The organism is Kitasatospora cineracea (assembly GCF_003751605.1).
Lineage (GTDB): Bacteria > Actinomycetota > Actinomycetes > Streptomycetales > Streptomycetaceae > Kitasatospora > Kitasatospora cineracea.
This window is the reverse complement of record NZ_RJVJ01000001.1, coordinates 1,419,501-1,477,171: the sequence shown is the minus strand read 5'-3', so window position 1 is coordinate 1,477,171 and position 57,671 is coordinate 1,419,501. Positions and strand designations below refer to the sequence as shown.

Here is a 57,671-nt window from a genome sequence, read left to right as displayed (position 1 = left end):
ACCACCCTGTACGCGGCCACCGGCCTCTCGTACTCCGCGCTGGCCGTCTACATGCTCCGGCAGGAGCACCTGAGCCCGGCCGTCTACGGCGTCGGCGCCAGCGTGGCGGGGGTGCTCGGGCTGCTGGTCGGGCCGGCGATCGGGGCCCTGAGCGACCGCGTCGATGGGTTCGTCCTCTACGCGGTCCTGATGGGCGTGATGGCCGGGGCGACGTTCTGCCTGACCGCGGCGGGGCCGTGGGCCGCCCTCGGGCTGCTCAGCGTCCTGGTGATGTGCGCGCGCGGCAGTTCCGCGGTGCTGGGCGCGCTGATCGGCCGGGCGGTGGACCGGGACCGCCGGGTGCGCTTCCGGGCCACCGTGCGCGCCATGAGCAACGTCGCCATGGTGGTCGGTCTGGCGCTCGGTGCCGCCGTGCTGGCCGTCGGCACCCGGACGGCCTTCCGGGCGTCGTTCACGGCCGAGGCGCTGGCCCTGTCCGTGACCGGTCTCCTGGTGTGGCGGGCCCGTGGCGGGGCGGTGGCGGCCGCTCCCGAAGCCCCTGCCGCTGCCCCGGCTCCGGCACCGGTCCCGGCCGACGCCGAGCAGCCGTCCGGCACCTTGCGGGACGGCCGGGTGACGGTGCTGCTGCTGCTCAACTGCCTGTTCTGCCTGGCCGAGCCGATGCTGGCGATCGCGGTCCCGCTCTGGGTCGGGGCCCGGCTGCGGGTGCCGATGTGGGGCGTGTCGGTGGTGCTGGTGGTGAACACCGTGGTGATGGTGCTGCTGCAGGTGCCGGCGGCGCGCCGGGTCACGGACACCTCGCGGGCGGCCCGGTCGGTGCGGGCCGCGGCCCTGCTGTTCGCGGTGGCCGCGCTGATGTTCCCGGCCTCGGCCCAGCTCTCGCGGCACCTCGGCGCGGCCGCGGCGCTCTGCGCCCTGGTGCTCTTCGCGCTGGTCCGGGCCGGCGGGGACGTCCTCTACTCCGTCGGTTCGACGAGCCTGTCGTACGAACTCGTCCCGGAGCGGTCGTACGGGAAGTCCATGGGGATTCTCGGAATGGGCGTCGACATCGCGGGCCTGTCGGCCCCGGCGCTCTTCGGGTGGTTCGTGAACGGCGGTGGGGCGCTGGGCTGGTACGTGCTGGCCGTGCTCTTCGTGCTGGGCGCGCTGCCCGTGCGGTGGATACAGAACCGAATCGGTGAAAGGTCGTGGGGAAATGCTTGACGAACGGGATGTCGCCGAACTCCTGCTGCTCCGCGGGGCGGAGCGGGAGGAACTGTTCCGTCAGGCCAGGGCGGCCCGGTCGGCGGTCTTCGGCGACGAGGTGGTGGTCCGGGGCGTCACGGAGATCACCAACCAGTGCCGGGTGAACTGCGTCTTCTGCCCGATGCGGCGGGACAACACCAGGAAGAACAGCGACTTCCGCACGGAGTCCTCCCAGCTGATCGACGTCGCCGCCTCCGTGAAGGCCAGCGGGATCAACGTGATGTTCTTCCAGGGCGGCGAGATACCGCAGACCACGCGGGTGGTGGGGGAGGCGCTCCCCGGGATCCTCGACCTCTACGACGGTGAGGTGGAGATCCTGCTGAACCTGGGGAACAAGCGCCGCAGCGAGTACGAGTACCTGCGCGAGCAGGGGGCGACGAGCTACATCCTGAAGTTCGAGACCAGTGACCCGCGGCTGGCCGAGGAGGTCCGGCAGGAGAGCCTGGACTCGCGGCTGAAGTGCCTCCAGGACCTGCTCGACCTCGGGTACCGGGTCGGTACCGGGTCGATCATCGGCCTGCCCGGGCAGCAGGTCGCCGACGTGGCGCGGGACCTGGTCTTCGCCCGCGACCTCGGCGTGCACATGTGCAGCGTGGCGCCGTTCATCCCGGCCCCGGACACCCCGCTGGCGGACCACCCGGCCGGGGACGTGGAGCTGGCGCTGAACGCCATCGCCGTCTCCCGCCTGCTGGCACCCGACTGGCTGGTCCCCGCGGTGAGCGCGCTGTCGAAGATCGCCGGCGAGGGCCAGTACCGCGGACTGATGGCGGGGGCCAACGTCATCACCGTCAACTTCACCCCGGACGAGCAGCGCGACCGCTACCTGATCTACGGGCGCGACCGCTTCGTGGTGAAGCGCGACTACGCCTCCGGGGTGATCGCCCGCACCGGCCTGCGGCCGCGGGGCTCCGTCTTCCTCGAACCGAGCCTGGTGGAAACCCCCTGACCCCCGAAACGTCCCGCGGTGCCACCCGAGATTGGTTCTGACATGCGCCCTGTTTCCCGATACGTCCGCACCGTGGACGACGTGCTGGACCTCCTGGACGGACTGTTCCCCGTCACGGCCGACCGGTGGACCCCGGCGGGCGGGGCCGATTTCTGGGACCAGTACTACGCCGACCGGGACCGCCCGGTGCCGTTCTTCGTCAACAAGCCGGACGAGCACCTGGCGCAGTACGTGGAGTCGGGTCTGCTCGCGCCCGGACGCGTCCTCGACCTCGGCTGCGGGCCCGGCCGGAACGCGGTCTTCCTGGCGTCCCGGGGCTTCCGGGTGGACGCCGTCGACCTCTCCCCCGACGCGATCGCCTGGACCGGCGACCGGGCCCGCGAGGCGGCGGCCGAGGTCGGCCTGCACTGCGGCGACGCGTTCCGGCTGACCCGGGACGAACTGGCCGGCCCCTACGACCTGGTGGTCGACTCCGGTTTCTTCCACCACCTGCCGCCGCACCGCCGGATCAGCTACCTCCGGATGCTGGACCGGGTGCTCGCGGTCGGCGGCCACCTGGTGCTCGCCGCCTTCGCGGCCTGGGCGCCGGGCTCCGGATCGCCCGTCCCGGACGCCAAGCTGTACCGGGAGGGCAAGCTGTACGGCGGCCTGGCCTACACGCCCCAGGACCTGCGCTGGATCTTCGGGGGCCTCACCGAGGTCGAGGTGCGCGCGCTGCGCGAGCAGCCGGCCGACTCCCCCTACTACGGTCCCCCGTTCCTGCTGGGCGGTCTGTTCCGGCGCGAGGAGGGCCCGCTCCTGGAGCTGTGAGTCCCGCGCCCCTCCGGTCCTCCGGAGGGGCGTACCCGTACCCTGGACGACTCACCGTCGTCCACCGGTAGGGAGGGGAGCGCGCCGTGTCCGAGGAGCCGGGGCTTTCGGGCGTGGACCTGGCCCGGGTCGCGCTGCGCGCGGCCAAGGAGCAGGCCAGGCAGCGCGGCGAGCAGGTCCGCGAGCGGCGGGAGGCCAAGCGGACCGGGCTGCGCAGCGGCGCCCGGGCGGACGGCCGGGACCCGGTGCCGCTGGGGGCCGCGCTGAACCGGCTGATCACCGAGCGGGGCTGGGAGGCGCCGGCCGCGGTCGGCGGGGTGATGGGCCGCTGGTCGCAGATCGTCGGTCCGGACATCTCCGCGCACTGCGAGCCCAAGTCGTACACGGAGGCCGACGCGGTGCTCACCGTGCAGTGCGACTCCACCGCGTGGGCGACTCAACTCCGGCTGCTGGCGCGACAGTTGGTGGCCCGGCTGAACCACGAGCTGGGGCACGGGACGGTCCGGGTGATCAAGGTGCTGGGGCCGGACGCCCCGGTGCGCGGCTACGGGCGGCTGCGGGCCCCCGGGAGCAAGGGGCCGGGCGACACCTGGGGCTGAGCCCGGTGGACCGGACCGCGATCTTCCGGAATCGCTGGCAGCCCTACCAGGCGCTCTGAGCCCCCCTTGCGAGTATCGGGACATGTCCCGAGGGGATTCAGGGCGGCACATCTGCCCTCAGGGGCTGCCAAACGCCCCTCTCTGTCGGTCGTACCGGTAGACTGAAGCGCAAACACCGTTGCTACTGAGCAACAGAGTCGAAACGCCGTGGTCGCACACCTGCCCGGGCAAGCGGGGAGGGGCGCGGCCCGCGCTGTGCCAGAGAGGGCGCTTCGTGGCCGATTCCGGCAACCCCAGCCAGACCCCAGACCCGTCCGACCGGAAGGCCTACGACGCCAGCGCGATCCAGGTGCTGGAGGGGCTCGACGCAGTCCGCAAGCGCCCGGGCATGTACATCGGCTCGACCGGTGAGCGCGGCCTGCACCACCTCGTGTACGAGATCGTCGACAACTCGGTCGACGAGGCGCTCGCGGGCCACGCCGACACCATCGGCGTCACGATCCTGGCCGACGGCGGCGTCCGGGTGGTGGACAACGGCCGCGGCATCCCGGTCGGCATCATGCCGGGCCAGGACCGGCCCGCGGTCGAGGTCGTGCTGACCGTGCTGCACGCGGGCGGCAAGTTCGGCGGCGGCGGCTACGCGGTCTCCGGCGGCCTGCACGGCGTGGGCCTCTCCGTGGTGAACGCGCTCTCCACCCGGCTCACGGTGGACATCCGCGCCGACGGAGCCCGCTGGACGCAGGAGTACAAGGCCGGTGCTCCGACCGCCCCGCTGGCCCGGCACGAGGAGACGGACGACACCGGAACGGTGATCACCTTCTGGGCCGACCCGGACATCTTCGAGACCACCGTCTACTCGTTCGAGACGCTCTCCCGGCGCTTCCAGGAGATGGCCTTCCTCAACAAGGGCCTGACCATCTCGCTGACCGACGAGCGCCCCGAGCACCTGGACGAGGAGGGCAAGCCGCTCTCCGTCACCTACCGGTACGACGGCGGCATCGCGGACTTCGTGGCCCACCTCAACTCCCGCAAGGGCGAGCCGGTCCACCCCTCGGTGATCGACTTCGAGGCCGAGGACAAGGACAAGACGATCTCCGCCGAGATCGCCATGCAGTGGAGCTCGTCCTACACCGAGGGCGTGTACTCGTTCGCCAACACCATCCACACCCACGGCGGCGGCACCCACGAGGAGGGCTTCCGGGCCGCGCTCACCGGTCTGATGAACCGGTACGCGCGCGACAAGAAGCTGCTCCGCGAGAAGGACGACAACCTCTCCGGCGAGGACATCCGCGAGGGCCTGACCGCGATCATCTCGGTCAAGCTCGGCGAGCCGCAGTTCGAGGGCCAGACCAAGGACAAGCTCGGCAACACCGAGGCCAAGACCTTCGTCCAGAAGGTGGTCAACGAGCACCTGGCCGACTGGCTGGACCGCAACCCCAACGAGGCCACGGACATCGTCCGCAAGTCCATCCAGGCCGCCAGCGCCCGGGTCGCCGCCCGCAAGGCCCGCGACCTGACCCGGCGCAAGGGCCTGCTGGAGTCCGCCTCGCTGCCCGGCAAGCTCTCGGACTGCCAGTCCAAGGACCCGGCCGAGTGCGAGATCTTCATCGTCGAGGGCGACTCGGCCGGCGGCTCCGCCAAGCAGGGCCGCGACCCGCGCACCCAGGCGATCCTCCCGATCCGCGGCAAGATCCTGAACGTCGAGAAGGCCCGGATCGACAAGGTGCTGCAGAACACCGAGGTCCAGGCGCTGATCTCGGCCTTCGGCTGCGGCATCCAGGAGGACTACGACGCCGAGAAGCTGCGGTACCACAAGATCGTGCTGATGGCCGACGCCGACGTCGACGGACAGCACATCCGCACCCTGCTGCTGACCCTGCTGTTCCGCTTCATGCGCCCGCTGGTCGAGGCCGGGTACGTCTACCTGGCGATGCCCCCGCTGTACAAGATCAAGTGGGGCCGGGACGAGTTCGAGTACGCCTACTCCGACCGCGAGCGCGACGCGCTGATCGCCGCCGGGGTCGAGGGCGGCCGCCGGCTCCCCAAGGACGACGCGATCCAGCGCTTCAAGGGCCTCGGCGAGATGAACGCCGAGGAGCTGCGCGTCACCACCATGGACGCCGCGCACCGCCTGCTGCTCCAGGTCACCCTGGAGGACGCCGCCCGCGCCGACGACCTGTTCTCCGTCCTGATGGGCGAGGACGTCGAGGCCCGCCGCTCCTTCATCCAGCGCAACGCGAAGGACGTCCGCTTCCTGGACGTCTGACGTCCCGTCAAGGATCGTTGAAAGGAAACTGACCACCAGTGGTCGACGACAACCGTCCCGACGGCGGCGAACAGCCCGAGGACAGCACCACCCCCGCCCAGATCGGCAACCGGGTCGAGCTCATCGAGCTCGAGACCGAGATGCAGCGCTCCTACCTCGACTACGCGATGAGCGTCATCGTCTCGCGCGCCCTGCCCGAGGTCCGCGACGGCCTCAAGCCGGTGCACCGCCGGGTGCTCTACGCGATGTACGACGGCGGCTACCGGCCCGAGAAGGGCTACTACAAGTGCGCCCGCGTGGTCGGCGACGTGATGGGCAACTACCACCCGCACGGCGACACCTCGATCTACGACACCCTGGTCCGCCTCGCCCAGACCTGGTCGATGCGGATGCCGCTGGTCGACGGCAACGGCAACTTCGGCTCCCCGGGCAACGACCCGGCCGCGGCGATGCGCTACACCGAGTGCAAGATGATGCCGCTGGCGATGGAGATGATGCGCGACATCGACGAGGAGACCGTCGACTTCGCCGCCAACTACGACGGCCGGCAGCAGGAGCCGACCGTCCTGCCCTCGCGGATCCCCAACCTGCTGGTCAACGGCGCCACCGGCATCGCGGTCGGCATGGCCACCAACATCCCGCCGCACAACCTGCGCGAGGTCGCCTCCGGCGCGCTCTGGGCGCTGGAGCACCCCGAGGCGTCCAACGAGGAGCTGCTCGAGGCCCTGATCGAGCGGATCAAGGCCCCCGACTTCCCGACCGGCGCGCTGATCGTCGGCCGCCGCGGCATCGAGGAGGCCTACCGCACCGGCCGCGGCTCGATCACCATGCGCGCGGTGGTCGAGGTCGAGGAGATCCAGGGCCGCCAGTGCCTGGTGATCACCGAGCTGCCGTTCCAGGTCAACCCGGACAACCTCGCCCTGAAGATCGCCGACCTGGTCAAGGACGGCCGGATCGCCGGCATCGCCGACGTCCGCGACGAGTCCTCCTCGCGCACCGGCCAGCGCCTGGTCATCGTGCTCAAGCGGGACGCGGTCGCCAAGGTCGTGCTCAACAACCTGTACAAGCACACCGACCTGCAGACCAACTTCGGCGCCAACATGCTGGCCCTGGTCGACGGCGTGCCGCGCACCCTCTCGCTGGACGCCTTCATCCGGCACTGGGTCGCCCACCAGATCGAGGTCATCGTCCGCCGGACCACCTTCCGGCTGCGCAAGGCCGAGGAGCGCGCGCACATCCTGCGCGCCCTGCTCAAGGCGCTCGACCAGATCGACGCCGTGATCGCCCTGATCCGCGCCTCGGAGAGCGCCGACGCCGCCCGCACCGGCCTGATGCAGCTGCTCGCCATCGACGAGCTGCAGGCCAACGCCATCCTCGAGATGCAGCTGCGCCGCCTGGCCGCCCTGGAGAGCGCCCGCATCCTCAGCGAGCACGACGAGCTCCAGGCCAAGATCAACGAGTACAACGCGATCCTCGCCTCGCCCGCCCGGCAGCGCGAGATCGTCTCCGAGGAGCTCACCGCGATCGTCGAGAAGTACGGCGACGAGCGGCGCTCCACCCTGATCCCCTCCGACGGCGACCTCTCGATCGAGGACCTCATCGCCGAGGAGGACATCGTGGTCACCATCACCCGCGGCGGCTACGTCAAGCGCACCCGCTCCGACCTCTACCGCTCGCAGAAGCGCGGCGGCAAGGGCGTGCGCGGCGCGCAGCTGAAGCAGGACGACCTCGTCGACCACTTCTTCGTGACCACCACCCACAACTGGATCCTGTTCTTCACCAACAAGGGCCGGGTCTACCGCGCCAAGGGCTACGAGCTCCCCGACGCCGGCCGCGACGCCCGCGGCCAGCACGTCGCCAACCTGCTGGCCTTCCAGCCGGAGGAGCACATCACCCAGGTGATGGCCGTGCGCACCTACGAGGACAAGCCGTACCTGGTCCTCGCCACCCGCGGCGGCCTGGTCAAGAAGTCCCCGCTCAAGGACTACGACTCCCCGCGCTCCGGCGGCCTGATCGCCATCAACCTCCGCCAGGACGAGGAGGGCCGGGACGACGAGCTGATCGGCGCCGAGCTGGTCTCCGCCGACGACGACCTGCTGCTGATCTCCAGGAAGGCCCAGTCGATCCGCTTCAAGGCCACCGACGAGGCACTGCGCCCGATGAGCCGGGCCACCTCCGGAGTGAAGGGCATGTCCTTCCGCGAGGACGACGAACTGCTCTCGATGAACGTGGTGCGGCCCGGCACCTACGTCTTCACCGCCACCGACGGCGGGTACGCGAAGCGGACCTCGGTTGACGAGTACCGTGTCCAGGGACGCGGTGGTTTCGGTATCAAGGCGGCGAAGATCGTCGAGGGCCGGGGCTCGCTGGTCGGCGCACTGGTCGTCGAGGAGACCGACGAGATCATGGCCATCACGCTGTCCGGCGGCGTGATCCGGACCAGGGTTTCCGAGGTGCGTGAAACCGGACGTGACACCATGGGCGTCCAACTGATCAACCTCGGAAAGCGCGACGCGGTGGTGGGCATGGCCCGCAACGCGGAGGCCGACGAGGAGGAGGGCGCGGACGAGACCGTCGACGGGACGGAGTCCGCGGCCGCCACCGAGCAGGACGCGAACGGCGCGCCCGACCAGGGCTGACGCACGGACGCGCACCGTGGTGCCCGCCCCGCCGCACCGGCGGGGCGGGCACCACGGCTGACCGCGGGCCACCGGGGCCCGCGGTGCAGGAGCACAACACGGACCAGGACGGTGCGATCGCCCTGGCGGACGGTTCGGGAGGACCACGGTGAGCGGAGCCACGGGTGCTGGAGGTGCCACGGGCGGCCTGGCGGGCGGGCCGGGCGGAACCGCCCAGCAGTCCTACGGGGGCCAGACCCCGCCCCCGCCGAGCGCCCCGCCCACCGCGGGCGGCGGCTTCTCCCAGCCCACCACCTACGTCAAGGGCCAGCCCACCCCGCCGCGCGGCACCCGCGTCCCCGGCACCCCCGGGCAGTCCGGCGGCCAGTCCCGCCGCCCCGGCCCGTCCGCCGGCGGTGGCGGCACCGGCCGGACCCGCAAGGCCCGGCTGCGGATCACCAAGGCCGACCCGTGGTCGGTGATGAAGGTCAGCTTCCTGCTCTCGCTGGCCATCGGCGTGATCATCATCGTGGCCGCCGCGGTGCTCTGGATGACCCTCGACGGCCTCGGCGTCTTCTCCTCGCTGAGCGGCACCCTGAAGGACGTCACCGGCAGCGGCTCCGACAGCTCCAGCGCCTTCAACCTGATGGACTACATCGGGTTCGGCAAGGTGATGCTCTTCACCGTCCTGATCGCGCTGGTCGACATCGTCCTGATGACCGCCCTGGCCACCCTCGCCGCGTTCATCTACAACTCCGCGGCGGGCTTCACCGGCGGCATCGAGCTGACCCTCGCCGAAGAGGACTGACCCGGCGTCAGCAAAGCGGAATTCCCGGGGCCCCGGAGGCTGTTGAAGCTTCCGGGGCCCTTCGCCGTCCCCGGCGCAATCGGGTGACCGCCCGGCACGCCGGGATTGGCGGTCCGGCCCGCAGTGCACAGATGGAAGAACGGGAACGGTCAGCGGGCCGCCCGGCCGCTTCCGGCGGTCACCGGGCGTCCCGGACGGGATACGACTGGTCGGAAGGTCCGTCATGGCGCAGCACGCACAGCAACTGGTCGGCGCGGTCGAAGGATTGATCGGGCGCCCGATCCCCCTGCGGATCCGCGCCCGGGACGGCTCCGAGGCCGGCCCCGCCGGCGCTCCCACCGTCGTCCTGCGCAACCGCCGCGCCCTGCGCCGCCTGCTCTGGGCCCCCGGCGAGCTCGGCCTGGCCCGCGCCTACGTCGCCGGGGACCTCGAACTCGCCCCCGACACCGACCTGTACGAGGTGCTGGCCGCCGTCGCCTCCTTCGCCGAGGACCCGAACGCCCCCCGTCCGCGGCTCGGCCCCCGCCAGTACCTCGGCGCTCCCGGCCGCCGGCTGCTCGCCACCGCCCTGCGGCAGGGCGTCGTCGGCCCGAACCCGGTGCCCCCGCCCGAGGAGGTCGGGAACCGCCGCGGCCGACTGCACAGCCGCCGCCGGGACCGCGCCGCGATCAGCCACCACTACGACGTCGGCAACGACTTCTACCGGCTCGTCCTCGGCTCCAGCATGGTCTACTCGTGCGCCTACTGGGAGCCCGCCGCCAAGAGCCTGGAGGACGCCCAGGCCGCCAAGCTCGACCTGATCTGCCGCAAGCTCGGCCTGCGCCCCGGCATGCGCCTGCTGGACGTCGGCTGCGGCTGGGGCTCCCTGGTCCTGCACGCCGCCCGCCACTACGGCGTCGAGGCGGTCGGCGTCTCCATCTCCACCGAGCAGGTCGCACTGGCCCGGCAGCGGGCCGCGGAGGCCGGTCTCGCCGACCGGATCGACATCCGGCTCCAGGACTACCGGGAGATCCCCGACGGCCCCTTCGACGCCGTCTCCAGCGTCGGCATGGCCGAGCACGTCGGCTCGGCCCAGTACCTGGTCTACGCCCGCCACCTGTACGACCTGCTGGCTCCCGGCGGCCGCCTGCTCAACCACCAGATCGCCCGCCGCCCGCTGCCCCCCGGCGAGGTCTACCGGCTCTCCCCCTTCATCGACCGCTACGTCTTCCCCGACGGCGAGCTCTCCCCCGTCGGCACCACGGTCTCCCGGCTGGAGCAGGCCGGCTTCGAGGTCCGCGACGTCGAGGCCCTGCGCGAGCACTACGGCCGCACCCTGCGCGAGTGGGTCGCCAACCTGGAGGCGCACTGGCCGGAGGCCGTCGCCCTGGTCGGCCGCGGCCGGGCCCGGGTCTGGCGCCTCTACATGGCCGCCTCCGCCGTCTCCTTCGAGCAGAACCACATCGGCATCAACCAGGTCCTCGCCGTCCGCCCCACCCCCGCGGGCGCCTCCGGCCTCCCCCCGACCCGCCCGCAGTGGCTCGCCGAGGCCGCTGAGCAGCACCGTCCGGAGGCGGCCCGGGATACGGATTTGGGAGATCGGCCGTCGGTCCGCTAATCTTTCAGTGCGGCAAGGGCCTATAGCTCAGACGGTTAGAGCGCTTCCCTGATAAGGAAGAGGCCACAGGTTCAAGTCCTGTTAGGCCCACCGGCGCGAAGGCCCCGATCACCTGGTGATCGGGGCCTTCGACGTGTTCCGCCCCGTAACCTCCGGCCCGCCCGCTCGTTGGGCCCGGTGCGCAGAGGCAACACAGGGTGAGCTGACTCGAAACTGATGTGAAGTCGGGGATAGCCGGGCGACAGAACCGGCCATTGGGTGACGTGGGACGTAACGCGACCTCTGCTCCGGCCGGCGGATGATCCGGCCCCGCCCGCCCCGGGCTCCCGGGCGGTTCCCACGTCATGTCTTCATTCACCCTGTGAGGCACTCCCATGTCCATGGAAGCCGCGCTGCTCGAATCCAGGACGCTCCGAAGCGGCCTGTGCGAGCGCACCGAAGTCCTCGACGAGGTCAAGGCCCTCGTCCTGCTGCCCGACGGGCTGTACGTCACCACGCGGATGGTGGCGGACTACTTCGAGGTCGGCGAGAAGGTCATCTACAACTTGCTCCGGCGTCACCGCGAGGAGTTGAAGAGCAACGGGTTCACCGTTCTCAAGCCTGTGGATAACCCCGAGAACCAGACCTTCAAAATGAAGGTCTGGCAGGTCAGCGGTACCGAAGGAGGTGATGGAGCCCCCTACGGTCCCACCCCGCCTGTGGATAACTCCTACGGCCGTCCCCAGGGCGGTGGCAACGGCGTCGCCCTCTACTCCCGGCGGGCGGTCCTGAACGTGGCGATGCTGCTGCGGGACAGCGAGGTGGCCCGGCAGGTGCGGGGCCGGTTGCTGGACGCGGTGGAGGCGGCGGCGCGGCCGGTGGTGGAACCGCCGGTGGTGCACACGTTCCGGGCGCGGCCGTGGCGGCGGTGGAGCGAGCTGCGGTGGGACGAGCACGAGGCGGGTCGGCGGGATCCGGGGGTGGAGGCCTGGCGGCGGCGGATCGACGGGCTGGAGCCGTTCGGGCCGTACCGGGTGGGGGAGTACGAGCCGGTGGTGCCGCCGTACGCGGAGGAGCCGGACTTCGTGTTCACCGCGGAGGACCTGCCGGGGCTGGTCTCGGGGCTGGCGGTGTCGGTCGGGTCGGTGGAACGGCGGCTCGACGCGCAGGGGGTGCTGATCACCGCGATCGGTGAGCGGATCGCTCGGCAGGAGGAGCGGTTGGAGGTGGTGGACGTCCGGCTGGACGCCCTGGTCGAGGACGTCGGGGCGATCCGCCGGGACGTGGCCCGCCTGCGGGGCCGGCGGCGCCGGAAGTAACCGCCGGCGGGAGGGCCCGGACGCGTCGCCGGAGGGAACGGCGGCGCGTCCGGGCGCGTTGGCGGGGTGTGGGGTTCTTCTGGGGGATGAGCCTGCCGGGTCTGGTCTGCGCGCTGGTGGTGCTGGCGTTCGTGGACCAGCTCGCGCTGCGGGCGCGCCGGAGCCGCTGGGTGCCCTGGCGGGGGACGGGCCGGGAGGGGCAGGTCTCGGCGACCGGGTTCGAGCAGTTGCACGCCCAGTTCGCGGCCGGGAAGCAGGCCGAGCTGGAGCAGCGGAGGACCACGCTGATGCTCCGGGACGAGGAGGGCGAGGGCGCTCCGCCGCGCTCGACGGTGGATCTGGAGGGCGGAGTGGCGGTGATCCTCGCCGGGGATCCGCGATCGGACGATCCTACTGATGCTGGGGCGTCAAAGCCGGTGGCGGATCGGTCGGTTGGCGGTGGCGGGGGCCGCTCTTGAACGGGTTACCGGTGTGTATCATCGGCCCCAGGGCGGTCTGCACCCTGGCCGCTGGTTCGTGCTCCTACATCCAAGCAAGCAAGAAGGACGAGGTCCCGCGGTGAAGAAGCTTCTCCTGGTCGCCCTGGTCGCCCTCGGCGGCTTCTTTGTCTACCGTCAGGTCCAGGCGGACCGTGCCGAGCAGGACTTGTGGACCGAGGCGACCGACCCGGTCCCCGCCGGCCGCTGAGCGCCGACTGTCGAGTCTTCTCGGACCGGCCCGCGGAGCACGGGCCGCGGCCGGTCCGAAACCCGCGTGGTCGGCTGCCCGGGAGCGGGTAGGCTATCCCCCGTTGCTCGGGGCCTTAGCTCAGTTGGTAGAGCGCTGTCTTTGCATGGCAGATGTCAGGGGTTCGACTCCCCTAGGCTCCACAGTCGCCGAACGGCCCCCGACCTGGGGAAACCAGGTCGGGGGCCGTTCGCATGTCCGGAAGGGTCCCGCACGTTCTCCGCACCGGGCCCGACGGGCTCAGTGCGGCTTGCGCGGGTCGTGCGGCTTCGGGCGGTCGTCGTCGGCGACGGGCCCGGCCTCCGGCCGCGGGGCGGTGGTGGGCTCCTCGCGGGGGACGGAGCCGTTGACCGTGGCCCCGCCGACCGGGCCGCCGACGGCGCTGCCGGGGGTGGGCGGGGTGTCGGAGGGGGCCGCGGGGGCGACGGGTTCCGGGGCGGCCGGGGCCGGGGGCTCGGTGAGCCACTCCGGGTTGTTCTGCTTGCGGTACCACTGCCAGGCCAGCATGCCGGTGCCGACGGCCAGCGTGCCGGCCACCGCGAGGCCGGTGGCCCAGCCGTTGCGGTGCTGCTTCTTGGCGTTCTTCGCGGCCAGCGCGCCGATCTCGGCGGCGCTGACGTTGCCCTGCAGGGCGGTGACCGCCGCGGCGCCGCGGGTCTGCGCCTCCTGGGCGATCGGGGTGACGCTGTCCTTGGCGGCCTGGAAGGTCTCGGCCACCTTGGGGAGCACGGTGGCCCTGGCCTGCCCGGCGGCCTGGCCGGCCGACAGCTTGGCGGCCAGCGCGGCCTCCTGGGCCCGGTGGGCGGCCCGGAGGGCGGCCTTCTGGGTCTCCGGCGGGAGGCTGGAGAAGGCGTGCTCCAGGTGCGGGGCGACGTGCTTGGCGTACTGCACCCGGGCGGCCTGCGCGGCCTGGCCCGCTCCGGCCTTGGCCTGTGCGCTGGCGGTCGCGGCCTTCGGGCCGAGTGCCTCCAGCTTCGGGCCGAGGGCCTGCCTGGCCCCCTCCGCGTAGTGCAGGGCGGTCTCCTTGGCGGAGACGGCGTAGGGCGCGACGGCGTCCTTCGCCCGTCCGGCGGTCTCACGCGCGGTGTCCGTACGGCTCACGGGCTTCTCCTTCTCGGCGGGTGTCCGGCGTTGTCCGGTATGCACCTTTCCACCTGATAGGAGATCATGCATCGCGCTCGGCCGCCGGGCACCTTCGGCTGAGCCGTCTGCGGGCCACGTGGGATGATTCCTCGGATAGTCAGGTAAAAGTTAGGAAGGTACTGCCGTGGCCGAGGAACTCACCGCCACTCTGAAGACCAACCACGGTGACATCGTGGTCAAGCTCTTCCCGAACCACGCGCCGAAGACCGTCGCCAACTTCGTCGAGCTGGCCGAGGGCACCCGCGAGTGGAAGAACCCGGAGACCGGCGAGCTGGCCGCCAAGCCGCTGTACGACGGCACGGTCTTCCACCGGGTCATCGAGGGCTTCATGATCCAGGGCGGCGACCCGCTGGGCAACGGCACCGGCGGCCCGGGCTACAAGTTCGCCGACGAGTTCCACCCGGACCTCTCGTTCGACCGCCCGTACCTGCTGGCCATGGCCAACGCCGGCCCGGGCACCAACGGCTCGCAGTTCTTCATCACGGTCGCCCCGACCAGCTGGCTGAACCGCAAGCACAGCATCTTCGGCGAGGTCGTCGACCCGGCCGGCCAGAAGGTCGTGGACGCGATCGCGACCACCGCCACCACCAAGCCGTACGACCGGCCGGTCCAGGACGTGGTGATCCAGCAGGTCGTCATCTCGCGCGGCTGATCCGCACCCCGCCGCCCCGCGGGGCGGTGCCCGCGCGATCCCGCGCGCAGTAGCCTGGGCGGTCCCGGCGGTGCCCCGTTCTCTCGACGGAGGCGGCGCCGGGACCGTTTTCGTCGAGGAGGGACAGCGCCGATGCATCCGGAGGAGCCCGTGCGGCCGACGCCGGCGGACGGCCAGGGGAGCGGGTTGCCCGGGTGCCACCGGCACCCCGAGCGGGAGACCGGGGTGGGCTGCACCCGGTGCGGTCGCCCGATCTGCCCGGAGTGCATGGTGCCCGCCTCGGTGGGCTTCCAGTGCCCGGACTGCGTGCGCGGTGAGGCCGCGCAGCAGGCCCGGCAGCGGCCCCGGACCACGGCCGGCGCGCTGGTGGCGCTCGGCGACGGGGCGCTGGTCACCAAGGTGCTGATCGGGATCAACCTGTTGGTGTTCCTGCTCACCGAGTACGTCGACCAGGTCTGGCAGATCCGGCTGGGGATGGGCAGCGGGGCGGACGCCTTCGGCACCCGGATCGGCGTGGCGGCCGGTCCGGCCGAGTGGTACCGGCTGGTCAGCGGGATGTTCGTGCACGCCGGGGTGATGCACATCCTGATGAACATGTTCTCGCTCTGGGTGCTCGGCCCCCAGCTGGAACGGGTGCTGGGCCGGTGGCGCTTCCTGGCCCTCTACCTGCTGTCGGGGGTGGCGGGCAACGCGTTCGGCTACCTGCTGGACGGGGCGGACATGTTCTCGGTCGGCGCCTCCGGGGCGATCTTCGGCCTGCTGGGCGCCACCGCGGTGCTGTTCCGGGTCAACCGGGTGCCGATGCAGCCGGTGATCGCGCTGCTGGTGGTCAACCTGGTGCTCACCTTCACGCTGAACAACATCGACTGGCGCGCGCACCTCGGCGGGCTGGTGGCCGGCGTCGCCATCGGGGCCGGGATGATGTACGCCCCGCGGGGGCGTCGGAGCCTGGTGCAGGGGCTGGCGCTGGGCGGGGCGGTGGCGGCGATCCTGCTGATGCTGCTGATCGGGACGGCCCGGCTGCCCGGGTGAGGTTGTGCACAGTCGGCGGGCGCCGGAGCGCGCCCGCCGATTGGATTTCCCGGCTCTACGCGCGTTATGCTGCCGCGTTGCGAGTTATCCACAGGCTGGGCGGAGTTTTCCCCAGTGTGGACAACCCTGTGGATAAACGTTCGGACACTCCGTCACCGACCGGGCCCGGGCAGCACGGACACCGCCCCGGCGGGTGGGCCGGAGCGGTGCGGGTGGATCAGGCCGGAGCCCGGCGGGCGGGCGGTGCCGGCGTCACTTCCACTGCGTGGAGACCGCGAAACCCGCCGCGATGAAAGTGAAGCCGGCCAGGATGTTCCAGTTGCCCCAGCTGTGGACCGGCCACGAGCTGTTGGTCACGTAGTAGGTGACGATCCAGATCAGGCCGATCAGGAAGAACGCCAGCATCAGCGGTGCCACCCAGCTCCGGCTGCCGGAACTGATCTTCACGGCCGTCGCGGTGCTCGGAGGCGGCGTGTAGTCGGCCTTCTTGCGGAGTCGAGACTTCGGCACGAGGGGTTCTCCTGTCGATGCGCTGTGACCGCGCGGGTGGGTCAGCGTGGGCGGGCGGCGAATGGTCGGGCCGGTCCGTACGGTTGGTCCTCCGCACATGCCACCGGCGTCCGTTAGCGTAGTGGCTCGCCGGGTCGTAAGGAGATAAGGGTACGGTGCCTGATTCCACGATTTCTTCGCCGTCCCGGTCTTCGCGGCCCCGTCGTGGGCGAATTGTCGGACGTGCCCTGACCTGCACCGTCTTCGCGCTCGCCGGGCTGCTGTTCTACGTCAGCGCGCAGACCGCGCACGGCACCGACCTGCGCACCGACAACTCGCTGCTGAAGCTCAGCGACGTCATACAGCAGCGCTCCACCCAGAACCAGCAGCTGTCGGAGCAGGTCTCGGCGGACCGGGACCGGGCCGACCGGCTGGCCCGGCAGCAGGGGCAGAGCCCGGACGACGCGGCCAGGCTGGCCGAGCTGCAGCGGGCCGCCGGGCTGGACCCGCTGCGCGGCCCCGGGCTGACCGTCACCCTGGACGACGCCCCGCCGAATGCCACCGCGCGGATCCCGGGCGTCCCCGAACCCGGCGTCAACGACCTGGTGATCCACCAGCAGGACATCCAGGCCGTGGTGAACGCCCTGTGGCGGGGCGGCGCCGAGGGCGTCCAGGTGATGGACCAGCGGCTGATCTCCACCAGCGCGGTGCGCTGCGTCGGCAACACCCTGCTGCTGCAGGGCCGGGTCTACTCGCCGCCGTACGTGATCCGCGCGGTGGGGAAGACCGACGCGCTGCGCTCCGCGGTGGACGCCGACCCGACCATCCGCAACTACCTGGGCTACGTGACCGCCTACGGGCTGGGCTGGAAGGTCCAGGAGAGCGGCGAGCTGACCCTGCCCGGGTACACCGGCTCCGCCGACCTGCGCTCCGCGACCACCCCCTGATCCCGGCCGGTTCCGGACCGCTCCGGCCAGGAGCGGTCCGCGACCCGGGCAGGAACCGGCCGGAACCCGCCCAGGACCGGACCGGGACCGGCCTGTTGCGCCGATACCCCCCTGGGCCGGGCGGACGGGCGTCTACGCTTGTGCAGACCCGAATCACCGAGGAGCACCATGTACGGCTGGATCTGGCGGCATCTCCCGGGCCCCGCGCCGGTTCGTGCGCTGATCGCCCTGCTGCTCGTCCTCGGGGTGGTCTACGTCCTGTTCCAGTACGTCTTCCCGTGGGCCGAGCCGCTGCTCCCCTTCGGGAACGTGACGGTGGACCAGGGCGCCGGCGGCTGAGAACGGCGCCGTTCCGCCTCCGTCCGTCCCCCGACGCACCCGTACCCCAGGAGTAGCGATGACCTCCGCCGGCCGAGCGCCCCGGATCCTCGTGGTCGACAACTACGACAGCTTCGTCTTCAACATCGTCCAGTACCTGTACCAGCTGGGCGCGGTCTGCGAGGTGGTCCGCAACGACGAGCTGACCGTGGCCGACGCCCGGCCGCGGGCGGGGGAGGAGGGCTACGACGGGGTGCTGCTCTCCCCCGGGCCCGGCACGCCCGAGGAGGCCGGGGTGTGCGTGGAGATGGTGCACCACTGCGCGGCGGCCGGACTGCCGCTGTTCGGGGTGTGCCTGGGCCTGCAGTCGATCGCGGTGGCGCACGGCGCGGTGGTCGGGCGGGCGCCCGAGCTGCTGCACGGCAAGACCTCGCCGGTGCTGCACGAGGACGGCGGCGTGTTCGAGGGCCTGCCCTCGCCGCTGATCGCCACCCGCTACCACTCGCTGGCGGTCGACCCGGCCACCGTGCCCGCCGAGCTGGTGGTCACCTCGCGCACCGACAGCGGCGTGATCATGGGCCTGCGGCACCGCGAACTCCCGATCGAGGGCGTCCAGTTCCACCCGGAGTCGGTGCTCACCGAGGGCGGCCACCGGATGCTCGCCAACTGGCTCGCCGAGTGCGGCTTCCCGGAGGCGGTGGGCCGCTCGGCCGGCCTCGCCCCGGTCATCGGCCGGAGCTGACGCCGGTGGCCGCGGTGCGCCCGGAGGGGGGCGTCCCCGAGGAGCTCGGGGATCCGGAGGACTGGAGCGTCTACGAGGCCCCGGCCGAGCAGACCCTGAAACTGCGGCTCCCGGCCGCCCGTCCGGCCGAGCCGGCGGCCCGGCCGGACGGCGGCCGGGCGGCCCGCGGCCGGGCCGGGGGAGGGCCGGCCGGCCTGCGCGCCCCGGGCACCGGGCGCCGCCGGGCCACCGGGCGGGCCGCCGGGCCGCGGCCGCCGCGCCCGAAGGAGCGCAGGCGGGTGGTGCTGGCCCGGCTGGTGGGGGAGCTGTTCATCACGCTGGGCGCGGTGATGCTGCTGTTCGTCTCGTACCAGCTGTGGTGGACCAACGTGCTGGCCGACCGGGACGCCGGGGCCGCCAGCAGCAAGCTGGAGCAGCAGTGGGCCCAGCAGCCGGCCCCGCCGGTCGGCGGGGGCACCGCGCCCGCCCCGCAGCCCACCGCGTTCCAGCCCGGGCAGGGATTCGCCATCATCCACATCCCGAAGCTCGGCCTGGACTACCCGATCGCCGAGGGCACCGACAAGCAGAAGGTGCTCGACCACGGCCTGGTGGGCCACTACGCGGGCACCGCGATGCCGGCCGACCAGGCGGGCAACTTCGCCGTCGCCGCGCACCGCACCACGCACGGGCAGCCGTTCCGGAAGATCGGCCAGCTGGTGCCGGGCGACAGGATCGTGGTGGAGACCGCGACGGCGTACTACACGTACGAGGTGGCCGGCGGCATTCCGGAGACCCCGCCGAGCAACGTGACGGTGCTCCAACCCGTCCCGAAGGGCTCGCCGTTCACCGCGCCGGGGCGCTACCTCACCATGACGACATGCACGCCGGAGTTCAGTGCCCGGGGAAGGCTGATCGTGTTTGGCAAGATGGTCGAGGAACGGCCGAGGAGCCAGGGCCAGCCGGAGGCGCTGACCGGGCAACACTGAGCAGCGAGGCACGGCACCATGGGCACAGCCATGCGGGGCGGGCGCGGGCGGCGCGGACGGACGGCGGGGGTCCTGGGGCTGCTGGGGGAGCTGCTGATCACCCTGGGGCTGGTGCTGGCGCTGTTCGTCGGGTACTCGCTGTGGTGGACGGACGTGGTGGCCGACCGGGCCGCCGGGCAGGCGGCGGGCCGGCTGCGGCAGACCTGGAGCGTCCCGGCGGCGCCCCCGGCCGCCGGTGCCGCCGCCGCGCCGGTGCCGCAGTACGGGGCGGGGGACGGCGTCGGCTTCCTGCACGTGCCGGCCTTCGGCCGGGGCAACCAGACGCTGATCCGGATGGGCACCACCGCGGAGGTGCTCGACGAGGGCGTGGCCGGGGTCTACGAGGAGCCGTACCGCTCGGCGATGCCGTGGGACGCCGAGGGCAACTTCACGCTGGCGGCGCACCGGGACGGGCACGGCGCCAAGTTCCACGACCTGGACAAGCTGGTCGCGGGCGACCCGGTGGTGGTGGAGACCAGGGACGCCTGGTACGTCTACCGGGTCGCCGGGACGCTGCCGCAGACCTCCAAGTACGACGTGGGCGTGGTGGCGCCCGTCCCCGAGGGCTCGCCGTTCACCGGCCCGGGCCGCTACCTGACGCTGACCACCTGCACGCCGGTGTACACCTCCCGCTACCGGATGGCGGTCTGGGCCCAGCTGGTCCGGGTCGACCCGGTGGACGCGCAGCGCACCCCGCCGCCCGAGCTGCGCTGACCGGGGCCCGCGACGGCCGAGGGGCCGCACCGTTCGCGCAGAACGGTGCGGCCCCTCGGCCGTCGCTGCGGCCGTGGCGCTACGGCTTCGGGCCGTCGGTGGACTTGTTCGACGGCTGGACGAACAGGGTGACCCGGTCGCCGGGGCTGAGCGGGTTGCCCGCCGGGACGCTGGTGTTGACCACGGTGCCGTTGGGGTCCTGCGAGTTGGCGAGGGCGTAGGTCAGCCCGAGCTTGGTGAGCTGGGTGATCGCGTCGCTGACCTTGACGTTCTGCAGCGGCGGCATCGTCACCTTGTCGGCCTGCTTGCCCACCACGAGGGTCACCTGGCCGCCCTGCTTGAGCTGGCCGTTCTTCGGGGTCTGGTCGAGGACCTGGCCCACCTGGGTGCTGTCGGTGACGGGCTTGGTGGTGATCGTGTAGTTGAGCTTGGCCTCGGTGAGGGCCTGGGTGGCCTCGTCCTGGGCCTTGCCGATCACGTTCGGCACGCTGACCTTCTGCTGGCCGGAGGAGACCGTCAGGGTGACCGTGGCTCCCGGCGCGGCCTTGCCGCTGACGTCCTGCGAGATGACCTTGTCCTGGTCGATCTTGTCGTCGTTGGCGTAGGTGATCTTGACGTCGAAGCCCTTGTCCTTCAGGGCCTTGGTCGCCTCGTCCTTGCCCTTGCCGGAGACGTCCGGGACGTCCGTCTGGGGCGCCACCGAGGACACGTGCACGGTGATCGTGCCGTCGCTGGCCATCTGGCCGGCCGCGGCCGGCTCCTGAGTGCAGACCTGGTCCTTCTGGACCTTCTGGTCGGCGCAGGTGGCGGCCGGGGCGCCGGAGACCACCTTGAGGGTGGCGCTCTGCGCCTTCGCGGCGTTCTCCGCGTCGGCCAGGGTCATCCCGACCAGGTTCGGGACGTTGGTCTTCCCGGCACCCTTGTCGCCGGTCTTCACCATGGACTGCACCACGAAGAACGCGCCGACCAGGACCAGCACCGCCGCGACGGCGAGCACGATCCAGGAGGTGTTGTTCTTCTTCGGCGGGTCCTCGCGCCGTCGGCTGCCGCGACCCTCGTAGCCGCCGTCGTCCCCGCCGCCGTAGCCGTTGTCCTGGTAGCCGCCGTACGGGGCGGGCTGCTGGTTGCCGACCGGCGGCAGCACGGTGGTCGGGCCGCCGCCCTGCTGGGGCAGCACGTTGGTCTGGCCGTACGGGTCGTACTGCCCGCCGCCCTGGTCGTAGCCGTAGCCGGCCGCGCCCATGCCGTAGGCCGCCTGCTGGGCGGCGGCGACCGGCAGGCCGTCGAGGAAGCGCTCGATGTCGTCGCGCATCTCGTCGGCGGACTGGTAGCGGTAGTCGCGCTCCTTGGCCAGCGCCTTGAGTACGATCGCGTCGATCTCGGGGCGCACCTCGGGGTCGTACGAGGACGGCGGGGCGGGCTCCTCGCGGACGTGCTGGTAGGCCACCGCGACCGGCGAGTCGCCGATGAACGGCGGCCGGACGGTCAGCAGTTCGTACAGCAGGCAGCCGGTGGAGTACAGGTCGGAGCGGGCGTCGACGGTCTCGCCCTTGGCCTGCTCGGGGGAGAGGTACTGGGCGGTGCCGATGACCGCGGAGGTCTGGGTCATCGTCATGCCGGCGTCACCCATCGCACGGGCGATGCCGAAGTCCATCACCTTGACGTTGCCCTGCCGGGTCAGCATCACGTTGGCGGGCTTGATGTCGCGGTGCACGATGCCGGCCCGGTGCGAGTACTCCAGGGCCTGCAGGATGCCGATGGTCATCTCCAGCGCCCGCTCGGGCAGCAGCCGCCGCCCGGTGTGCAGCAGTTCGCGCAGGGTGGAGCCCTCGACGTACTCCATGACGATGTACGGGATGGAGATCCCGTCGATGTAGTCCTCGCCGGTGTCGTAGACCGCGACGATGGCCGGGTGGTTGAGCGAGGCCGCGGACTGCGCCTCGCGGCGGAAGCGGGCCTGGAAGGAGGGGTCGCGGGCCATGTCGGTGCGGAGGGTCTTCACGGCCACGGTACGGCCGAGCCTGGTGTCGTGGCCGAGGTACACCTCGGCCATGCCACCGCGTCCGAGGACGCCGCCGAGCTCGTACCTGCCGCCTAGGCGACGAGGCTCTTCCATATCTCCGACCCTCTCCCCCACCGGTCGGTGAGGATGTGACGTAGGTGTCCCCGCACGCTCTCTTCGGACGCGCCGGCCGCCGCCGCGGTTCCACGGCCCCGGCCCCGGTCTTCCGGCTGCGGGTACACCCGCTGCTGGCGGATACGCTACCGGGCGAACCTGAGCGGACCGGTGCGGATCGTCAGCCGAGACCAGACCGGTACCGATCAGGACCGTCCCATTGTGACAATTCCGGCCGCCGATCGAGGATCGGCGGCCGGAATGTGACACAGCTGACCGGACCTACTTGCCCAGCGCCGCCTGCATCATCGACTTGGCGATCGGCGCCGCGATCGAGCCGCCGGAGATCTCCGAGCTCTGCGCCGCGCCGTCCTCGACCACCACCGCCACCGCGACCTGCTTGCCGCCGGAGTCCTTCGCGTAGGAGACGAACCAGGCGAACGGCTTGCCCGCGTTGTCCTGGCCGTGCTGCGCGGTGCCGGTCTTGCCGCCGACCGTCACGCCCGGGATGGCCGCCCGCTTGCCGGTGCCGCCGCTCACCACGGCCTCCATCAGCTGCTGGAGCTTCTGCGCGGTCTCCGGCGAGACGGCCTGGCTCAGCTGGTGCTCGGAGTGGGTGGAGATGGCGTTGCCCGCCGAGCCCTCCTGGGAGACCAGGTACGGCTGCATCAGCGAGCCGTTGTTGGCGATCGCCGCCGCCACCATGGCCATCTGCAGCGGGGTGGCCCGGGTGTCGTGCTGGCCGATGGCGTCCATCGCGGTGCCGTCGGGGGAGGAGCCGCTGGGGTAGTAGCTGGCGGCGGCCCGGATCGGGACGTCCACCTTGTCGTTGTTGAAACCGAACTTCTCGGCCTGCGAGCGCAGCGCGTCCTTGCCGAGCTCGGCGCCGATCTTGCCGAACACCGTGTTGCACGAGATGGCCATCGCCGAGGCGAGGGTGGCGTTCGTGCAGGGCTCGTCGGGGCTGTCGTTGACCAGCGGGGTGCTGGTGCCCGGCAGGATGTACGTCTCCGGGGTGTCGGTGGTGTCCGTGGGGTTCTTGAACTTGCCGGTCTCGAACGCGGTCGCCGCGGTGACCAGCTTGAACGTCGAACCGGGCGGGTAGGTCTGGCGCAGCGCCCGGTTCAGCATCGGCTGGTTCGGGTCGTTCTGCAGCGCCGTCCAGGCCTCGGAGTCGCTGTTGCCGCCGCCCGCGAAGGTGCCCGGGTCGTAGGACGGGGTGGAGACCAGCGCCAGGATCGCCCCGGTGCGCGGGTCGATCGCCACCGCGGCGCCCTTCCGGTTGCCCAGGCCCTCGAAGCCGGCCTTCTGCACCTTCGGGTCGATGGTGGTGACCACGTCGCCGCCCTGCTTGGGCTTGCCGGTCAGCATGTCCAGGGTGTTGCGGAAGAACAGCCGGGAGTCGGTGCCGGACAGCACCGGGTCCTCCAGCTTCTCCAGCTGGCTGGCGTCGAAGATCTGCGAGGAGTAGCCGGTGACCGGCGCGTACATCGGCCCGTCCACCCAGGAGCGCTTGTACTTGTAGCGCAGGCCGTCGACGAAGTCGGACTTGGTGACGGGCTGCCCGCCGACGATGATGTTGCCGCGCGGGTAGGCGTACCGGTCGTACTTCACCCGGTCGTTGTGCGGGTTGCTCGCCCAGGCCGAGGCCTGCACGCCCTGCACCCAGTTCACCCGGACCATCAGCGCCAGCACCAGGACCAGGCAGAAGATCGACACCCGGCGGATCGGCTTGTTCACGAGGACGCTCCCCTGCTCTGGTCCGGCGTGCCGTACCCGGGCGGCCCGTACCGGTCGGGACCGGCCGGCTCCGGGATGGTCGGGACCGGCTCGGGGGTCGGTTCGGCGGCCGGGCGGCGGGCGGTGTCGCTGATCTTCATCAGGACGGCGATCAGCGCCCAGTTGGCCACCACCGAGGAACCGCCCTGGGCCAGGAACGGCATGGTCATGCCGGTCAGCGGGATCAGGCCGGTGACCCCGCCCGCGACCACGAACACCTGGAGCGCGAACGCCGAGCTCAGGCCGACCGCGAGCAGCTTGCCGAACGGGTCGCGGGCCGCCAGCGCGGTGCGCAGGCCGCGCTGCACCACCAGGCCGTAGACCAGGAAGACCGCCATCAGGCCGGTCAGGCCCAGCTCCTCGCCGAACGAGCCGAGGATGAAGTCGCTCTTCGCCGCGAACTGGATCAGCCAGCTGCGGCCCTGCCCCAGGCCGGTGCCGACGGTGCCGCCGGAGCCCAGCGACATCAGGGTCTGGCCGATCTGCTCCGAGGACTCCTTGGGCGGGTGCGGCCCGAACGCCGCCATCGGGTCCAGCCAGGCGTTGATGCGGGTCTTCACGTGCCGCTCGCTGGTGGCGACCACCGCGGCGCCGCCGAAGGACATCAGCAGACCGAAGACGATCCAGCTGGTCCGCTCGGTGGCCACGTACAGCATCACCACGAACAGGCCGAAGAACAGGAAGGAGGTGCCGAGGTCGGTCTCGAACACCAGGATCAGGATCGACAGCAGCCAGACCACCACGATCGGCCCGAGGTCGCGGCCGCGCGGCAGGTACAGGCCCATGAACTTGCGGCTGGCCAGCGCCAGGGCGTCCTTCTTCACCATCAGGAAGCCGGCGAAGAAGATGGTCAGGATGATCTTGGCGAACTCGCCGGGCTGGATCGAGAAGGAGCCGAAGCGGATCCAGATCTTCGCGCCGAAGTCCTCGGCCCGGGACGGGAAGAAGGCCGGCGCGGCCAGCAGCACCAGCGCCAGCACCATCGAGATGTAGGTGTAGCGCTGCAGGATCCGGTGGTCCTTGAGCAGCAGCATCACGCCGACGAACAGCCCGATGCCCAGGCCCGACCACATCAGCTGGTTGGTGGTCGCCGGGAAGTTGTTGCGCAGCAGCTTGCCGGCCTTGTCGAGCCGCCAGAGCATCACCAGGCCCAGCCCGTTCAGCAGCGTCGCCAGCGGCAGCAGCAGCGGGTCGGCGTACGGGGCGAACCGGCGCACCGCCAGGTGCGCGGCGCCGGCCAGCACGCCCAGGCCCAGGCCGTAGGCCAGGATGTTGGCGGGCAGCGTGCCGTCCATCGCCAGCCCCACGTTGGCGTACCCGAACATCGGGATGGCCACCGCGAAGGCCAGCATCAGCAGCTCGGTGTTGCGCCGGTTCGGCACGGCGTCCGGGGAGGTCCGGCCGGCGGCCCGCCGCCGCCCGGCGGCGGGCGTGCGGCCGCCGCTCACGTCGAAGGTGCTCATGCCTGTGTGAAACCCCCCGGGTTCGCCCGCGGCCCTACTGGGCCGGGCAGGACGCGGCGAGCTGCTGCTCCTGCTCGGTCAGCGGCGGTGCGGACGGCGCGGTGCCCTCCCCGGCGGCCGGGGGGGCGGTCTTGGACTCGGCGACCTTCTTGCAGACGGCGGCCTGCGTGCGCAGCACCTCGACCTGCTTCCGGGCGTCGGCCAGGCCGTCGGCCTGGATCTTCTTGGCGACCTGGTCCGCCTGGTAGGCGGGCAGGTACTTGAGTTCGACGTCGGCGTACGGCTGGTAGACCGAGCTGAGCTCGAGGCCGGCCAGGTTCTGGTCGAGGCCGCGGTAGACCGCGACGTGGCCGTCCTGGACGCCGACGTAGTACTGGTCCTGGCTCCACTGCCAGGCGAAGAACCCGCCGGCGCCGAGCACCGCGAGCACCAGCACCCCGATCAGGGTGAGCTTCAGGCCGCGCTTCTTCTTCCGGCGCTCGACCGGGGCGTCCTGGTCGAACTCCTCGCCGGGCGCGCCGTAGCCGCCCTCGCCGGCCGGGAAGCCGGCCTGGGTGAAGTCGTCCGCCGGGGCGCCGTAGCCCGCCGGGGGGCCGAAGTCGCCCGCGGGGGCGCCGTAGCCGGGCTGCTGCTGCTCGTAGGCGCCCTCGTAGCCCTGGGCGGGCCCGAAGGCGCCCTGCGGGGCCTGGCCGCGACCGAGGCCGGCGGCGCGGCCGGCCGGGGTGTCCAGCAGCTGCGGGTCGTTGAAGTGGTGCGGCTGGGTGTCGGCGACCGCGCCGACCACCATCGGGGCCTCGGCGGTCTGGCCGCTGAGCGGGTCGGTGGCGCCGACGTCGATCACGTCGGCGACGATGCAGGTGATGTTGTCCGGGCCGCCGCCGCGCAGCGCCAGCTGGATCAGCTCCTGGACGGTCTGCTCGGGCGCGTAGTAGCTGCCGAGCGTCTCCTCCAGGGTCTGGTGGCTGACCGGGCCGGACAGGCCGTCGGAGCAGATCAGGTAGCGGTCGCCGGCCCGGACCTCGCGGATCGACAGGTCGGGCTCGACCTGGCCGCGGCCGTCCAGGGCGCGCATCAGCAGCGAGCGCTGCGGGTGGGTCTCGGCCTCCTCGGCGGTGATCCGGCCCTCGTCGACCAGCCGCTGCACCCAGGTGTGGTCCTGGGTGATCTGGTCGAGCCGGCCGTCGCGCAGCAGGTAGGCCCGGGAGTCGCCGATGTGCACCTGGCCCATCCGCTGGCCGTCCCAGAGCAGCGCGGTGAGCGTGCAGCCCATGCCCTCGAGCTGCGGGTCCTGCTCGACCATCTGCCGCAGCCGGTCGTTGGCGGTCTGCACCGCCTCGTTGAGCAGGGTCAGCAGGTCGGCGCCGGGGTGCGGCTCGTCGAGCCGGACGATCGAGCCGAGGACCTCCGAGGAGGCGACCTCGCCGGCCGCCGCCCCGCCCATGCCGTCGGCCACCGCGAGCAGCCGGGGCCCGGCGTAGCCGGAGTCCTCGTTCCCTTCACGGATCAGGCCCTTGTGCGAGCCGGCGGCGAAGCGCAGCACGAGACTCATGCTGTCCGGGCCCTCCTTCGGGTGGAGCTGGTCCTCATGCGCTGACTACTTCCGCAGCTCGATGACGGTCCTGCCGATTCGGATCGGCACGCCGATCTGGAGCGGCGTCGGCGTGGTGAGCCGCTGCCGGTCCAGATAGGTGCCGTTGGTGGAGCCTAGATCCTCCACCGTCCACTGCCCAGCCTGATCCGGGTAGATCCTGGCATGGCGGGAGGACGCGTAGTCGTCGTCCAGGACGATGGTGGAGTCGTGCGCCCGGCCCAACGTGATGGTCTGGCCCTGCAGCGCGACGGTCGTCCCGGCCAGCGATCCCTGGGTCACCACCAGGTGGGTGGGCTGGCCGCGGCGCTGCCGGGCCTGCGCCTGCTGCGCGGCGGCGGCGGGCTGTCCCTGGGGGGCGCGGCCCGGTCCGGCCTGGGCGGGCGCGGGGGCACTGGGGCGCTGGGCGGTGCGCGCCGCGGCCTTGGTGTTGAACAGGTCGCTGCGGATCACCTGCACCGCGACGATGACGAACAGCCAGAGGACGGCGAGGAAGCCCAGCCGCATGACCGTCAGGGTCAGATCAGACATACCGGCCCGCTTCTACCCTTCGACCTGTCGGTAGACGATGGTGGTCGACCCCAGGACGATCCGGGAGCCGTCGCGGAGCGTAGCGCGCTGGGTGTGCTGCCCGTCCACCACGATGCCGTTGGTGGACCCCAGGTCCAGGACCATCGCGGGCGTACCGGGACGGATCTCCGCGTGCTTGCGGGACACTCCGGGGTCGTCGATCCGGATGTCCGCCTCGGTGGAGCGGCCCAGCACCACCGCGTTCTGGCTGATCTGGTGCCGGGCGCCGTTCACCTCGATCCAGCGCCGGGTGCCGGCGCCGCCGTGGCCCGCCCCGGGGAAGGGCCGCACGTTCCCGGCCGCCGGGGGGGCGGACGGCATCGCGGGCGGGGCGGCGGGCGGCGGCGGTGCGCCGTAGGGGGCGGCGGGGGCCGCGCCCTGGTGCCAGGGGGCGCCGGGCGCGGGCGGGGTCGGCGGGCGGCCGTACCCGGGCTGGGCGGCGGGCGGCGCGGCCGGGGCCCGCTGGGGCTCCTCGGCGGCCAGCGTGCGGCTGCGCACCCGGTACAGGCCGGTGTCCAGGTCGTCGGCCTTCTCCAGGGCGACCTGGAGCGGCCCCATGAAGCTGTACCGCTGGGCCTCCGCGTACTCGCGGACCATCCCGGCCAGCTCGGTGCCGAGCTGGGTGGCGTAGGGGCTGAGCCGCTCGTGGTCGTGCGGGCTGAGCTCGACGATGAAGTCGTTCGGGACGACCGTGCGGTCCCGGTTCCAGATGGTGGCGTTGTTGTCGCACTCGCGCTGCAGGGCGCCGGCGATCTCCACCGGTTGGACCTCGGACTTGAACACCTTGGCGAAGGTGCCGTTCACGAGACCTTCGAGTCGCTGCTCGAACTTCTTCAGGACTCCCACGGGGCACCCCCTCTCAGGGCGTCGGACGGGCCGGCTCGTCGGCTGGAAAGCGGTACTTCCGTACTGATCGTATCCACGCCCGGCCCTTCCGTACGGTTCCCCGCCTAGGTCGCGCCCGGAGGGGTACCCGCCGGGCGGCCCGCTCACTCGTTCGCCCGGCCTCCGGTTGCGGGCCGGGCGGACCCGTGCCGGGAGGCCGGTCGGAATGGATTCGCAGGTACGGCGTGGGGCGTGCTAATGTTTTCCATGTCGGAAGGGGCGCCCGAGAGGGAGCCGAACGGAAGACCCCGAGAGATGCGGTAAGCTTCTCGACAGGTCGGAAGAAGCGGTAAGCAACTGAAGACAACACCCATGCGCGGGTGGCGGAATAGGCAGACGCGCTGGATTCAGGTTCCAGTGCCCGAAAGGGCGTGGGGGTTCAACTCCCCCCTCGCGCACAGCGAAGCCCCGCAGATCCTCAGGATCTGCGGGGCTTTCTCGTTCTCCGGAGCCGGAGCCGGTGCCCCGGAACGGCCCGTGGCGGTCCGGGGCGGCTCAGGGGGCGGGCAGCACGGCGTGCAGGGCGAAGCCGCCGTCGGGGGTGGGGGCGGCGGTGAAGGTGCCGCCGAGCAGGGCGGCGCGTTCGCGCAGGCCGATCAGGCCGTGGCCGCCGCCGGGCAGCGGGGCGGTGTCCTGGCCGGCGCCGGCCGGGCGCAGCGGCGGCGGGCCGTTGCGGACCTCGACGTGCAGCCGGCCGCCGCGGGCGGTGACCCGGACGGTGACCGGGGCGCCGGGGGCGTGCTTGCTGATGTTGGTGAGGCCCTCCTGGACGGTGCGGTAGGCGGCCCGTTCGACGGCCTCGGGCCAGTTCCGGCGGCCCGGGTCGAGGCGGCGGGTGACGGCCAGGCCGCTGCCGTCGATCAGCCGGGGCAGGTCGGCGAGGGTGGGCTGCGGGGCGAGCGGGGTGCCGGGGACGCCCGCGGCGCGCAGCACGCCGACCATCTGGCGGAGCTCGTCGAGGGTGCGGACGGAGAGCTCGCGGATGGTGTGGGCGCCGTCCCGGGCGGCCGGGTCGGTGCTGGCGACCTGCAGCGCCCCGGCCTGGATCGAGATCAGGCTGACCTGGTGGGAGACCACGTCGTGCATCTCGCGGGCGAGCCGGGCGCGTTCGGCGGCCAGCACCTTCTCGGCCAGCAGCCGGCTCTCGCGCTGGCGGCCGGCGGTGAGTTCGGTGACCCGTTCGGCGAGTTCGCCGCGGGTGCGGACCAGCATGCCGAGGGCGGCCGGTCCGGCGCCGAGCATCACCGACTGGATGGCGTACAGCGCGTTGTCCCGGCTGAGGGCGAACAGGCCGGGGTCGAACGGCCAGTGGAAGAACTCGACCAGGGCGAAGGCGGTGGCGCAGGCGACCGGGACGGGGGGCCGGGGGCGGGCGGCGGCGACCGAGTAGACGGCGGTGAGGGGGGCCAGCCAGATCTCGTTGAAGAACGCGCCGGGCAGGGTGAGCAGGGCCACCGTGAGCGGGAAGCGGCGGCGGAGCAGCAGGACGGCGACGGAGAGCGCGGAGAGCGCCAGCTGCCAGGGCTCGGAGCCCTTGGCGACCAGGGCGGAGTCCATCGCGGCCAGCAGCACCGGGACCAGCAGGGTGGTGCGCGGGGAGCGCAGCAGGGCCCGGAGCCGGGAGCCCGGGGCGGCGGGCGGCCCGGGGGGCGCGGCGGGGGCTCCGGGGCGCGCGGGGGCCTCGGCGGCGCCGGGGGCCTCGGGGGTCACTCCCCGTCCTGCCGGTCGCGGACCAGTCCGGCGCGGTGGGCGATGACGGCGGCCTGGACGCGGTTGGCGGCGCCGAGCTTGGCCAGGATGGCGCTGATGTGGTCCTTGACGGTGCCGGTGCCGAGGAACAGCCGGTCGGCTATCTCGGCGTTGGACAGGCCCTCGCCGAGCAGCGCCAGGACGTCGAGCTCGCGGCCGGTGAGCCGGCCGGTGAGGCCGGCGGCCGCGGTGTCGGGTCCGCCGCCCTCGACGTAGCCGCTGATCACGGTGCGGGCGACGGTCGGGGAGAGCACGCTGCCGCCGGCCGCGAGCACCCGGACGGCGTGCACCAGCTGCTCGGGGGCGGTGTCCTTGAGCAGGAACCCGGCGGCGCCGGCCCGCAGCGCGGTGCCGATGTGCTCGTCGGTGTCGAAGGTGGTGAGCATGGCGACGGCGGGCGGGTCGGGCAGCGCGCGCAGCCGGCGCAGCACGCTGATGCCGTCCAGGTCGGGCATCCGGACGTCGAGCAGGACGACCCGGGGGGCGAGTTCGCGGGCGAGCTGTTCGGCCTGGCCGCCGGAGCAGCCGCCGACCACTTCCAGGTCGGGTGCGGTGCCGACGATCAGGCCGAGTCCGGAACGGACCAGCACCTCGTCGTCCACGATCAGGACCCGGGTCGGCGGCATGTCTCTCCCTGTCTCTCCCGCTGGTGGCGGTTCGGTGCCGGGCGGTCCGCGACCCCCGCCGATCGGCGGGGGTGGGAATCCGCTACCGGATTCACGCAATTCTCATCCTGGCTGGGCAACCATGGAAATCGGGGTGGAGTGCGCCGAACCGCGAGCGGATGCGCCCCCGTGATCGATCGTCTGGAATGGTTGCTGTGTCCACTGTGAAGACGGCTTCCTCAGCCGTGTCCCCCACGAGCGGCGAGGGCCCGGGTCCGCTGGCACGGTGGCGCCCGCGAGCCGCCGCGTCGACCGTCTGGTACCTGCGGCTGATGGCCCTGCTCAACCTGGTGGCGGTGCTGTCGGTGCCGTTCCGGGACCAGGTCCAACGGCACAACGAGGGGGAGTTCTTCACCCCCTACCTGATGACCGCGGGCCTGACTGCGGTGGTGCTGGCGCTGTTCCTGGCGGTGGCGATGCGCCGCCGCAAGCGGGCGGCGTGGATCTTCAACACCGGCCTGGCCGGGCTGACGTTCCTCGGCTACCTGGCCTGGATGGCCTGGGGCGACCGCTACCGGGACCACCCCTGGAACTACTTCTCGATCGTGCTGACCGGGCTGTTCCTGGTGGCGCTGCTGGTCTCCCGCAAGGAGTTCACCTCCAAGGGCGACCGCTCCAACCCGAAGACCGCGGCCGCCGCCGCGGTCGGCGGGCTGCTGCTGGGCGGGCTGATCGGCTCGGTGCTGGTGCAGCTGACCAACGAGGTCGCCGGCGCGGGCTTCGGCACCCGGTTCAGCTACGCGGTGCACCGGATGATCACGCTGAACCCCTCGGAGCGGGTCCTCGACGTGGTCTCGGTGCCGACCTGGGTGAACGCGGCGATCAACGCGATGAGCGCGGTGCTGTTCCTGTTCGTGCTGTACGTGGCGTTCCGCTCGCCGCGGGGTGAGGAGCTGCAGAGCGACGAGGAGCAGAGCCGGCTGCGCGAGCTGCTGGAGAAGCAGGGCGAGCGGGACTCGCTGGGGTACTTCGCGCTGCGCCGGGACAAGGCGGTGGTGTTCTCGCCGTCGGGGAAGGCGGCGATCGCCTACCGGGTGGTCGGCGGCGTCACGCTGGCCTCCGGCGATCCGATCGGCGACCCGGAGGCCTGGCCGGGGGCGATCGACGCCTGGCTGGCGGAGGCCCGCGAGCACGCCTGGGTGCCGGCCGTGATGGGTGCCTCCGAGGAGGCCGGGGTGATCTACGCCCGGCACGGCCTGGACGCGCTGGAGCTGGGCGACGAGGCGATCGTCGAGCTGGACGAGTTCTCGCTGGACGGCCGGGCGATGCGGGTGGTCCGGCAGGCGTACAACCGGGTCAAGCGGGCCGGGTACACGGTGCGGATCCGCCGGCACGGGGACATCCCCGAGTGCGAGATGGCCGAGCTGGTGGCCAAGGCCGACCACTGGCGGGACGGGGCGACCGAGCGGGGCTTCTCGATGGCGCTGGGCCGGCTCGGCGACGCGGGCGACGGGCGCTGCGTGATGCTGGAGTGCTTCGACGGGGACGGCGAGCTGCGGGCGCTGCTGAGCTTCGTGCCGTGGGGCGGGCACGGCCTGTCGCTGGACCTGATGCGGCGCGACCGGGACAGCGAGAACGGCCTGATGGAGTTCATGGTGATCGAACTCCTGCAGCGGGCGAAGGAGGTCGAACTGGAACGGGTCTCGTTGAACTTCGCGATGTTCCGCTCGGTTTTCGAGCGCGGCTCGAAGCTGGGTGCGGGCCCGGTGCTGCGGCTGTGGCGTTCGGTGCTCGGTTTCTTCTCGCGTTGGTGGCAGATCGAGTCGCTCTACCGGGCGAACGCGAAATACCGGCCGATCTGGGAACCGCGTTATCTGCTCTTCGAGAAGAGCGGCGAGATTCCCCGGATCGGCATCGCCTCGGCCCGCGCGGAGGGTTTCATCACGGCGCCCACCATGCCGGCCCTGTTCCGCCGCCGGCACAAGTGAGGAAGTCTTCCCGGCCGGATACGGCTCGGGACGGGGGTGGGGCCCCTCCGCCGGGGGGCGGAGCGGGCCGGATGTCAGACCCCAGGATGATGCCGCGAATGGTCTTCGAAGCTGATGCCGCGGGTTAATCCGATGCGTATCGTCGGTGACGAGGCGTAGAAGAATCGACGGCGCGAGTCGGGACGGAATCGGACGGGAGAACCGGGTCGTGGAGAAGATCACCCACGCGGGGGGCGTGCGACCGGAGTGGTGGGCGGTATTCCGCCGGGCCGCGGTCGCGGAGTGGGGGGAGCTTTTCGCTTCCGTGAAGGAGCAGGTGGTGCGGCGGAAATTCGCCGCCGTGCCGCTGGCGACCGCGGCGACCGCGCTGGTGCTGCTGTTCTCGGTGGTCCAGCACCTGCCGGGCGGGGACCGGTTCGTGGCCGACATCGGGGTGGTGAAGGCGGCGCTGCCGCTGGACGTGTCGCTGCTGCGCACCCCGCTGTCGCTGTACGTGCCGGCCCTGGACCTGCCGGTGTGGGGGGCGCTGGCCCAGGTGTTCCTGGTGTTCGGGGTGGCGGAGATCGTGCTGGGGCGGCGGCTGACCCTGGTGGTGGCGTACGTCTGCACCCTGGCAGGCACGCTGTTCGCCCGCGTCGGGGTGGCGCTGGGCCCGCACCACGCGCTGGGCTTCCCGCGCTGGGTGGCGCACGTGCGGGACACCGGTCCCTCGGCGGCGGTGGTGGCGCTGGCCGTGGTGGTGGCGCTGCGCTGCCGGGCGTGGTGGACGGGCGGGGCGGTGGCGCTGTCGATGCTGGTGGAGGCGCTGCTGCTGCCGAACCTGGCGGGGCTGGAGCACCTGGTGGCGATCAGCACCGCCGTCCTGATCGCCATCTGGGTCGAGGTGTTCGGCGACTACTGGCCGCGGGTGCTGACCGGGGTCGGCGCGGCCGCGTCGGTGGCCGCCCAGGGCCGGACCAGGGCGGTCACGCCCTGACCCGGCGGGCGGGCGGTCAGCCGCGGGGCAGCGGCATCTCGAAGTAGACGACCTTGCCGACCGCCTTGCGGGCGGTGCCCCACTTCTCGGCCAGTTTGCTGACCAGGTTCAGGCCGCGGCCGTGTTCGGAGAAGGAGTCGGCGGGTTCCAGCGACGGCAGGTTGTGGTTGTCGTCGCTGACCTCGACCAGCAGCTTGTCGACCCGGATCAGCTGCAGCTGCACCTCGGAGCGGGCCACCCGGACGGCGTTGGTGACCAGTTCGGAGACCAGCAGTTCGACGGTCTCGGCGAGCGCGGTCAGCTGCCAGGCGGCGAGCTGGTCGCGCACCAGCCGGCGGGCCCGGCCGACCTCCAGTTCGGTGACGCCGAGCTGCCAGGTGGCGACCTCGGTCGGCGGGACGCCGTCGAAGCGGGCCACCAGCAGGGCGATGTCGTCCTGCCGGTCCTCGGAGTGCAGGGTGTTCAGCACGGTGTCGCAGGCCTCGTCCGGGGTCTGCTTGGGGTCGATCAGGTTGCCGCAGAGCGCCGCCAGGCCGGCTCCTATGTCGCCGCCGCGGACCTCGACCAGGCCGTCGGTGCAGAGCACCAGCATCGAGCCGTCCGAGACGTCGATCTTCTTGGTCTGGAACGGCACCCCGCCGACGCCGATCGGCGCGCCGGAGGGCAGTTCCAGCAGTTCGCCGCGGCCGTCGGGGTGGACCAGGACGGGCGGGACGTGGCCGGCCGAGGCGAGTTCGCAGGTGCGGTTGATCGGGTCGTAGACGGCGTACAGGCAGGTCGCCAGGTGGTCGTCGCCGAGCTTGTGGGCCAGGTTGTCGAGGTGGCGCAGCAGCTGGGCGGGCGGCAGGTCGAGGGCGGCCAGGGTCTGCATGGCGGTGCGGAAGCGGCCCATCGCGGCGGCCGAGTGCAGGCCGTGGCCCATCACGTCGCCGACCACCAGGGCGACCCGGCTGCCGGGGAGCTGGATGGCGTCGAACCAGTCGCCGCCGACCTCGGCCTTGCGGTCGCCCGGCATGTAGCGGTGGGCGATCTGCACGCCGGGGATCCGCGGCGGGCGGGTCGGGATCATCGAGCGCTGCAGGGTGGTGGCGACCTTGGACTCGGCGCGGTGCAGCCGGGCGTTGTCCAGGGAGAGCGCGGCGCGGGCGGCGATCTCCTTGAGGGTGTCGGCGTCGGAGCGGGTGAACGGCGCCCGGTCGGTCAGCCGCAGCAGCTTGAGGATGCCCAGCACGGTGCCGCGGGCGGACAGCGGCAGCACCAGCATCGAGCGGCCGACCACGGCCGGCTCCAGCTCGGGGCCGCCGAGCGCGGCCGCGTAGTCGACCGCGACGTCCGCCGAGATCAGCGGGACCAGCACCGGCTGGTTCTCCTGCAGGGCCAGGCCGGGCGGGGTGGAGCGGGGCATGGCCATCAGCGCGCCCTCGTCCAGGACGTGGTTCCAGCGCTGCGAGGAGGCGTTGAAGGTGCGGGCGACCCGGCGCAGCATGGTGGCGTCGTCGGGCAGTGCGACGGGCAGTTCGGAGTCGGAGATCAGGCCGTCGAGCAGGTCGACGCAGGCGAAGTCGGCGACCCGGGGGACCAGCACCTCGCACAGTTCGCGGGCGGTGGTGTCCAGGTCGAGGGTGGTGCCGACCTGGCTGCCGACCGAGGCGAGCAGGGCGAGGTCGCCGTCGTCGGGCAGCCCGCGGACCACCTCCACGCCGGTGCCGGAGGAGGCCGTCCGGCTGGGCGGGACGACGGCGGGGAGGGCGGGGGAGACGGGGGCGGTGATCGGGTCGGGGGCGGCGGGGTCGATGGCGGGGCCTCCCGGGGTCGGGCCGTGGGCGGCGGCGTCGCGGGGTCCAGGGACGGGGCGGCCGGGCCGCGGCGTCGCGGGCCCGGCAGCCGGTATCCGTACCCCGGTGGCGCCCGCCGCACCCGTGCCCGGGGCCGGCTCGGCGGCGCGGCGGGCGGCGCGCTGCTGCGCGGTGGGGTAGCGGCGGCCGATCCCGGCGGCGGCCCGGGCGGTGCCGGCGCCCTCGGGGGAGGGCTGGTGGGGCACCACCGGCAGCCCGGCCGCGCCGTCCACCCGCAGGGCGGGCGGGCCGGCCAGGGCGAGGGCGTCCAGCAGTCGGCGGCGGCGCTCCGCGGAGCCGGGCGGGAGCAGCCCGGCGAGCGCCTCGGCGCCGCCCGGCCCGGGCGGGGCGAGGACGGCGTCGACCTGCTGCGGGCGGGCCGCGGCGGGGGCGGCGGCGTACGGGAGCAGGCGTTCGCCGAGGGCGATCCGCGGGCCGGCGGCGCGCAGCGGACGGGCGTCGGTGGCCAGCACCAGCAGCGAGCGGCCGACCGGCTCGACCAGCGGGTAGGCCCACCACAGGACGTCGCGCAGCCGCTCCTCGCGGTCGTGCGCGGCCATCGGGCCGGCCCACGGGCCGTCCAGGGTGAGGTCGTCGAGGGTGTCGAAGGCGTCGCAGCGGTGGGCCGGGCCGGAGCCGTCCGGACGGGGCTCGACGGCGGGCAGCAGGCCGTGCGCGGTGCGGCCGAGGACGGCCTCGGCGCGGTGGCCGAACAGCTCCTCCGCGGTGCGGTTCCACAGCGCGATCCGGCCGTCGGGGTCGACCAGCACGGCGGCGACCCGGAGCAGGGCGACCACTCCGGCCGGGGGTGTGGGATCGGGCTGGTCCACCATGGGTATCGGTCTGCCCCTTTGTTGTGCTTGCTGCTCCTCCTGGCCGGTGCGCGCGTCCTTGCGTGCGCCCTCCAATGAAGCACGGGGACACCGGGGGCAGGTAGCCAATCGGGCAGATTCGTCCGTATCAGTTGCGTGTCGCCCGCCGGGCGCCCCCGGCGTGCCTCGCCGTCACCCGGACGGCGGTGTGCCGGGCCCCGGTAGGGTGGCCAGGGTGAGCGTACCGAGCGTCGAGGTGTGGGCGGACCCGGAGCGGCAGGACCTGGAGGAGCGGGTCGCGGCGGCCGAGCTGGCCTGGCTGACCCTGGACGTCGACGTGGCCACCCTGCGGGTGGAGGTCGACAACTTCGCGCTGGCCCACCACCAGCTGCTCGGCCCGCTGTACGCCGAGCTGGACGAGCTGGACGCGCTGATCGCCGAGTCGGTGGCGGCGCTCAGCGGCGACCCGGAGGACCTGCGGCGGGCCCGGGAGGCCCGCGAGCGGGTCGAGCCGCCGCAGGAGCGCGGCCCGCGCGAGGGCGAGCCGGAGGCCCGCCGGGTGCGGCCGGACCGGGACGCCCAGCGGGTCTACCGCGAGCTGGCCCGCCGCGCCCACCCCGACCTGACCACCGACCCGGCCGAGCAGGAGCGCCGCTCGGCGTTCATCGCCCGGGTCAACGAGGCGTACGCGCTGGCCGACACCGAGGGGCTGGAGCGGCTGGCCGAGGAGTGGTCCTCCTCGCCGGACTCGGCGCCCGCCGCCGACTCCCCGGACCGGCTGGGCTGGCTGCGCCAGCGCCTGGAGTGGCTGACCGGCCGGATCACCGCGCTGGCCGTGGAGCGGGTCCGGCTGGAGCGCACCCCGATGGGCGAGCTGCTGCTGCTGCGCCCCGAGGAGCCGGAGCGGCTGCTCGAGGACCTCGCCGAGCAGCTGCTGGCCACCGCCGCGGACCGGCAGGCGCGGCTGGCCGCGCTGCTGCCGGACAATGGCGGGAACGAACCGTCCCACGCACCCCAGGAGACTCCCCCGATGTTCGCTCAGCTGCCCACCGCCGACGCCGCCTCGGTGCCCGCCGACGCCGCCCTGCTCGACGTCCGCGAGCAGGACGAGTGGGACGCCGGGCACGTGGACGGCGCGCTGCACATCCCGATCGGCCAGGTGGTGGCCCGGCTCGACGAGTTGCCCGAGGGGCGGCTGTACGTGCTGTGCCGGGTCGGCGGGCGCTCCGCGCAGGTGGTGCAGTACCTGGTCGCGGGCGGCCGGGACGCGGTCAACGTGGACGGCGGGATGTTCGCCTGGGAGGCCGCGGGCCGTCCGATGGTGAGCGGCGGCGGGCAGGAGCCGTTCGTCCTGTAGGGCGGGCGCGAGGGCCCCGGCCCCTGTTCGAACGCGTGGGCGGTGCGGCAGGATGTCGGCCGTGCGCGTCTGGTCCAAGCCCGCCCGGGTGGTGCTGGTGGTCGCCGGGGTGGGGCTGGGAGCCTGCGTCCTGGCGTTCCTCGGCGCGCTCTTCCTGGCGGTGGCGCCCGCGAACTCGGTGTCCAAGGAGTACCGCGCCCAGGTGGACGCGGTGGTCTACCCGGAGTTCGAGCAGAACTGGAAGCTGTTCGCGCCGGACCCGCTGCAGCGCAACGTCGCGGTGGACGCCCGGGTGCAGACCATCGGCGCCGACGGGCGGGTGGCCACCGGCGAGTGGCGCGCTCTGACCGCCGAGGACTGGGCGGCGATCCGGCACGACCCGGCGCCCAGCCACCTGGACCAGAACCTGCTGCGCCGGGCCTGGGACTTCTACGAGTCCACCCACGGCGACGGCGACGGGCGGGCGCCGGCCGGCAGCCGCGGGCAGCTGGCCGAGCAGTACCTGGAGCGGATCGCCCTGCAGCGGATCGGCCCCGGCGGCGACCGGGTGATCCAGGTCCAGCTGCGGGCCACCGTCACCGCGGTGGCCCCGCCGCGCTGGAGCGGCGAGCAGGTCGACACCGCGCCGCACGTCCGGGAGCTGCCCTGGTGGCCGGTGCAGCCCGAGGACCGGCGGGGCCTGTCGTGACGTCCGCCGCCTCCGCCGTCCGGGCCGCGCTGCCGCGCCTGCTGACGACCCTCGCCCCGTACCAGGCCGCCGTGGTGCGGATCGGCACCGCCGGTACCTGGGGCGCTTACCTGCTGCGCGAGTGGCCGAACCGGCGGGTGCTGTACGGGGACCGGTCGGCCTGGTCGGCGGAGCTGAACGGCCGGCTGCTGTCCGAGACCCACGCCTTCACCGCGCTGTCCTGGAGCGACGGCCGCTGGTGGTTCGAGGCGGTGTACCTGCTGGCGCTGCTGTCGGCCCTCGCGCTGGCGCTGGGATGGCGGACCCGGGCGTCCGCGATGCTGTTCGCGCTGACCGTGCTGTCGCTACAGAACCGCAACGTGTTCCTCGGCGACGGCGGCGACAACCTGGTCCATCTGATGGCGATCTACCTGGTGTTCACCCGCTGCGGGACGGTCTGGTCGCTGGACGCCCGCCGCCGGGCCCGCCGGCCGGGCCGGCACCCGTCCGAGTGGGGCGAGCCGCGGGCGCTGGCCGACGCGCTGGCCGCGATGCTGCACAACTGCGCGATGCTGGTGATCGCCGTCCAGGTGGTGCTGGTGTACGCCACGGCCGGCTGGTACAAGGTGCAGGGCGCCCGCTGGCAGGACGGCACCGCCGTCTTCTACCCGCTGAAGCTGGAGTACTTCACGCCCTGGCCGGAGCTGTCCGGGCTGCTCGGCGGCAGCCTGCTGGTCACCTTCGTGCTGACCTACGGCACCGTGGTCATGCAGGTCGGCTTCCCGTTCTCGCTGGCCGCGCGGCGGCTGAAGAACGTGCTGCTGGCGGTGATGGTGTGCGAGCACCTGGCGATTGCGGTGCTGCTCGGGCTGCCGTTCTTCTCGCTGGCGATGGTCTCCGCGGACGCGGTGTTCCTGCCCACCGCGTTCCTGGTGGGGGCGCAGGAGCGGCTGGCCGAGCGGTGGGCGCGGAGCACGGCCGGCCGGCGGGAGCGGCGGGAGCAGGAGCCGGTCGGCGAGCCGGTGGGCGGGTCGGCGGACGGTCCGGACGACTGACCGGGCCGCCGGGCGAAAAGTCGATAAGCTCGCGGTATGTCCTGGTTCACGGCCCTGCGCGACACCGCGCGGGCCGGGCTGACCGTGGACCGCTCGCTGACCAACCCCCGGCGCGCGCTGCGCGGGGCGGTCGCCGCGGCGCTGGTGGTCTTCCCCGCGCTGTTCCTGTTCGGGCCCGCGCAGGCCACCTCGGCCGCGATGGGCGCGTTCATCGCCGGCACCGCGACCTTCCAGCGCTCGTTCCGTCCGCGCGCCTCGCTGGCCCTGGTGGCGGCGGCCGGGCTCGGCCTGTCGACCTTCCTGGGCTACGTCGCGGTCGGCATCCCCGGCGCGTTCCCGGTGCTGCTCGCGCTGTGGGCGTTCGGCGCCGGGCTGGCCTGGGCGATCGGGCCGACCGCGGGCGTGGTCGCCGCCAACACCCTGGCCGTGATGATGGTGGTGGTGCAGCTGCCGGTGTCGGTGCCCACCGCGATCGAGCACGGGCTGCTCTGCTCGGTCGGCGGCGCCGTCCAGGCCCTGGTGGTCACCGTCTGGCCGATCGACAGCTGGCGGGCCCAGCGCGACGCGCTCGCCGACATCTACGCCGGGCTCGGCGACTACGCCCGCCGGCTGCGGCACGATCCGGTGGCGCAGGTCGACCCGGAGCCGTTCATCGTCGGCCGGCAGGCCGCCGCGCTGACCGCCTGGCAGGCCAGGCGCCGCCCGCCCGAGCTGCGCGGCCTGCGCACCATCGCCGAGCGGATCCGCCCCGCGCTGGCCGCGCTGGCCGACCCGCGGGTGGGCGCCGCCGAGGAGGGCGCCGAACGGGACCGGGCCCGCGAGGTGCTGTCCGCCGCCGCCGAGGTGCTGGACGCGCTGGCCCGGGCGATCCGCAGCGGCGACCCCGTCCGGCTGCCCAAGGACACCCCGGGCCTGGCGCTGGCCCGCCCGGGCAGCGGCAGCGGCGAGGACCGGCTGCGCGGCGCCGCCCGCCGCTCCGCCCGCCGGCTCTCCGGCCTGCTGGGCCGGGCCGCCGACCGCCTCGACCGGCAGGACCGCACCACCGTGCAGTCCCGCACCGCGCCCAGCACCGGCCTGCGCCGCCCGCCGCTGGTCAAGCTGGCGCCCGCCGCGCTGGCCACCGTCGGGCGGCAGCTGCACCGGCACTCGGCGATCTTCCACCACGCGGCGCGGATGGCCCTGGTGGTCACCTCCGCCTACCTGGCGTCCCGGCTGCTGCGGATCGAGCACGGCTACTGGGCGCCGATGACCTCCGCGATGGTGATGCGCCCCGACTTCGCGCAGACCTTCAGCCGGGGCGTGGCCCGGGTGGCGGGCACCGCGGCCGGGGTGCTGGTGTCCACCGCGGTGGTGCAGCTGTTCGACCCCGGGGACTGGGTGCTGGCCGTCCTGGCGGTGAGCTGCATGGGCCTGGCCTACCTGACCATGCGCACCGGGTACGCGGTGATGACGGTGGCGATCTCCTCGTACGTGGTGTTCCTGCTCGGCCTGCAGCCCGGCGACCCGGTGCGGCTGGCCGTGGACCGGGTGTCGATGACGCTGCTGGGCGGTTTCGTCGCGCTCGCCGCGTACGCGCTGTTCCCGACCTGGCAGACCGCCCGGCTGCCGGAGCGCCTCGCCGAGTGGCTGGCCTCGGCGGGGCGGTACGCGGCGGCGGTGTTCGGCGCGTACGGGGACCCGGCGGGCGGGCACGCCGAGAAGGACGTCCGGCCGGCGCTGCTGGACGTCCGGGAGGCGCGCAGCGAGATGCTGGCGGCGCTGGACCGGGCCGAGGTGGAGCCGGTGCGGCACGACGAGCAGGTGCGGGAGCTGACCCGCAAGCAGTTCGACAAGGCCCGTTCGGCGGTCGGCATGCTGGACCGCTGCACCGTCCTGCTGGAGGCCCACCTGCCCGCCGAGGACGCCCCGCCGGTGCCCGGCGCGGCCGCGTTCGGCGAGGAGCTGCGGGACGCCACCGCGCTGGCCGCCGCCGCGGTCCTGCTCGGCCAGGACGTCGACTTCGCGCTGCTCCGCGACGCCCACCGGACCTGGGACCACCAGCTCGCCGCGCTGCCCCGGGACGACCGGATCGACGTCACCCGGGCCGGTGCCCGGCTGGTCATGCAGGCCCTCACCGAGCTGGAGCGCGCGGTGCGGACGCGGCCGCAGCCGGCCCGTCCGGAGCCCGTACCGTTGGGGGTGTGAGCGACACCTCGGCGCCCCAGCTGGGCGAGCAGTACGACGACCTGGGCGACGACCGCGAGATCGGCGTCGGCCCGCACCCCGGGCCGTGGCCGGACGACCCCCGGCTGGACCCGGAACTGCTGGCCGCGGGGGACCGCCGCAACGTGGTCGACGCCTACCGCTACTGGCGGCACGAGGCGATCGTCGCCGACCTGGACACCCGGCGGCACGGCTTCCACGTCGCGGTGGAGAACTGGCAGCACGACTTCAACATCGGCTCGGTGGTGCGCACCGCGAACGCCTTCCTGGCCGACGAGGTGCACATCGTCGGGCGGCGGCGCTGGAACCGGCGCGGCGCGATGGTCACCGACCGGTACCAGCACGTGCGCCACCACGGGTCGGTGGCCTCGCTGGCCGCGTACGCCGCCGAGCGCGGGCTGCCGGTGATCGGCATCGACAACCTGCCGGGCGCGGTGCCGCTGGAGACCTTCCGGCTGCCGGAGCGCTGCGTGCTGCTGTTCGGGCAGGAGGGGCCGGGGCTGACGCCCGAGGCGTGGGAGCACGCGGCGGCGGTCTGCTCGATCGCGCAGTTCGGGTCGACCCGGTCGATCAACGCGGGGGCGGCGGCGGCGATCGCCATGCACGCGTGGGTGCGGGAGCACGCCGCGGGATGAGACGCGCTCCCGCGGGGGGAGCCGTCGGGCGGGACGGCGCGGCGGTCGCCGTGCGCGCGTGGGGGCGGGAGCACGCCGCGGGACGAGGAGGGTCCGGGGCGTGCTCCCGGGCGGGGGTCAGGTGAAGAGCAGGCGCCAGGTGTGGGGGCCCGGGTAGCCGTCGGCTTCGGGGCCGGTCCAGCCCTGGGCGCGTTGGAAGGCCTGGACGTTGAGGCGGTCGGCCTCGCCCCAGTCCCGGCTCGGGCCCTCCCGGTAGGCGGCGGCGTAGCCCTTGCGGACGAGTTGCCGCCCGAGCAGCAGGACGTCGTCGTTGACCCGGCCGGGGCCGAAGCGGTCGGCGCCGGGGAAGGGCGGGGCGGCCGGGGCGGCCGGGGTGGTGGGGGCGGTCGGAGGGGGCGGGGCGGGGGTGGCGGGGTCGGCGGGCGGGATGTCCTTGCCCTTGTGGTGCACCAGGAGGTCCCAGGTGTCCTTGCCGGGGTAGCCGTCGGCCTCGGCGCCGCGCCAGCCCTGGGCCAGCTGGAACGCCTCGGTGGCCTTCCGGTCGGCCTCGCCCCAGTCCGGGCTCGGCCCCTCGTGGTAGAACCGGCCGCCGCCGCGGTCCACCAGCATCTTCCCGAGCCTGGTCACGTACGGGTTGACCTTCCCCGGCCCGAACTTGTCCGTGCCGGGGAAGGCGTCGCCGTCCGGGGCGGGCATCGGCTGGCTCAACCCCCGGTAGCGGTAGGGGAGGTAGCCGCCCGCGTTGCTCCAGTACGCGTACGGGGTGCTGCGTTCGGTGGTGCCCGGGCGGGTCTGCTCCAGGGCGGTGTACCTGGTGTGCGCGGCGTCCAGCCAGCCGCCGAACAGGACGGTGTGCGAGCCGCCCTGCGGGTTCTTGGGGTTGTTGTAGATCAGGGCGTCGCCGGGTTGCAGGTCGTCCTTGGAGATCCGGTCCGCGAAGTCGGGGAGGGTCCAGGTGGTCTGACTGCTGCCCAGGCCCCAGGCCATCGAGACGAAGCCGGAGCAGTCCTGGCGGTAGCCGTCGGACCAGTACGAGCTCATGCTGTACGGCACCTTCTGGGCCACCCAGGTCCGGGCCCGCCGCAGGATCTCGGCCCGGGTGGTGGCGGGCTGGGCGGCTATCGAGCGGCGGGCGGCGGTGTCCGCGCCGTACGGTCCGGCGACCTCGCCCTGGGGGGCGTCGGGTATCGACGGGCTGCTGTCGGTGCGGGGGGCGGCGGCGACGGCGGCCGTCGCGGTGCCCAGCACGCTGCCGGCGGCGGCCAGCAGGACCGCCGCGCGGCGGGCTCCGCGGGCGGAGCACCGGCCGGACCGGGCGGCGAGCGAGCGGGCCAGCCGGCGGTCGGCGCAGGCCGGGCAGCCGCAGGCGGCGTCCGGTTCGACGTCGCTGAACTCCATCAGCACGGGGGTCCTGCCTCTCCTCGATGGGGCGGTGAGTGGGACTCACGTTCCCCGGGGGGAGCGGTGCGGACCACCCGATGGGCGGTCAGGCAGGGCGGTTCGGGTGAACGCCCGCACCGCGGGGTCGGGCGTGGCGGGCGGCCGACGCGGGTGGGAGGAAAGGGGCAAAAGGGAGGAAAGTGGATGAAGTGGAAGGAAGCGGAACGAAAGGGAGCAAACGGGAAGGAAGGGGAAGGATAGGGAGGGAAGCGGAGCGAGGGGGAGGCCGGCTACTCCCACTGCCAGCGGATGCCCACCTGGCCGGGCTGCTGGTCGGCGGTGAGGACGTGGGCGCTGGCCGAGGCGCCGATCCACAGCGGCTCGCGGTGGCGGTCGACCTCGGTGCCGGGGGCGCGGTCGAAGCGTTCGCACTGGACGGGGACGGACGCGGGGTCGAAGTGGACCTGGAGGACGTACTCCCGGACCGGGGTGGGGAAGAAGCGCCCGTAGTCGATGGTCGGTCCGGAGTCGGGGATGCGCACCTCGTACTCCAGGACGGTGGAGTCGCCGAGGGCCAGCGGCCGGTCCAGCAGCAGTTCGGCGACCAGCAGGCCGTTGAGCGGGCGGCGGCGGACCCGGCCGAGGCGGGCGTGCCGGACGGAGGTGATCTCGGGGCAGGTGTCGACGCCCTCGTCGGCCTTGTGGACCACCACGTGCCGGGTGACGCCGTCCACGGTGGCCCGGACCACCTGGCGCATCCGCAGCAGGTGGCCGCGGCGGGAGGCGTCGACGTAGTAGGAGTCGTGGATGGACTGGCGCTCCAGCTGGCCGGCCGGCGGGGCGTCGAGTTCGGTGAAGACCTCGGCGATCTCGGCCTCGCCGGGCCAGACCTGTTCGACCCGCAGGCCGTCGGGGGCCGGGCCCTGGGTGACCCAGCGGCCGCGCGGGCGGGGCGGGCCGAGCAGCGAGGTGAGGGCGGTGTGCCGCAGGCCGAGGAGCTCCTCGAGCAGGTGGACGGCGCGCAGCGAGGTGGCGCGCTCGGGCTGGCTGCGGCCGCGCCGCCAGTAACTGAGGGTCGTGACGCTGATCCTGACGCCCTGTTTGGCCAGGGCGGCGCGGATCCGGTCGAGGCTGAGCCCGCTGGTCTCGATGGCGGCGTTGAGCACGTCGGCGAAGCCGCTCGGCAAGGCCGGCGGGACGGGTATGCCGGGCGGCGACTGCTCGCCGCCCTGACCGCCCGGACCGGAGGACCGTTCGCCGCTGTGCTCGCGCTGGCCGACCAGTCGGAGCCGGCCGGAGTGCTGCGGTTGTTGTGAACCCATGCGACACCTTCCCCACCCGGCGGGTTCGGCGGGTTCGCCCCCGGCTCCACGGTGTGTCGACGGGCATCGGAGGTGCGCCGCCGAGTGTGTGGGAACCCTATTGAGGGTTGAGAGGCTACGTCATCAATCCGGACATATGACAGTGGTCACGACAAGTATTTCGCGGGCGGAGCGAACAGGAAACACTCCTGACACACCGGCGCCGGGAGACCCGCGGAGGGTCTCCCGGCGCCGGGGCGGACGCGGGGTCAGGACACGTTGAGCGCGGTGTCGTCGATCACGAAGGAGGTCTGCAGCGAGGAGTCCTCCACGCCGTTGAACTTCACCGTGACGGTCTGCCCGGCGTAGGAGGACAGGTCCACCGTCTTCTGCGCGTAGCCGGTGCTCTTGTCGAGGTTCGAGTACGTGGCGACGGTGGTGCCGTTGACCGAGACGGTCAGCTTGTCGTACGCCGTGGTGGTCGTGGTCTCGGCGGTGTCGACGTGCAGCCAGAAGCTCAGCTTGGCGCTGCAGCCGGACGGGACCGCCACCGACTGGGAGAGGGTGTCGGTGTGGCTGGAGCCGTAGCCGTCCAGCCACGCCTTCCAGGAGCCGCTGTGGGCGGGCTCGGAGGAGGAGTTGTCGACCACGCCGGAGGTGCCGGTCCAGGGGCTGGCGGTGCCGGTCTCGAAGCCGGCGTTGCCGAGCAGCTGGGCGGCGGTGCAGGAGCCGGTGGGCGGCGGGGTGGTGCCGCCGGAGCCGAGCAGGGCGTTCGCCAGGCCGTCGGCGATCGGGGTGCCCCAGCCGGTGACCTGGTCGTAGCCGGTCTTGGTGGAGAAGTCCTGGTTGGCGCCGCTGGTGACGTCGTGGAAGGCGCTGCCGTACGAGGACGAGTTGGTGACCGCGTAGATCTTCGGGTTGGCCTCGCCGAGCACCGGCTTGGCGGCGCCGAGCGCCTTCTGGTTGTACAGCGCGGCGAAGCCGGACCACAGCGGGGCGGCCGCCGAGGTGCCGCCGTAGACCTGCCAGCCGGGGCTGCTGGTGCCCTGGGTGTAGATGGCGAAGCCGCTGTTCGGGTCGGCGTTGGAGGAGACGTCCGGGACGGTGCGCATGGTGCCCGAGACGCCGGTGCCGGTCTGCCAGCTCGGCTTGGCGTACTGGGTGGAGACGCCGCCGCCGGCCGTCGACCAGGCGCTCTCCGAGCTGTAGGTGGTGCCGGAGACCTTCAGGTTGGTGCCGCCGACGCCGGTGTTGTACGGGCTGGAGGCGGGGAAGTCCACGGCCTTCACGGTGGAGCCGGAGGTGGAGCGGGTGCAGTCCCGGGAGCCGTCGTCGCCGGAGGCCGAGAAGATCGAGATGCCCTGGGCGGCGGCCTGCTTGAAGGAGTTGTTCACCGCGGTCATCGAGGAGGCGGTGGTGTCCGGCTCGCAGGAGCCCCAGGAGATGGAGATGACCGAGACCCGGTTGTCCGCGACGATCTTGGCGGCCATGTCGATCTCGCCCTGGTCGCTGTTGGGGGCCTCGTACACCAGCTGGGTCGCCTTGGGGGCGACGCCGCGGACGATCTCGGAGTCCAGCTCCACCTCGCCCTGGCCGTCGCCCGGCTTGGAGTCGTAGTTCGCGCCGTCCACCGAGACGGTGCTGACCGCCGGGCCGGACAGGCCGAACTGGCTGTCGTAGGTGGTCAGGTTGGTGGACTTGTAGCCGTCGAACTCCCAGAGCGCGACGGTGGAGCCGGTGCCGTCCGCGCCCAGCTGGTTCAGCCGGTAGGCGCCGTCGTAGGTCGCCGGACCGAAGCCGGACGGGGTGGCGTGCGGGGTCGCGGCGCCCGGCTTGGCGATCCGGGTGGTGCGCACGGTGTGGTCGTTCAGGCCGCTGACGCCCTCGACCACGCCGGCCAGCGCGGCCGGCACCGAGGCGGCGGCGTCGTTGGCGAAGAACGCCCGGCCGCTCTGCTGCGGGTCGGTGTACGTCGACTCGTGGGTGCCGAACGCGGCGGCGACCTGCGCGCTGGTGCCGGTGGCGTTCACCACCTGGCGGTTGGTGCTGACCGAGTCGACCTTCAGGCCCTGGGCGGTGAGGAACGCCCGGACCTGCTCGACGTCGGCCGAGGTCGGACCGAACCGCTCGGTGAATTGCGCGGGGGTCAGGTAGTGGCCGTACTCGGCGGTGCCCGGAGTGGCGACCGCGGCCAGGAAACGGTCCAGTTCGGCCGTGTTGCGCAGCTTCAGCGAGACCGCCACGGATATCCGGCGGTCGGCGGGGACGTCGCCCTGCTTCTGGGAGCGGGCGACGGCGGGGGTGACGGTCTGGGGCAGCGCCACCCGGGCGCTGGCGTTCGGGGTCGGCGCCGCCTGGGCGGTGGCGCTGCCCAGGGTGACGGCGGTGAGGGGAAGGACCGCGAGGGCGGCGGCAAGGGCGAGCGAGCGGGGTCGCACGGGCTCCTCCGGAAATATGGGGGCGTTCCGGGTTTCGAAAACGCTCGCCAGAATCTCTCAGAGAACTCGCAGAAATAGGCCCATGCCTGAGCAATTGCTTATTAAAAAACAGTCAACTGTGAAACGGAAAGGGAATTCAGTGTATGAACCGAATTCCCTTTCCGGCGGTCAGTGAAGAGAACCGGACGTCAGGGGCGGCCCAGCCACTGGCTCAGCGCCGCCCGCAGCTCGCCCCTGGTCGGGTCGGCGCAGGCCCAGGCCGCGTACCCGTCCGGGCGCACCAGCAGCACGGTGTCGCGCAGCTTGCCGTGCGGGTCCGCGGGGGCCGCGGTGACCACCCGGTCCGCCCAGGAGTCGGCCACCGACAGCTCGTCGTTGCTGACCAGCACCGCCTTGCCGGAGCGCAGCGCCTCGTGCAGCCGGGCCGGGCCGCCGGGCGCGTCCACCGCCAGCCGCAGGTCCGGGACGCGGCGGCCGACCAGCGGGTGGGCGCCCTTCTCGGCCGGGTAGGCGTGCCCGATGCCGGAGACCTGCTTGGCGCCCAGCTCGGCCAGCGGGCCCAGGTGGCCGGCCGCCGCGCCGAGCGCCGAGCGCAGCGCCCGGGTCGGGGCGTGCCGGCCCTGGGCGAGCCGGACCAGGGCGCCGGAGGAGCGCAGCACCGCCCGGCCGACCGGGTGGCGCTCGGTCTGGTAGGTGTCCAGCAGGGCGTCGGGGGCCCAGCCGCGGACCGCGGCGACCAGCTTCCAGCTCAGGTTGGCGGCGTCCTGCAGGCCGGTGTTCATGCCCTGGCCGCCGGCCGGGGAGTGGCAGTGCGCGGCGTCCCCCGCCAGGAACACCCGGCCGGAGCGGTAGCTGGGGGCCTGGCGCTCGTCGCTGTGGAAGCGGGAGGTCCAGCGGGCCTCCAGCACGCCGTGGTCACGGCCCGTCACCTCGCGCAGCAGGTCGGCGAGTTCGGGCAGCGCGACCGGCTCGGTGTCCGGCACCTGGTGCTCGCGGCTCCAGCCGATCACCCGGTACCAGCCGTCGCCGAACGGGGCCAGGAAGGCGAACCCGGCCTCGCCCGCGCCGGCCGTCAGCGGCTCGTCCGGCTCCCGCTCCAGGCGGACGTCGGCCAGCATCACCGAGCGCACCGCGGCCTCGCCGGGGAACGGGATGCCCAGCAGGTCGCGCACCGAGGAGCGGACGCCGTCCGCGCCGACCGCGTAGCGGGAGCGGAAGGAGCGCTCGCCGTCGGCGGTCCGGGCGGTCAGCACCACGCCCCGGCCGTCCTGCCGCAGGCCCGTCACCTCGGCGTCGCGGAGCAGCTCGGCACCGGCCTTGACGGCCCGTTCGCGCAGCACCCGCTCGGTGTTGTACTGCGGGGTGACCAGCACGAACGGGAAGCGGGTGGGCAGGCCCGCCAGGTCGACCCGGAGCCGGCCGAACACCTGCAGCGAGGGCATCGCCCGGCCGGTGGCGATCAGCTCGTCGGCCAGGCCGCGGGCGTCCAGCAGTTCCAGCGTCCGGGCGTGCACGGCGAAGGCCCTGGTCAGACCGGACTCCTCGGCCCGCTTCTCCAGCACCGCGACCCGCAGGCCGGCCGCGGCCAGGTCACCCGCCAGCAGCAGGCCGGTCGGGCCGGCGCCGACCACCAGTACGTCGGCGGTGAACTCCGTCTCGGACATCCGTCTCTCCCGTTCGTCATGCCGCAGAGACCGGTGGTCACCGGACCGGAGTCCACGTCGCCCGGGTTCTCAGCGCGCTCTCAGGCTGCCATCATCGCGGGCCCATCAGGGGCTGTGAACCTCCTTCCCATGACACAGCCAGCGATGCGCCAGACCACGCGCCCCGTCCCGGCGGTCGGCGGCCGGGACCGGGCCGACACCGTGGTGAGGACCAGGCTCGTGGAGATCGTCGTACCCGTGTACAACGAGCAGCACTCGTTGGAGCGGTGCGTCCGTGAGCTGCACGCCTACCTGTCGGAGACGTTCCCGTACGACTACCTGATCACGGTGGCGGACAACGCCTCGATCGACGGCACCTGGGAGGTGGCCACCGCGCTCGCCGCCGAACTCGGGCCGGTGCGCGCCGTGCACCTCGACCTGAAGGGGCGCGGGCGGGCGCTGCGGCAGGTGTGGGGCGACAGCGCGGCCGACGTGGTGGCGTACATGGACGTCGACCTGTCGACCGGGCTGGAGGCCTTCCTGCCGCTGGTCGCGCCGCTGCTGTCCGGGCACAGCGACCTGGCCATCGGCAGCCGGCTGCACCGGGGTTCGGCGGTGGTGCGCGGGCCCAAGCGGGAGTTCATCTCGCGCACCTACAACCTGCTGCTGCGGGCCACCATGGCGGCCAAGTTCTCCGACGCCCAGTGCGGGTTCAAGGCGGGCCGCACCGAGGTGGTCAAGCGGCTGCTGGAGCGGGTCGAGGACAACGCCTGGTTCTTCGACACCGAGCTGCTGCTGCTCGCCGAGGCCTCCGGACTGCGGATCCACGAGGTGCCGGTGGACTGGGTGGACGACCCGGACAGCCGGGTCGACATCGTCCGCACGGTCGTCGACGACCTCAAGGGCATGGCCCGGGTGGCCCGGCGCACCCTGGCCGGCAAGGGCGGCGTCGACCTGCCCGACCGGGTCCGGCAGGCGCAGGTGCCGCCCGGGCTGGGCTGGCAGTCCGTCAGCTTCGCGGTGATCGGCGGCCTGTGCACGCTGGCGTACCTGCTGCTCTACCTGGGGCTGCGGCAGCCGCTGCCCGCCCTGGTGGCCAACGCGCTGGCGCTGGCCGTCACCGCGGTGTTCAACACCGCCGCGAACCGGCGCTTCACCTTCGGGGTGACGGGCCGTCGGGACGCCCTCAAGCACCAACTGGAGGGCGGACTGGCCTTCCTGGTCGGCCTGGTGCTCACCAGCGGCGCCGTCGCGGTGCTGCACGCGGCCTCGCCGGACGCCGGGCACGGGGTGGAGCTGGCGGTGCTGGTGGCGGCGAACGCGGCCGCCACGGTGGTGCGGTTCGTGCTGCTGCGGGTGTGGGTCTTCCATCCGAGGCGGGCGTAGGGAACCCCCTGGAAAGGCTCCCTGTCCCCTCCCCCCTCCAGGACAGGGCCGCGGGCCCGGACGCCGTTGTGGGACGGCGTCCGGGCCCGTTCTCGTTCCCCCGGGCGGCGCCGGCCGGCCGTGGTTCAATGCTGTGTCCCGGCGCTCGGGGAGCTGCCGCGCGCGGTGTGGCGCAGGTCACGCGGGGCCGGTGTCACGAACGGGGAGGCAGCTTGCGTCCGGTGGTCGTCCGCACGGCGGAGACGACCAACGGAAAGAGGCGGCAGATGAACAGCACGGTGGCACCGCGGCGGCACGAGGTCCTGGTCCTGGGCGCCGGCTACGCCGGGCTCGCGGCCGCGGTCCAGCTCGCGGCCCGCACCCGCGGGCGCGGCGACCTGCGGGTGACCCTGGTCAACCCGTACGACACCTTCACCGAGCGGCTGCGCCTGCACATGACCGCCACCGGCCGGCGGACCGCGGAGCTGAGCATCCCGGAGCTGCTGGACGGCACCGGCGCCGAGTTCGTCCGCGGCCGGGTCACCGCCGTGGACCCCGGGGCGAGGACCGTCCGGATCGACGACGGCCGCGTCCTGCGCTACGACACCCTGGTCTACGGCCTGGGCAGCGTCGCGGACACCGCGGTCCCCGGCGCGGCGGAGCACGCCCACACCCTCGACGGCCCGGAGGGCGCCGCCGTCCTCGCCGATCGGCTCGACCGGCTGGCCCGGCGCGGCGCGGGAACGGTCGTGGTCGGCGGCAGCGGCCTCACCGGCGTCGAGGCCGCCGCGGAGATCGCCGAACGGCACCCGGAGCTCACCGTCGTGCTGCTCGGCCGGGACGAGCCGGGCGCGGGCACCCGCCCCAGGGCCAGGGCCCACCTGGACGCGGCCCTCGCCCGGCTCGGCGTGCGGGTGCGCGGCGGGGTCGAGGTGACCGGGGTGCTGCCGGACGGCGTCGCCCTCGCGGACGGCACCCGCGTCCCGGCCGACGCGGTGCTGTGGACCAGCGGCACCCGCGTCCTGCCGCTGGCCGCCGCCGCGGGCCTGGCCGTCGACGGACGCGGCCGGGTGGTCACCGACCGCGCGCTGCGCTCGGTCTCGCACCCGGACGTCTACGCGGTGGGCGACGCGGCGGCGGTCCGCCAGGGGTACGGAGTGCTGCACGGGACCTGCCAGAGCGGCATGCCCACCGGCGTGCACGCGGCCCTCTCGATCCTGCGGACCCTGGCCGGGAAGGAACCCCGGGACTTCCGCTTCGGCTACTACCACACCCCCGTCAGCCTGGGCCGCAACGACGCCGTCGTGCAGTTCACCCACCCCGACGGCAGCCCGCGCCGGATCGTGCTGACCGGCCGGTGGGCCGCGAAGTACAAGGAGACGGTCACCGCCTCGCCGTGGCCGACCTTCGTCCGGATGAAGAAGGCGCCCGCCTCGGGCGCGATCTGGCCGCGCGGCGGCCGCCACACCCGCACCAGGAGCGCGAAGTGACCAGACCGGTTCCCCGCCCGGACGATCCCGACCAGCTCGCCTTCCAGAGCTACCGCACCCTGCTCTTCTCGGTCGCCTACCGGATCCTCGGCAGCGCCGCCGACGCCGAGGACGCCGTCCAGGACGCCTGGCTGAAGTGGTCCGCGGCCGACCGCTCCCAGGTCGCCGACCCCAAGTCCTACCTGTCCCGGATCGTCTCCAACCTGGCGGTGGAGCGGCTCCGTTCGACCCGCCACCGGCGCGAGGCCTACGTCGGGCCGTGGCTGCCCGAACCGATCCTCACCGGCCCGGACACCGCGGACGGCGTCGCCGCGGCGGACTCGGTCTCCACCGCCCTGCTGGTCGTCCTGGAGACGCTCAGCCCGCTGGAGCGCGCCGTCTTCGTGCTGAAGGAGGTCTTCGCCTTCGGCTACGCCGAGATCGCGCAGGCGGTGGAGCGCTCGGAACCGGCGGTCCGGCAGGCCGCGCACCGCGCCCGCGAGCACGTCCGGGCCCGCCGGCCCCGCTTCCCCGCGGACCGGGCCCGCCGGCGCGAGGTCACCGAGCGGTTCCTGGCGGCGGCGACCGGTGGCGACCTCAACACCCTGATGGAACTGCTCTCCCCGGACGTGACGGTGTGGACCGACGGCGGAGGCAAGGTCCGCCAGGCCCTCAAGCCGGTCGTCGGCCGGCAGACCGTGGCCAACTGGTTCGCGGCCCTCGGCACCGCGACCTACCAGGGCGTCGAACCCGGTGCGATGCGGGCCGAACTCACCACGATCAACGGCGGCCCCGGAGTGGTCTTCCGCGGCCCCGACCGGGTGATGGCCACGCTGACCTTCGACTTCGACGCGGAGGGCCTGATCTCGACCGTCCACAACGTGGCCAATCCCGACAAGCTGCGCGCCGTCGAGGACGGCACCCGGTACGACCTCGGCTGAGCGCCGCCGTGCTGCGGGCGGGCGCGGCCGTCCCGGGGACGGCCGCGCCCGCCCGGGGCCCGTCGGCTACTTGCGGACCTCGATGGTGCGGAAGCGGTTGGCCACGAACGCGGCGTCGCAGTACGCCGAGTTGGCGGCCGGGTTGGCGCCGGTGCCGTGCAGGTCGGAGAAGCCGGCGGTCTGGTTGACGTAGACGCCGCCGGTCAGGTTGAGCGAGAGCGAGACGCCGGCGTCCAGGCAGGCGTCGACCAGGGCGGTCTCGACGGCCGGGTCGGTGGTGTAGGCGCCGGCCGTCATCGCGCCGTGCTCGGCGGTGGTGCGGCGCAGCAGCTCGACGGCGGCGGCGGTGGACTCCACGGCGACCGCGAAGGCCACCGGGCCGAAGCACTCGGCCAGGAAGCGGGCGCGGTCGTCCGGCTTGTCGGCGTCGGCCTTCACCAGGGCGGGGGTGCGGATGGTCGCGCCCGGGAACTCGGCGGAGGCCACCACCCGCGGGGCGAGCGCGAGTTCGCCGTACTCGCCGCCGGCCGCGGCGGCGCTGCGGGCCAGCACGCCCGGGTTGACCACGGCGCCCAGGACGGCGGCGGCCCGGGCGTCGTCGCCGAGCAGGCCCTCGACGGCGGCGGCCAGGTCGGCCACCACCTGCTCGTAGCTGCGCTCGCCGTCCTCGGTGCGGATGCCGGTGCGCGGGATCAGCAGGTTCTGCGGGGTGGTGCACATCTGGCCGCTGTACAGGCTGAGCGAGAACGCCAGGTTGTTCAGCATGCCGCGGTAGTCGTCGGTGGAGTCGAGGACGACGGTGTTCACGCCGGCCTTCTCGGTGTACACCAGCGCCTGCCGGGCGTTGTCCTCCAGCCAGTCGCCGAAGCCGGTGGAGCCGGTGTAGTCGATCAGCTTCACCTCCGGGCGCAGCGCCAGCACCTTGGCGGTGGCGGCGCCCTCCGGCTCGGCGGCCAGGCAGACCAGGTTCGGGTCGAAGCCGGCCTCGGCGAGCACCTCGCGGGCGGTCCGCACGGTCAGCGCCAGCGGCAGCACCGCGCGCGGGTGCGGCTTGACCAGCACGCCGTTGCCGGTGGCCAGCGAGGCGAACAGGCCCGGGTAGCCGTTCCAGGTCGGGAAGGTGTTGCAGCCGACCAGCAGCGCGGTGCCGCGCGGCACCGCGGTGAACTCCTTGGTCATCACCAGGGGTTCGCGCTTGCCCTGGGGCTTGGTCCAGCTCGCCGAGCGGGGCAGCCGGGTCTGCTCGGCGTACGCGTACGCCACCGCCTCCAGGCCGCGGTCCTGGGCGTGCGGGCCGCCGGCCTGGAAGGCCATGCCGTACGCCTGGCCGGTGGTGTGCATCACGGCCTGCGCGAACTCGTGCGAGCGGGCGTTGATCCGGGCCAGCACCTCCAGGCAGACCGCGGCCCGCTCGGCGGGGGTGGCCCGGGCCCAGCCGGGCCGGGCCGCCTCCAGCGCGCCGAGCAGCGCGTCCGGTTCGGCGTGCGGGTAGCCGATGCCCAGTTCGAGGCCGTACGGGGAGGTCTCGGAGCCGACCGGCGCGCCGCCGGCGGGGTGGCCGGGAAGGTCGAACTCCCGCCCCAGCAGGGCCTCGAAGGCGGCCTTGCCGTCGGCGGGGGCGCTCTCCCCGTAGGCCTTGGGGAACTCCGCGTACGGCGACCAGTAGTCGCGGGCGGCGATCGCGGCCAGGGCACGGTCGAGGGTGTCCTGGTGGCGGGCGAGCAGTTCGGCGACCGGCAGGGCAGGGGTCGCAGCGGCCATGGTGCGCTCCTCACGGGGGCGGGGCGGGACGCTCCTCAGCGTAACCGAACGATCGGTCGGTGCAAGGCCCCCGGCCCGTCCCGTGCGCGGGGACGCCGGTTCAGCGCCGGAAGACCTGGTCCTCGGCGGGCGGGGCGGCCTGCACCGGCCGGTCGAAGCCGCCGAGCCGCACGGTCGTCGCACCGGAGCCGCTCTCGCCGGCCAGCAGCCGGGGCTCGCCCTGGGCGGCGACGGCGTAGCGGACCGGGGTGCCGTCCCGGTCGGTCATCGTGACGACCACCGCCGCGACCCCGTTGATCTGCTCGGTGCCCGCCTTGGCGAGGTCCCGGCCCGGGCTGCCGTCGGTGTCCAGGCCGACCTGCCGGGCCATCCGGACGCCCAGGTCGCAGAAGGAGGTGTAGTCCGGGACGCCGCCCTCCACCGGCAGCCACTTGCCGGCGGCCGCCGCGGGGGCGTCCGGCAGGGCGACCGCCAGGTAGTCCTTGTCCGGCCGGATCCAGGCCCGGCCGCCGCTGCGCAGCAGTTCCGCCGAGCCCTTGTCCCGCACGGTGAACCGGCCGGTGCAGGCGCCCGCGCCGTCCTCGGCGAAGGTGCCGTCGAACGGGCCGTCCCGGTGGCCGGGGACGCTGACGGTCAGGGTCAGGCCGGTCAGCGCGGCGCCCGCGGCCCGCGACTTGGCCACGACGTCGGCCACCGGCAGGTCGGCCAGCGGGGTGCCGGTCGGGGCCGGGGCGGCGGCGGAGGGCGCGGCGGGGGCGGACGGGGCGGCGGCGCCCTTGTCGCGGTCCGGCCCGCAGGCCGTCAGCGCGCACAGGGCGAGGGCGGACAGGGCGGTGGCGGCCAGCGGCCGGCGGGTGCGCATCGCGTGGTTCCTCGGGGGCGTGGGGGAGGACGAAGAGCCCGGAACGCGCGAGTGTGGCAGGAAGGGGGCGGCTCCGCGCACCGGAGCCGCCCCCTTCAGGTGTTCTTGACCGTCCTTTAGGGATCCTTACGGGATGCCCAGTTCGAACAGGACGTAGCCGGCGTACCAGCCGGAGGCCACCGCGACGGTGCCCAGGGTGAACGCGAGGGAGGCCCGGGAGAGCCGCTTGAGGGCGACCGCGATCGGCAGGAAGAGCGGGAAGCAGGGCAGCAGGTAGCGGGAGGTGTTGCCGAAGATCTGCTGGCTGCCGAGGACCAGCACCAGGGTGATGCCGGTGTAGACGAGCAGGAAGACCGGCGGGCGCATCCGGACCAGCAGGAAGATCAGGATCGGCAGCGAGAACACCAGGAACAGCGCGATCAGGTCCTCGGTGGGGTAGCCGAAGATGTAGTCGTGGTGCCCGAACAGCAGGTTCGTGATCACGTTGCCGGTGTGCTTGCCCCAGTCGAAGAAGTGCAGCCAGGCACCGCGCTGGAGGTCGAAGTAGGCGGTCATGCTGCCCATCCGCCAGCTGGCCCAGGCGATGTAGCCGGCGAACCCGAGCGGGGCGATCACCAGGGCGGCCAGCGGGCCGAGCACGCCGTCGCGGCGCTTCCACAGCGCGATCAGCGCGGCCACCCCGACGCCCGCGGCGAGCGCGGCCGAGGTCGGCCGGTTCAGCCCGGCGACGAAGGAGGTGACGCCCGCGGCCAGCCAGTTGCGGGTCATCACGAAGTAGCAGGCCCAGGCGGCCAGCGCGACGAACAGCGAGTCCGAGTAGACCGCCCACTCGACGCCGGAGCCGGGGAACACGCCCCAGACGGCGGCGGCGATCACCGCGGCCCGGTGGCCCGCGATCAGCTTGGCCACCGCGTAGACGCCGGCCGCCGCGACGAACGAGGACAGCACCGAGACCACGATGCCCGCGCCCAGCGAGTTCAGGCCGGTCACCGCGGAGACCATCTTGATCATGCCGGGGTAGAGCGGGAAGAACGCGACCGAGTTCTGCTCCAGCGTCCACGGGCCGGAGGTGGACGGCAGCAGCTTCGGGTCGTAGCCGTTCTGCGCGACCTGCTGGTACCACCAGCCGTCCCAGCCGCCGAGCACGTCCCAGACGTTCTTGCCGCCGCCGAACCGCGGGTCCTTCGTCAGGTACTCCCCGGACCAGGACAGCAGCCACATGAAAGAGGTGAAGGCGATCAGCCGGACCGCCGCGAACGCCGCCAGGGCCGGCCCGTACTCGGCCAGGACGTGCCGCAGCCAGGCACGGGGGCCGGGGGCGGGCGCGTCGCCGTCCGCGGGCGGATCGGGTCGCTCGACCACTTCGGTGTCGGGGCTCGCTGCCATCTCCATCAGGTCCTGTCTGGGTCTCGGGCCCCGCCGGGCCGCCCGGGTGCTCGGGCGAGCCTACGGTACGTACTGCTGGTCTGTACCTGACGGGACGGCCACCTGACTACACTCCCCACCATCGGACGGACGACACCCAGCGGCGGGAGAGACACATGAGTGCACCTGCACCGGAGGGCACCCTGCTGTCGGTGGTCGTCCCCATGTACAACGAGGAGGACGCCCTCCCCGCCTTCGCCGCCCGGATGCGCCCGGTGCTGGACGGCCTCGGCGCCCGCTACGAGGTGCTCGCCGTCGACGACGGCAGCGCCGACAAGACCGCCGCCCTGCTGCGCGACCTGTCCGCCGACTGGCCCGAGCTGCGGATGGTCCGGCTGCGCCGCAACAGCGGCCACCAGTCCGCGCTGACCGCCGGGCTGGACCACGCCGTCGGCGCCTACGTGGCCAGCATCGACGCCGACCTGCAGGACCCGCCGGAGAAGATCCCCGAGATGCTGGAACTGGCCCGCGGCGAGGGCCTGGACATCGTCTACGGGGTGCGCGAGGACCGCTCCACCGACACCGGCTTCAAGCGCTGGACGGCCGGCGGCTACTACTGGCTGATCCGCCGCCTGGTCGGCCGCCAGGTGCCGGCCAACGCGGGCGACTTCCGGCTGCTCAGCCGGGAGGCCGTCGAGGCGCTCAAGGACCTCCCCGACCAGCAGCGGGTCTACCGGCTGCTGGTGCCCTGGCTGGGCTTCCCCAGCGGCGAGGTGCGCTACGTGCGCGAGGAGCGGGTCGCCGGGAGCACCAAGTACCCGCTGACCAAGATGGTCCGGCTGGCCCTGGACAGCATCACCGGCTTCTCCGCCGCCCCGCTGCGGCTGGCCACCTGGCTCGGCACCGTCGC

The 57,671-nt window shown here is 73.2% G+C and carries 47 protein-coding genes and 3 tRNA genes (2 of these 50 cut by a window edge); 32 read left to right on the top strand and 18 right to left on the bottom strand.

Features of this window, described 5'->3' with window-relative positions; all coding sequences use genetic code 11:
- The 13 genes from EDD39_RS06685 to EDD39_RS06625 all read left to right on the top strand — a co-directional run.
- Positions 1–1,203 carry the 3' portion of an MFS transporter gene (locus EDD39_RS06685; RefSeq protein WP_162869957.1) on the top strand. The gene continues 111 nt to the left of window position 1, outside the view, so the window shows 1,203 of its 1,314 coding nt (coding positions 112–1,314); its start codon lies off the left edge, out of view; its stop codon occupies positions 1,201–1,203.
- Positions 1,196–2,191: a radical SAM protein gene (locus EDD39_RS06680; RefSeq protein ID WP_123553972.1), complete on the top strand. Its 996-nt coding sequence runs from the start codon at positions 1,196–1,198 to the stop codon at positions 2,189–2,191. The genes EDD39_RS06685 and EDD39_RS06680 overlap by 8 nt, the downstream gene beginning before the upstream one ends.
- A gap of 42 nt (positions 2,192–2,233) precedes the next feature.
- Positions 2,234–3,001: a class I SAM-dependent methyltransferase gene (locus EDD39_RS06675; RefSeq protein ID WP_123553970.1), complete on the top strand. Its 768-nt coding sequence runs from the start codon at positions 2,234–2,236 to the stop codon at positions 2,999–3,001.
- Between the two features lie 86 nt (positions 3,002–3,087).
- Positions 3,088–3,600, top strand: a complete 513-nt coding sequence (locus EDD39_RS06670) for a DciA family protein (RefSeq protein ID WP_030457643.1) — start codon at positions 3,088–3,090, stop codon at positions 3,598–3,600.
- A gap of 274 nt (positions 3,601–3,874) precedes the next feature.
- Positions 3,875–5,866: a DNA topoisomerase (ATP-hydrolyzing) subunit B gene (gene gyrB, locus EDD39_RS06665; RefSeq protein ID WP_208765459.1), complete on the top strand. Its 1,992-nt coding sequence runs from the start codon at positions 3,875–3,877 to the stop codon at positions 5,864–5,866.
- A gap of 38 nt (positions 5,867–5,904) precedes the next feature.
- Positions 5,905–8,505, top strand: coding sequence for a DNA gyrase subunit A (gene gyrA, locus EDD39_RS06660; protein ID WP_425269652.1), 2,601 nt, complete (start codon positions 5,905–5,907; stop codon positions 8,503–8,505).
- Between the two features lie 148 nt (positions 8,506–8,653).
- Positions 8,654–9,292, top strand: a complete 639-nt coding sequence (locus EDD39_RS06655; protein ID WP_123553968.1) for a DUF3566 domain-containing protein — start codon at positions 8,654–8,656, stop codon at positions 9,290–9,292.
- Positions 9,293–9,515: 223 nt separating this feature from the next.
- Positions 9,516–10,889, top strand: a complete 1,374-nt coding sequence (locus EDD39_RS06650) for an SAM-dependent methyltransferase (protein ID WP_123553966.1) — start codon at positions 9,516–9,518, stop codon at positions 10,887–10,889.
- Positions 10,890–10,905: 16 nt separating this feature from the next.
- A tRNA-Ile gene (locus EDD39_RS06645) sits at positions 10,906–10,979 on the top strand.
- A 284-nt stretch (positions 10,980–11,263) separates the two neighbouring features.
- Positions 11,264–12,187 carry an endonuclease/exonuclease/phosphatase family protein gene (locus EDD39_RS39375; protein ID WP_162869956.1) on the top strand — a complete coding sequence of 308 codons (924 nt, stop codon included), beginning with the start codon at positions 11,264–11,266 and terminating at the stop codon, positions 12,185–12,187.
- A gap of 86 nt (positions 12,188–12,273) precedes the next feature.
- Positions 12,274–12,645 (top strand): DUF6191 domain-containing protein, encoded by a 372-nt coding sequence (locus tag EDD39_RS06635; RefSeq protein WP_341869144.1) that lies wholly within the window; start codon positions 12,274–12,276, stop codon positions 12,643–12,645.
- Positions 12,646–12,745: 100 nt separating this feature from the next.
- The gene (locus EDD39_RS40680; protein ID WP_014137031.1) at positions 12,746–12,874 is read left to right on the top strand and encodes a DLW-39 family protein; all 129 of its coding nucleotides are present in this window, start codon (positions 12,746–12,748) and stop codon (positions 12,872–12,874) included.
- A 109-nt stretch (positions 12,875–12,983) separates the two neighbouring features.
- Positions 12,984–13,056, top strand: a tRNA-Ala gene (locus EDD39_RS06625).
- Between the two features lie 97 nt (positions 13,057–13,153).
- On the opposite strand, the gene EDD39_RS06620 is transcribed toward EDD39_RS06625, so the two are convergent.
- Positions 13,154–14,014, bottom strand: a complete 861-nt coding sequence (locus tag EDD39_RS06620) for a DUF5324 family protein (protein ID WP_123553961.1) — start codon at positions 14,012–14,014, stop codon at positions 13,154–13,156.
- A 166-nt stretch (positions 14,015–14,180) separates the two neighbouring features.
- Between EDD39_RS06620 and EDD39_RS06615 the strand changes: the two genes are divergently transcribed.
- Together EDD39_RS06615 and EDD39_RS06610 are read left to right on the top strand one after the other, a co-directional pair.
- Entirely contained in the window at positions 14,181–14,708 is a 528-nt protein-coding gene (locus tag EDD39_RS06615; protein ID WP_123553959.1) for a peptidylprolyl isomerase, read from the top strand.
- 132 nt (positions 14,709–14,840) lie between these two features.
- Positions 14,841–15,740 carry a rhomboid family intramembrane serine protease gene (locus EDD39_RS06610; protein WP_123553957.1) on the top strand — a complete coding sequence of 300 codons (900 nt, stop codon included), beginning with the start codon at positions 14,841–14,843 and terminating at the stop codon, positions 15,738–15,740.
- A gap of 252 nt (positions 15,741–15,992) precedes the next feature.
- On the opposite strand, the gene crgA is transcribed toward EDD39_RS06610, so the two are convergent.
- A complete protein-coding gene (gene crgA / locus EDD39_RS06605) occupies positions 15,993–16,250 on the bottom strand; it encodes a cell division protein CrgA (RefSeq protein ID WP_030457655.1) in 258 nt (85 codons plus the stop codon).
- A 155-nt stretch (positions 16,251–16,405) separates the two neighbouring features.
- On the opposite strand from crgA, the gene EDD39_RS06600 reads away from it, so the two are divergent.
- The 5 genes from EDD39_RS06600 to EDD39_RS06585 all read left to right on the top strand — a co-directional run bounded on the left by EDD39_RS06600 (position 16,406) and on the right by EDD39_RS06585 (position 19,954).
- Positions 16,406–17,176 (top strand): DUF881 domain-containing protein, encoded by a 771-nt coding sequence (locus tag EDD39_RS06600; protein WP_425269651.1) that lies wholly within the window; start codon positions 16,406–16,408, stop codon positions 17,174–17,176.
- 168 nt (positions 17,177–17,344) lie between these two features.
- Positions 17,345–17,515, top strand: a complete 171-nt coding sequence (locus EDD39_RS39370; protein ID WP_014137037.1) for a hypothetical protein — start codon at positions 17,345–17,347, stop codon at positions 17,513–17,515.
- Positions 17,516–17,573: 58 nt separating this feature from the next.
- Positions 17,574–18,236 (top strand): aminodeoxychorismate/anthranilate synthase component II, encoded by a 663-nt coding sequence (locus tag EDD39_RS06595; protein WP_030457657.1) that lies wholly within the window; start codon positions 17,574–17,576, stop codon positions 18,234–18,236.
- A gap of 5 nt (positions 18,237–18,241) precedes the next feature.
- Positions 18,242–19,201, top strand: a complete 960-nt coding sequence (locus tag EDD39_RS06590) for a class E sortase (protein ID WP_123553955.1) — start codon at positions 18,242–18,244, stop codon at positions 19,199–19,201.
- Between the two features lie 18 nt (positions 19,202–19,219).
- Positions 19,220–19,954: a class E sortase gene (locus tag EDD39_RS06585; RefSeq protein WP_123553953.1), complete on the top strand. Its 735-nt coding sequence runs from the start codon at positions 19,220–19,222 to the stop codon at positions 19,952–19,954.
- A gap of 79 nt (positions 19,955–20,033) precedes the next feature.
- On the opposite strand, the gene pknB is transcribed toward EDD39_RS06585, so the two are convergent.
- From pknB to EDD39_RS06555, 6 genes are all read right to left on the bottom strand, one after another.
- Positions 20,034–22,070, bottom strand: coding sequence for a Stk1 family PASTA domain-containing Ser/Thr kinase (gene pknB, locus EDD39_RS06580; protein WP_123553951.1), 2,037 nt, complete (start codon positions 22,068–22,070; stop codon positions 20,034–20,036).
- A gap of 282 nt (positions 22,071–22,352) precedes the next feature.
- Positions 22,353–23,810 (bottom strand): peptidoglycan D,D-transpeptidase FtsI family protein, encoded by a 1,458-nt coding sequence (locus tag EDD39_RS06575; protein WP_123553949.1) that lies wholly within the window; start codon positions 23,808–23,810, stop codon positions 22,353–22,355.
- Entirely contained in the window at positions 23,807–25,312 is a 1,506-nt protein-coding gene (locus EDD39_RS06570; protein ID WP_123553947.1) for an FtsW/RodA/SpoVE family cell cycle protein, read from the bottom strand. Before EDD39_RS06570 ends, EDD39_RS06575 begins: the two co-directional genes overlap by 4 nt.
- Before the next feature lie 34 nt (positions 25,313–25,346).
- A complete protein-coding gene (locus tag EDD39_RS06565; protein ID WP_123553946.1) occupies positions 25,347–26,861 on the bottom strand; it encodes a protein phosphatase 2C domain-containing protein in 1,515 nt (504 codons plus the stop codon).
- A gap of 45 nt (positions 26,862–26,906) precedes the next feature.
- Positions 26,907–27,431, bottom strand: coding sequence for an FHA domain-containing protein FhaB/FipA (locus EDD39_RS06560; protein WP_123553944.1), 525 nt, complete (start codon positions 27,429–27,431; stop codon positions 26,907–26,909).
- Positions 27,432–27,443: 12 nt separating this feature from the next.
- Positions 27,444–28,316, bottom strand: coding sequence for an FhaA domain-containing protein (locus EDD39_RS06555; RefSeq protein ID WP_030457665.1), 873 nt, complete (start codon positions 28,314–28,316; stop codon positions 27,444–27,446).
- A 353-nt stretch (positions 28,317–28,669) separates the two neighbouring features.
- On the opposite strand from EDD39_RS06555, the gene EDD39_RS06550 reads away from it, so the two are divergent.
- Positions 28,670–28,753, top strand: a tRNA-Leu gene (locus EDD39_RS06550).
- A gap of 97 nt (positions 28,754–28,850) precedes the next feature.
- Here the strand turns inward: EDD39_RS06550 and EDD39_RS06545 are convergent.
- Together EDD39_RS06545 and EDD39_RS06540 are read right to left on the bottom strand one after the other, a co-directional pair.
- Positions 28,851–30,065, bottom strand: coding sequence for a sensor histidine kinase (locus tag EDD39_RS06545; RefSeq protein WP_244256622.1), 1,215 nt, complete (start codon positions 30,063–30,065; stop codon positions 28,851–28,853).
- Positions 30,062–30,730: a response regulator gene (locus tag EDD39_RS06540; RefSeq protein WP_123553941.1), complete on the bottom strand. Its 669-nt coding sequence runs from the start codon at positions 30,728–30,730 to the stop codon at positions 30,062–30,064. The genes EDD39_RS06545 and EDD39_RS06540 overlap by 4 nt, the downstream gene beginning before the upstream one ends.
- Positions 30,731–30,954: 224 nt before the next feature.
- Here EDD39_RS06540 and EDD39_RS06535 point away from each other — a divergent pair, with 224 nt between their 5' ends.
- Together EDD39_RS06535 and EDD39_RS39365 are read left to right on the top strand one after the other, a co-directional pair.
- Positions 30,955–32,697 (top strand): phosphatidylglycerol lysyltransferase domain-containing protein, encoded by a 1,743-nt coding sequence (locus EDD39_RS06535; RefSeq protein WP_123553939.1) that lies wholly within the window; start codon positions 30,955–30,957, stop codon positions 32,695–32,697.
- Positions 32,698–33,001: 304 nt separating this feature from the next.
- On the top strand, positions 33,002–33,673 hold the full coding sequence (locus EDD39_RS39365) for a hypothetical protein (protein WP_162869955.1): 672 nt from the start codon (positions 33,002–33,004) through the stop codon (positions 33,671–33,673).
- A 16-nt stretch (positions 33,674–33,689) separates the two neighbouring features.
- Here EDD39_RS39365 and EDD39_RS06525 read toward each other — a convergent pair whose 3' ends face one another.
- A complete protein-coding gene (locus tag EDD39_RS06525) occupies positions 33,690–36,341 on the bottom strand; it encodes a SpoIIE family protein phosphatase (RefSeq protein ID WP_123553936.1) in 2,652 nt (883 codons plus the stop codon).
- A gap of 214 nt (positions 36,342–36,555) precedes the next feature.
- On the opposite strand from EDD39_RS06525, the gene EDD39_RS06520 reads away from it, so the two are divergent.
- The 5 genes from EDD39_RS06520 to EDD39_RS06500 all read left to right on the top strand — a co-directional run bounded on the left by EDD39_RS06520 (position 36,556) and on the right by EDD39_RS06500 (position 42,236).
- Positions 36,556–37,677 carry a rhodanese-like domain-containing protein gene (locus EDD39_RS06520; RefSeq protein WP_148089400.1) on the top strand — a complete coding sequence of 374 codons (1,122 nt, stop codon included), beginning with the start codon at positions 36,556–36,558 and terminating at the stop codon, positions 37,675–37,677.
- A gap of 61 nt (positions 37,678–37,738) precedes the next feature.
- Positions 37,739–38,365 carry a DUF5819 family protein gene (locus EDD39_RS06515; RefSeq protein WP_123817841.1) on the top strand — a complete coding sequence of 209 codons (627 nt, stop codon included), beginning with the start codon at positions 37,739–37,741 and terminating at the stop codon, positions 38,363–38,365.
- Positions 38,362–39,399: an HTTM domain-containing protein gene (locus EDD39_RS06510; protein ID WP_123553930.1), complete on the top strand. Its 1,038-nt coding sequence runs from the start codon at positions 38,362–38,364 to the stop codon at positions 39,397–39,399. The genes EDD39_RS06515 and EDD39_RS06510 overlap by 4 nt, the downstream gene beginning before the upstream one ends.
- A 36-nt stretch (positions 39,400–39,435) precedes the next feature.
- Positions 39,436–41,583, top strand: a complete 2,148-nt coding sequence (locus EDD39_RS06505) for an FUSC family protein (RefSeq protein WP_123553928.1) — start codon at positions 39,436–39,438, stop codon at positions 41,581–41,583.
- Entirely contained in the window at positions 41,580–42,236 is a 657-nt protein-coding gene (locus tag EDD39_RS06500; protein ID WP_123553926.1) for a TrmH family RNA methyltransferase, read from the top strand. The genes EDD39_RS06505 and EDD39_RS06500 overlap by 4 nt, the downstream gene beginning before the upstream one ends.
- 117 nt (positions 42,237–42,353) lie before the next feature.
- On the opposite strand, the gene EDD39_RS06495 is transcribed toward EDD39_RS06500, so the two are convergent.
- From EDD39_RS06495 to EDD39_RS06480, 4 genes are all read right to left on the bottom strand, one after another.
- Complete coding sequence (locus tag EDD39_RS06495) at positions 42,354–43,634, bottom strand: peptidoglycan-binding protein (RefSeq protein WP_123560166.1); 1,281 nt, start codon at positions 43,632–43,634, stop codon at positions 42,354–42,356.
- 272 nt (positions 43,635–43,906) lie between these two features.
- Complete coding sequence (locus EDD39_RS06490) at positions 43,907–44,938, bottom strand: hypothetical protein (RefSeq protein ID WP_123553924.1); 1,032 nt, start codon at positions 44,936–44,938, stop codon at positions 43,907–43,909.
- Positions 44,939–45,186: 248 nt separating this feature from the next.
- Positions 45,187–47,355, bottom strand: a complete 2,169-nt coding sequence (locus EDD39_RS06485) for a protease pro-enzyme activation domain-containing protein (RefSeq protein WP_123553922.1) — start codon at positions 47,353–47,355, stop codon at positions 45,187–45,189.
- Positions 47,356–47,543: 188 nt separating this feature from the next.
- The gene (locus tag EDD39_RS06480; RefSeq protein ID WP_123553920.1) at positions 47,544–49,019 is read right to left on the bottom strand and encodes an FAD-dependent monooxygenase; all 1,476 of its coding nucleotides are present in this window, start codon (positions 49,017–49,019) and stop codon (positions 47,544–47,546) included.
- Between the two features lie 144 nt (positions 49,020–49,163).
- Here EDD39_RS06480 and EDD39_RS06475 point away from each other — a divergent pair, with 144 nt between their 5' ends.
- The 3 genes from EDD39_RS06475 to EDD39_RS06465 all read left to right on the top strand — a co-directional run bounded on the left by EDD39_RS06475 (position 49,164) and on the right by EDD39_RS06465 (position 52,773).
- Positions 49,164–50,384 carry a glycosyltransferase gene (locus EDD39_RS06475; protein WP_123553918.1) on the top strand — a complete coding sequence of 407 codons (1,221 nt, stop codon included), beginning with the start codon at positions 49,164–49,166 and terminating at the stop codon, positions 50,382–50,384.
- A 266-nt stretch (positions 50,385–50,650) separates the two neighbouring features.
- Positions 50,651–51,853 carry an NAD(P)/FAD-dependent oxidoreductase gene (locus EDD39_RS06470; protein ID WP_123553917.1) on the top strand — a complete coding sequence of 401 codons (1,203 nt, stop codon included), beginning with the start codon at positions 50,651–50,653 and terminating at the stop codon, positions 51,851–51,853.
- On the top strand, positions 51,850–52,773 hold the full coding sequence (locus tag EDD39_RS06465; protein WP_123553915.1) for an RNA polymerase sigma-70 factor: 924 nt from the start codon (positions 51,850–51,852) through the stop codon (positions 52,771–52,773). Before EDD39_RS06470 ends, EDD39_RS06465 begins: the two co-directional genes overlap by 4 nt.
- Before the next feature lie 66 nt (positions 52,774–52,839).
- Here the strand turns inward: EDD39_RS06465 and paaN are convergent, their stop codons facing one another.
- From paaN to EDD39_RS06450, 3 genes are all read right to left on the bottom strand, one after another.
- Positions 52,840–54,534, bottom strand: coding sequence for a phenylacetic acid degradation protein PaaN (gene paaN, locus EDD39_RS06460; protein ID WP_123553913.1), 1,695 nt, complete (start codon positions 54,532–54,534; stop codon positions 52,840–52,842).
- Positions 54,535–54,634: 100 nt separating this feature from the next.
- The gene (locus EDD39_RS40240; RefSeq protein ID WP_208765458.1) at positions 54,635–55,396 is read right to left on the bottom strand and encodes a hypothetical protein; all 762 of its coding nucleotides are present in this window, start codon (positions 55,394–55,396) and stop codon (positions 54,635–54,637) included.
- A 126-nt stretch (positions 55,397–55,522) separates the two neighbouring features.
- Positions 55,523–56,788 carry a glycosyltransferase family 39 protein gene (locus tag EDD39_RS06450; RefSeq protein WP_123553911.1) on the bottom strand — a complete coding sequence of 422 codons (1,266 nt, stop codon included), beginning with the start codon at positions 56,786–56,788 and terminating at the stop codon, positions 55,523–55,525.
- Positions 56,789–56,937: 149 nt separating this feature from the next.
- Between EDD39_RS06450 and EDD39_RS06445 the strand changes: the two genes are divergently transcribed.
- Positions 56,938–57,671: the 5' portion of a glycosyltransferase family 2 protein gene (locus EDD39_RS06445; protein WP_123553909.1), read on the top strand. Its footprint extends 274 nt past the window's final position; only the first 734 of its 1,008 coding nucleotides appear in the window; the start codon lies at positions 56,938–56,940; its stop codon lies off the right edge, out of view.

Excerpts from the sequence above, each read along its gene's own strand:
- EDD39_RS06680 (WP_123553972.1), top strand. The coding sequence starts at position 1,196 with ATGCTTGACGAACGGGATGTCGCCGAACTCCTGCTGCTCCGCGGGGCG.
- EDD39_RS06675 (WP_123553970.1), top strand. The coding sequence starts at position 2,234 with ATGCGCCCTGTTTCCCGATACGTCCGCACCGTGGACGACGTGCTGGAC.
- EDD39_RS06650 (WP_123553966.1), top strand. The coding sequence starts at position 9,516 with ATGGCGCAGCACGCACAGCAACTGGTCGGCGCGGTCGAAGGATTGATC.
- EDD39_RS39375 (WP_162869956.1), top strand. The coding sequence starts at position 11,264 with ATGTCCATGGAAGCCGCGCTGCTCGAATCCAGGACGCTCCGAAGCGGC.
- EDD39_RS06635 (WP_341869144.1), top strand. The coding sequence starts at position 12,274 with ATGAGCCTGCCGGGTCTGGTCTGCGCGCTGGTGGTGCTGGCGTTCGTG.
- EDD39_RS06610 (WP_123553957.1), top strand. The coding sequence starts at position 14,841 with ATGCATCCGGAGGAGCCCGTGCGGCCGACGCCGGCGGACGGCCAGGGG.
- EDD39_RS39370 (WP_014137037.1), top strand. The coding sequence starts at position 17,345 with ATGTACGGCTGGATCTGGCGGCATCTCCCGGGCCCCGCGCCGGTTCGT.
- EDD39_RS06595 (WP_030457657.1), top strand. The coding sequence starts at position 17,574 with ATGACCTCCGCCGGCCGAGCGCCCCGGATCCTCGTGGTCGACAACTAC.
- EDD39_RS06585 (WP_123553953.1), top strand. The coding sequence starts at position 19,220 with ATGGGCACAGCCATGCGGGGCGGGCGCGGGCGGCGCGGACGGACGGCG.
- pknB (WP_123553951.1), bottom strand. The coding sequence starts at position 22,070 with ATGGAAGAGCCTCGTCGCCTAGGCGGCAGGTACGAGCTCGGCGGCGTC.
- EDD39_RS06570 (WP_123553947.1), bottom strand. The coding sequence starts at position 25,312 with ATGAGCACCTTCGACGTGAGCGGCGGCCGCACGCCCGCCGCCGGGCGG.
- EDD39_RS06565 (WP_123553946.1), bottom strand. The coding sequence starts at position 26,861 with ATGAGTCTCGTGCTGCGCTTCGCCGCCGGCTCGCACAAGGGCCTGATC.
- EDD39_RS06560 (WP_123553944.1), bottom strand. The coding sequence starts at position 27,431 with ATGTCTGATCTGACCCTGACGGTCATGCGGCTGGGCTTCCTCGCCGTC.
- EDD39_RS06540 (WP_123553941.1), bottom strand. The coding sequence starts at position 30,730 with ATGCCGCCGACCCGGGTCCTGATCGTGGACGACGAGGTGCTGGTCCGT.
- EDD39_RS06525 (WP_123553936.1), bottom strand. The coding sequence starts at position 36,341 with ATGGTGGACCAGCCCGATCCCACACCCCCGGCCGGAGTGGTCGCCCTG.
- EDD39_RS06505 (WP_123553928.1), top strand. The coding sequence starts at position 39,436 with ATGTCCTGGTTCACGGCCCTGCGCGACACCGCGCGGGCCGGGCTGACC.
- EDD39_RS06495 (WP_123560166.1), bottom strand. The coding sequence starts at position 43,634 with ATGGAGTTCAGCGACGTCGAACCGGACGCCGCCTGCGGCTGCCCGGCC.
- EDD39_RS06490 (WP_123553924.1), bottom strand. The coding sequence starts at position 44,938 with ATGGGTTCACAACAACCGCAGCACTCCGGCCGGCTCCGACTGGTCGGC.
- EDD39_RS06480 (WP_123553920.1), bottom strand. The coding sequence starts at position 49,019 with ATGTCCGAGACGGAGTTCACCGCCGACGTACTGGTGGTCGGCGCCGGC.
- EDD39_RS06475 (WP_123553918.1), top strand. The coding sequence starts at position 49,164 with ATGCGCCAGACCACGCGCCCCGTCCCGGCGGTCGGCGGCCGGGACCGG.
- EDD39_RS06470 (WP_123553917.1), top strand. The coding sequence starts at position 50,651 with ATGAACAGCACGGTGGCACCGCGGCGGCACGAGGTCCTGGTCCTGGGC.
- paaN (WP_123553913.1), bottom strand. The coding sequence starts at position 54,534 with ATGGCCGCTGCGACCCCTGCCCTGCCGGTCGCCGAACTGCTCGCCCGC.
- EDD39_RS40240 (WP_208765458.1), bottom strand. The coding sequence starts at position 55,396 with ATGCGCACCCGCCGGCCGCTGGCCGCCACCGCCCTGTCCGCCCTCGCC.
- EDD39_RS06450 (WP_123553911.1), bottom strand. The coding sequence starts at position 56,788 with ATGGAGATGGCAGCGAGCCCCGACACCGAAGTGGTCGAGCGACCCGAT.